Source organism: Ruegeria sp. CDSC042 (genome assembly GCF_059610745.1).
Genome location: NZ_JBXWOF010000002.1, coordinates 336,036 through 392,461 on the forward strand (window position 1 = coordinate 336,036; position 56,426 = coordinate 392,461).

Genomic DNA, 56,426 nt, shown 5'->3' on the forward strand with positions numbered 1-56,426 from the left:
ATGCCGGTAAGGTGCCTTGCGACAATGCTGTTTCAAAAATGGCTTTGCCGATCTGGTGGTAAATCTGCGGGCTTTGGTCGGTCATATGCTTTTGAATGGTCGGCACGAGAGCCAGAAACACGATGGCGACTACAATCGCGATTGCCGCGATCCGGGTGTTTTTTTCGATCGGGCGTGACAGGGTCCGGAACAAGACTGCCACGGGCAACAAGGCCAGCGATAAAAAGAACCAGGACGCGGCAAGAAACCGAAACCGACCAACGGCTTCTTGCCAAGAGCTACCGCTCAACACAAAGTTCACTGGAACGTCCAGTTCATTGGCGATCATTTGGTTCTGGATCAGTTTATGGATTGCGAAAACACATACCGGCAGCAGGGCGATGGCAAAATAGCGCGGTTTTACTCGGCTTTTTGACACGTGATACCTTTCTTGCCGGGGCGTTGCACAGCACACAGTTTAGCACAAAACTCGTACATCGATGCCTGGAGTTTCAGGCGGGCTTTCTGATGGTGACAATCGAACGGCCGGTACGCTTGCCCATTTGCCCCAGCCAGACCGCCAGAAGTACGATACAGACACCGGCGATCTGCACAAAGGTCAAGTTTTGCCCAAGCATGACCCAACCAATCAATACGGCGGATAACGGGCTGAGAAAGCCAAGTGCCGAGACCGCAGAGGGTTCGATCCGGGCGAGGCCTCGGAACCACAGGATATAGGTCAGGGCAGCCCCGATGACGCTCAGATATCCAATTCCGAGAAGGCTGTTTGTTTCAAGCGCTGGTAAGGCGGGCTCAAATATCAGTGCAAGCGGCACCAGCAACAGCCCGCCGGCGGTTAGTTGCCAAGCGGTAAATGTCAGCAGCGGCACTGGCGGTTGCCATTTGCGCGTCAGGACAGTTCCTGCCCCCATCGAAAGGGCGCCACCCAGTCCAGCGATCAGGCCAACCGTATCAAGATTGATAGCTGTTCCGAGGACAAGGCACCCGACGCCGATCACCCCCAGCAGCGCTGCGCCGACCGATCTCAGCCCAACCGGGGTGTTCAGCAGAAATGCCGACAGGAAGACTACAATAAGAGGTTGTACCGCGCCGACAGTGGCTGCGACCCCACCGGGGAGCCTGTAAGCCGCGACGAAAAGCAGGGTCCAGAACACGGTGAAATTGAGCGCGCCCAGAATGAATATGCGGCCCCACCAATGACCCCTTGGAAGTTGACGGGACAAAACTAGCAGCAGCAGTCCGGCAGGCAGCGCACGCAGCGCGGCCATCGTGATCGGATATCCGACGGGCAAAAATTCGGTCGTAACATAATAGGTGCTACCCCAGATCAAAGGGGCAACAGCAGTTAGGGCGATGTCGGTTTGGTGTCTCATGGCGAATCCCTTTATCTTGACGTCAAGATATATTGCAAAATCTTGACGTCAAGATAAAGTTGGGCTAGCCAGAACTCATGGATCATGTGGAGCGAATTATCGCGCAGTGGAACAGTGCCCGGCCCGACCTGGATGTGGGGCCGATGGAAACCGTTGGTCGACTGACGCGGTTGGCGGTTCAGTTGCGAAGGGCGATGGAGAATACTTGGGCTCTTCATGACATGAACGCTGCCAGCTTTGATGTCCTTGCCACGTTGCGAAGGTCTGGCAAGCCAGAGGGTCTTTCACCTGGCGAGCTTTTGGAGCTTACAATGGTGACGTCCGGCACAATGACGAATCGCGTCGATCAACTGGTTAAGGTGGGGATGGTCGAAAGAGTGCAAAACCCTGAGGATGGCCGGGGCTTCCTGATCCGTCTTACCCAAAATGGGTTCAAAGCGATCGAGGCCGCCGTTTCGGATCATGTAGAGACTCAGCAGCGCCTGGTTCAGGGTTTGTCCCTGCAACAGCGCGATCAGCTCAATCACCTGCTCAGATCGTTGTCTGAAACGCTGGACTGATCCAGGCAGGTAAGCATTCTGGACCGGGGTGCCAATTCCGATGTGGCATAAGCCGTTTTAGTGCGCACGGCTCAAATTCTATAATTCTTGGGCTATGCGGTTTCCTCGGTCAGGGGATTGGCATATTGTTCAAACGAATTTCAGGTAGCCGGATGAGGATACATGTCGCGCTTCGATGGATATTTCCTGCGGCAACTGCTGATTCTGTTCGGCTTTTTCACTCTGATTCTGGTGGGGGTTTTCTGGATCACCCGCTCGGTCAGCCTGTTTGACCGTGTCATCAGCGGTGGTCAATCGGCCATGGTGTTTCTTGAATTTACCGCTCTTACTTTGCCGACGCTGATCCGTACGGTGATGCCCATGGCCGTGTTCGCAGCGGCCGTCTATGCCACCAACCGCCTGAGCCGTGAAAGCGAGCTTACGGTGATGCTGGCCACAGGTTCCAGCCCGTGGCGGCTGGCTCGCGCTGTGGTTCTGTTCGGTCTTGTTGCTGGTCTGATGATGGCCTCGATCAGTGTTTTCCTGCGCCCGGCCTCGGTCGATCTACTGGAAAAACGGCAGGCCGAAGTGGCGGGTGACGTCACAGCGCAGTTATTGAATGAAGGCGAATTCCTGCATCCTGCAAGTGACGTGACCGTCTATATTGGGGGGATTGATCAGGACGGGACTTTGCGCGAAGTTTTTGTTTCGGACCGGCGGGATAAAACCAGCCCGGTCAGCTATTCCAGCCAAACAGCTTATCTGGTCAATAACGGCTCGGGCATTCATCTGGTGATGGTTGACGGGGTTGCCCTGCGTCAGGACCGGCAGGGACGTACCCTGTCGTCTACACTGTTTCAGGACGCGTCCTATGACATCTCAGAATTGACGAGTACCGACAACACGGCCGAGCGAAGCCTCGAGGCCATTCCCACCGCAGAGCTGTTGCGCGACCGGGCTGCGATTGCGGCAGCAGAAGGGTTCACTGAGGGCGCGTTGATCGACGAGCTGCATCAGCGATTTTCATGGATCACCATTTGTATCGCGGTCGCAATGGCGGGCTATGCAACCCTTATGTTGGGCAGCTTTTCCAGATTTGGCCTGTGGCCACAGATTTTTGGAGCATTCATAATTCTGGTCCTTTTGGAAGGTATGCGCGGCTTTGTGTCCCCGTTGGTGATCGAAGACCCGAAATTGTGGCTATTGCTCTATTTGCCTGCTGTCATGGGCATATTGATCTCGTGCCTGTTTCTTTTGATTGCAGGTCGTCCGCTTCTGCGCGTGCGCGCAAGAAAACACTCGCAGGCATTGTCCCAAGCCTGAAGTTACGGCGCATTTCGGCGCAATGTTCTTCGGCCAAGCTAATTCGTTTTTTCGCTCAGGTTTTCTGCGTTAGGCTGCGGTTGGATGATCAGTCAAAAGGACCGGACCATGCTGGACAAAACCCACAAACCCACCTGGACCAGCTTTGAAGAGGCGACCAAGGCCGATTGGGACGCCGTCATGGAATACGAAGAGGCCTATAACGCCGCGTTGCCGGACAGGATACTGGATGCGATCCGTTCGCTGGACGAGGATTGGACGCCCTATCCCGTGAACCGCTATCAGCACAGCCTGCAGGCCGCGACGCGCGCCTATGAGGATGGGGCGGAAGAAGAGCTGGTCGTCGCAGCGCTGATCCACGACACCGGCGATATCCTGTCTCCCTATAACCATGGAGAGCTGTCAGCGGCGATGATGAAGCCCTATGTCAGCCAGAAAACCCATTGGATCCTCAAACATCACTGCGTGTTCCAGGGCTATTACTACAATCACCACCTGGGCGGAGACCGCAACGCCCGAGACAAGTACCGCGACAGTCCTTATTGGGAGGAATGCCGCTATTTCTGCCATGAATACGACCAAAAGGCGTTCGATCCGGATTACCCGACCAAACCGTTGGAGTTCTTCGAGCCGATGCTGCGCCGTGTCCTAAGCCGCGGCGAGGGGCATATGGAGTTGAACGAAACCGCCGAAGGTTAGCAGGCGGCCATCAGACGGTAGACGATCTGTGCGGCGGTAAAGTCCCAGGCGGCATTGCCGTCCGGGGCCAGCTCGACCACGTCGAACCCCACGCATTTGCGCCCCCGAAGGGCATGCTCGACCAGTTGCAGCGCCTGATAATAGCCCAAGCCGCCGGGCACGGGTGTTCCTGTGGCCGGCATTTGCGAAGGGTCCAGCCCGTCGACATCAAAGCTGACATAGACCAGTTCGGGGAAATCCTTGGGCAGATCGACCGCGTTGATGTTGCCGGTGACCAGCTCCTCGGCATCAATGTGGAACACGCTGTTCTTCACCCGGCTCTGCGCCTCTTCGGTCGAAAAGGCCCGGACGCCGAATTGGGCCAGTCGGACGCCTTCTTCGGCCAGTAGATGCATGACCGAGGCATGGCTGTGCTTTTCACCCTGATACGTGTCGCGCAGGTCCGCATGCGCATCAATCTGGACGATCCCGATCGGTTGGTTCAACGCGCGGGCCACGCCCATCACCGCACCGTAGCTCAGAGAATGCTCACCGCCCAGAGTGACCGGCACTTTACCAGCGCGAATGGCGGCTTCGGTGCGCAGGGCAAGGCGTTCCATCACTGCAGGCATAGGGCCGTCACAGTTCAAAGGTTCCTCAGTGAAAATACCCGCTGTGCAAGGCTCGGCAAGGCCAGTGATGCGCTCCAGCTCGTTGCTGGCCTCGATGATCGCCGCCGGGCCACCGGCTGTACCCGAGCCGTAGGATACCGTGCGCTCCAGCGGTACTGGGATTACACGAAACCGGGCGTTTTCGGTCCGTTCCGATGTGGTCAATTCACTGTCGAGGAAAACGCTCATGAGAGCCTCTCTTTAAAGTCGTCATAGCCGAACTGTTTGATAATTTTCAACGCGTCGGTTTCGCTGTTCCACAGGGCGATTGTGGGCAGGGGGACACCGTTGAAGGTGTTGGTCTTGACCATCGAATAATGCGCCTGATCTAGGAAGGCAAAGCGTTGGCCGATCTCAAGCGGTTTGTCCCACGTATAGTCGCCGATCACATCCCCCGCCAGACAGGACGGGCCGCCCAGACGGTAGGTATGGCCTGCCTCGGCCTCGTCCATCAGGGCCGGGCGATAGGGGGCTTCGATCACGTCCGGCATGTGGCAGGTGGCCGAAATGTCGGTGATCGCAAGGGTCATGCCATTGGTCGGCAGGTCGAGAATTTCGCCCACCAGAATGCCCGCATCCAGTGCCACAGCCTCGCCGGGTTCAAGATAGACGTCGACGTCATGGGTTTCGCGGATCGCCTTGATGAACGCGATCAATCCATCACGATCATAGTCGTCACGGGTGATATGGTGGCCACCGCCGAAGTTCAGCCATTTGAGATGACCCAGGAACGGGGCGAGTTTTGGTGCAACGGCTTCCCAGGTGCGTCGCAAGGGCTCGAACCCTTGTTCGCAGAGGGTGTGCATATGCAAGCCATCGACCCCGGCCATGATTTCAGCGCTTAGATGGCTGACTGGCGTGCCCAGACGCGAACACGGCGCGCAGGGATCGTATTTAGGGATTTCACCTTCGGAGTGTTCGGGATTGATGCGCAGGCCGACCTGAACTTTGGCGGCCTGTGCTTTGGTCAGGAACCGGTCCTTTTGTGCGGGTGAGTTGAAGATGATGTGGTCGGACAGTGACAGGATTTCATCGATGTCAGCGTCTTTGTACCCGGCGCAGTAAGTGGCGACCTCACCGCCATATTCTTCGCGGCCTAGACGGGCTTCATAGATACCGCTGGCGCAGGTGCCGCCAAGGTGTTGGCGGACCAAGGGGGCCAGCGAGAACATCGAGAACGCTTTGAGCGCGCTGAGGACATGTGCACCGGACCTGCTGCCGACATCGGACAGGATCGCCAGATTTTTCTCAATTGCTTTTTCGTCGACCACAAAGCACGGGGTCGGCACGCGGGTGAGGTCGAAATTGCGGAAAGCACCGGCATCGCCTGCTTGTGTGGTCATCATGTCGGACATATCAGGCGTCTCCGAATTTGGAGAGGGCGGGGGGCGCTGCCCCCCGGACCCCCCGAGGTATTTAGGGCCAGATGAAGCTTTGCGGATCAGAACTCGACCGGGCCGTCTAGTTCGTGGACCTGCCATGGCAGACCATGTTCATTCAGCATGTCCATGAAATCATCCGGGTCGAGCTGTTCCATGTTCCACACTCCTGGCGCGGTCCAGTTGCCTTTGAGCACCTGCGCGGCACCGATCATAGCCGGAACGCCAGTAGTATAGCTAACCGCTTGGCTGCCGACCTCGGCGTAGCATTCCTCGTGGTCGCAGATGTTATAGATGTAATAGGTTTTCTCGCCCGAGCCATCCTTGGCCTGACCCGTGGCGATATCGCCGATACAGGCCTTGCCCTTGGTTTCGGCACCCAGATCGCCGGGATCGGGCAGTAGGGTTTTCAGGAACTGGATCGGGATGATCTCTTTACCGTCGTGCATCACCGGGTCGATGCGGGTCATGCCGACATTCTCCAACACCTTGGCGTGGGTGATGTAGGCGTCGCCGAAGGTCATCCAGAAGCGGGCACGCTCAATCTCGGGGAAGTGGGTGGAGAGGCTCTCCAACTCCTCGTGATACATCAGGTACATGTTTTTGGGGCCGATAGCGGGAAAGTCGAACTCGACCTTATGGGTCATGGCGGGGGAGTGTTTCCATTCGCCGCCTTCCCAGTGGCGCACCTCGGCGAGAACCTCACGCAGGTTGATCTCGGGGTTGAAGTTGGTGGCGAATTCCTGATCGTTGCTGCCGCCATTGGCGTCCAGCACGTCGATCTGGCGGATCGTATCCAGCTTGTGTTTTCTCAGCCACGTCGCAAAGACGGAGGTCACGCCGGGATCAAAGCCAGAGCCGAGGACTGCGGTCAGGCCCGCCTGTTTGAACCGGTCCTGATAGGCCCATTGCCAATGGTATTCGAACTTGGCCTCATCCTCGGGCTCGTAATTCGCGGTGTCGATATAGTGGATGCCGGCCTCTAGACAGGCGTCCATCAGCACGAGGTCCTGATAGGGCAGGGCCAGGTTCACAAGGATTTCGGCACCGGTGTCCTTGATCAGCTTGACCGTGTCGGCGACCTTGTAGGCGTCCAGCTCCGCAGTTGCGATGTCCACACCCACGCGTTCTTTTACCGCTGCGGCGATGGCGTCGCATTTCGACTTGGTGCGGCTGGCCAGGGTGATTTCGGTGAAGATATCCGAATTCATCGCCATCTTGTGCACCGCAGCGTGAGAGACGCCGCCCGCGCCGACAACCAGTGTTTTGCCACTCAAAGTTCCCATGGGGTCATCTCCTCTCGGGGGTTATTCGTAATAGGTGTAGCCGTTGATCGAGTCGCGATAGGCGCTCATCAGGGTTTTGCGGTCTTTGGCCAGCAGAGTACCGGTCGAGATCGCCTCGTCCACCATTTTGCGGAAGGCGGCGACACAGTCGGCCGGATCAAACTCGACATAGGACAGGACCTGACCAATGGTGTCGCCTTCTTGCTCGTGCAGCAGATCGAAACCGCCATCAGAGCGCAGGTCGATGGTAACCACATTGGTGTCGCCGAACAGGTTGTGCAGATCGCCCAGCGTTTCCTGATAAGCACCAACAAAGAAGACGCCCATGAAGTATTCGTCATTCTCGGGCAGGGAATGTACCGGCAGGCTGGGCGAGACACCGTCGGCCAGAATGAACCGGTCGATCTTGCCGTCGCTGTCACAAGTGATATCGGACAGCACAGCGCGGCGGTCGGGCGTATCGTTCAGACCCTGCAGCGGCACAATCGGGTGTAGCTGGTCAATGGCCCAGACGTCGGGCAGCGATTGGAACAGCGAGAAATTGCAGTGATAGATATCAGCCACTTTTTCCAACTGTTCGTCGACATCCGTGTCGAGCTCATCGCTGGCAGCCAACGCCTTGAGGCGGGCCATCAATGACAGATAAATGCGTTCGGCGCGCGCCATCTGGCGCAGGTCGATATATCCGCGGCGGAACAGGGCGCGCAGCTCGTTGCGATAGAAGGTGGCATCGTTCCAGCACTCTTGCAACCGGTCGCTGGAGAGGTATCCGTGCACAGCTGCAAGGTCTGACACCAGATGATGGTCATCCGCCTCGACTTCCGGCCCATCCGGCGCGTCATAAAGCGTGCTTTCCAGCACGTTGAACACCAGCATGGATGAGGTCGCAACGATAGCGCGCCCGCTTTCGGTGACCAATGTGGGGTGCTCGACCTCGGCTTCATCCATGGCATAGGCGACGGTTTCGACCACGTTGGCGCAGTATTCTTCGACCGTGTAGTTGATCGAGTTTTCGGCGGCTTTCTTTTCGCCCGTGTAGTCCACGCCCATGCCGCCACCCAAGTCCAGATGGGTCAGCGGTACGCCTTCGCGGGTCAGTTCGGTATAGTATCGGCAGGCCTCACCCACGGCGCGGCGCACGTCATTGACGTCCTGCACCTGCGATCCAAGATGCGAGTGCTGCAGCTTCAGGCAGTGCAGCAATCCGGCGGCCTTCAGCTTGTCCACCGTGGCGACCAGCTGATCGGTGTTCATGCCAAAGGCGGAACGGTCGCCCGAGCTTTCTTCCCATTTCCCGCTGATCTGGTTGGTCAGTTTAACCCGTACCCCGATCAGCGGTTCGATGCCCAGTTGGTTATAGACTTCGATCACCGTGTCGGCCTCTTTCGGGCTTTCCAGCACGATCACCGTATTGAACCCGATTTTGCGGCTGAGGATGGCCAGTTGGATAAACTCGGCATCCTTGACGCCGTTGCAGACGATCAGCGCCTCATTGGCCAGACGATGGGCAAGCGCGACCACAAGTTCCGGTTTCGAGCCAGCCTCAAGGCCATAATTGTACTTCTTCCCAAACTCGACGATCCGGTCGACCACCTGAGCCTGTTGGTTGACCTTGATCGGAAAGACACCGCGATAGCCGCTTTTGTACCCAACCCGGGCAATCGCCTCTGCAAAGCTTTCGTTAATATGGACAATCTCGTGCTCCAGATAGGAGCTGACGCGCAGGATCATCGGAGCTTTGATGCCGCGATCGTCCAGATCACGCAGAATACCGGGCAGGCTGATTGCAGCAGTCTCTGGTGCAAGGGGATTGCGCAGACCGATTTCGCCGTCTTCCGTCACCTCGATGAGGTCTTTGCCCCATTTCTCAACCCCGTAGATGGAATGCGGTGCGTCGGGCGTCTGTTTCAATCAAGTCTGTCCTTAACCTAGGGTGCCTGCTTCGCGCCCGCCAATACGGCAGCAATTCGATTCGTCCAAGTGTAATCTATGTGACGGGTATTTCCGAATTTATACAGGCAGACCAACGGGAACCAGATGGTTATCCCACTGACAATCCGGCCGGGCGGAAATGCGGGCCTTGGCAGTAAGCGCTCCGACCAGCCCGGTGCCGGTGGTGAAAACAAAACCGGAAGGCCCGGCACCCAGGCCGCAAACATCCTCAAGCGGGGTCGTGTCGTTAAGTTGACCGGTCAAGCTGTCGAACCGAAGCAAACTGTTGCCGCGAGGGCAAGTGATGGCGATGGTTTTGCCGTCCCCGGCAAAAGCAATGCTGCCAGCGTAACCCTGCAAGGCACTTTGCACCGATTCCGGGGCTGCAAGCAGGCGCGGAGCCTCGCCTCTTTTGTGCAGTCCCAGCAAAGGCGGGTGGTTTGACTTGTTGCCCTGCCATTGCATTGCAAACCCGACCAGACCGTCGGATCGAACGGCAAGGTGTCGGATCGAATTTTTATGCAGTGTCCGGGGCAACTCTATCTGTTCCAGGACCGAGCCTGACAGACTCAGATAACTTAGGCGCGGTTGCATGATGGGCAGATTCAGCTTGGTTCGGCCCATTTCAGGATGTGTTTCAATGCCGCCATTTGCGATGATCAGAGTTTCCCCATCCGGCATGAGCCGCATATCATGCGGCCCGACCCCGCCCGAAGAAAACTCGCCCAACCGCGTGTAGTCCTCCGAGTCCCAGACGCCAATCACACCCTCACCGGCCTCATAGTCGTTCTCGGTGGTGAACAGATGGGTTCCATCTCGGGAAAACACGCCATGGCCATAGAAATGGCGGCCTTTGGGAGCATCCATCCGTGCGGTTTGGGTTCCGCTCTTGCAATCGATCACCACGCCAAAGGTGCCAGGGCGGCGAGCGAAAGCCACGGCTTGCGCGCGTGACGGATGCGCCGCAGCGGCATGGCCGCGCGCCGGCAGGGGGAGAGAGAATAAGATACCGCCTTCAGAACTCAGGCCCGCCAGCCGATAGGTGCCGTCCGGAAACAGCGCCGCCGCCAGGAAATCTGGCGCGCCGACAGTCGACCAACCTTGTGTTGGGGCAAGGCTAGCTGCAGCCAGGCCCGCAAGGAATTGACGGCGGCTTGTCATGGCTTAGTCCCCGTCCAGCGAATTGAATCCGGCACTGATACCCAAGGTCGGGCCCAGCTCGGTTGCTGCAATCGTGCGGATGTCGTTGATCATCTGCTGCAAGGCTTCGACCCGTATCCGACCCGAAGGTGTCGAGACACCGGCCAGTGTAGGGTCGTCTAACTCACGCGTGCGGATGATAGCCTTGTCGAACGCATTATCCAAATCAGCGGCAATCTGCGGATGATCTGCGGACAGCCTGGTGGCCAGATCGCGCAGCGTGATCAATGACAGTTCGACCTGGCGTAGTGACCGTTCAGACCTGCGCGCTTCGGCCCGATTGGCGCGGGGGCGCTCTAGGGTGCCCATGGGGCGTCCAAGGCGTGTTTCGGCCGTGAATTCCAATCCGGTGATCAGAGCTTTGTAAAGTTCCTGCATGGCTTCATCAGCAGACCGGTAAGGACTGTCTCCGCCGGGCATGGTCAGGTTGGCAGAGAAAGGTTGCCAGTCGTGATCCATCGCCTTCGCATTGCGGTTTAAATCTGCAGCAATCGCCCGGATCAAAGCGCATCGATAGGCCCTGTCGCCCTGATCCGCGAGGGCTGGGTCGAATAGCATCATTTCAAGCGCAAGAAACCCGCGTCCCGCGATCGAAGCCTCGGCATAGGCCTCGGGGGTGTCAACCACCGCGTCTTGGGTGGCAATCAGGCCGGATAGGGTTTTGGGTGTAAACCCTTTTGTGTCTGGCCAGAATGCCATCGCAAATGCGCGGTCATCGACCTCGGAGGGGCCAAAGCGCAAGTGGCTTACCGTGACCCAGCGGTCGAATGCCAGGTGATAGGCTGCACGAAGGTTCGGTGAAGCGGCTGTGCAATCCGCCTGCGCTGCCGCATCCAGCGCAGCTGTTGCGTCAGATAGCTGTGCGTATCCGGGGAGAATGTGCCCTTCAACAACATCTGTCAGGATCTGGCTGGGATTTTGCGCCAAGGCTGACAGGGGCAGAATAAGGGCAATGGCCAGGCCGAGGGCACGCATCAGAGGCTCTCCAGAAAGCGGATCAAAGCGTCGCGGTCGGGTTTGGGCATCGAGACAACGGTGTCGCGCGCCGTCTGCGCCTCTCCGCCGTGCCACAGAACGGCCTCCAGCAGCGATTGCGCCCGCCCGTCATGCAGGAATTGGGTATGACCCGAGACCTGCTCGGTCAGGCCGACACCCCAAAGAGGTGGCGTGCGCCATTCCCGGCCTGTTGCCCGCGCTTCGGGGCGGTTGTCGGCCAGACCATCGCCCATGTCGTGCAACAGCAGATCGGTATAGGGCCAGATCAGCTGAAAACTGTGTTCGGGCCGGTCGTCCATCCGGTGGGTGACATAAGACGGCGTGTGGCACGAGGCACAGCCGGTATCAAAGAACACCTGCTTGCCGCGCAGGACCTGCGGGTCATCAATGTCGCGCCGCCCTGGGACGCCGAGATTGCGGCTGTAAAACGCCACAAGGTCCATGCCTTGCTGGTCAATCTCGAACACGCGGTCGTCGTTGTCGCCATGGGGAGCGGTGACGCAATCCGCCTGCAATTCGGTGCAATCGCCATGGGCTGTAGGGAAAAGCGGGCTCGAAATCCCGATATCCCCGGCAAAAGCCGCCGCTGATTGCTCCATGATCGTGGGCATCCCGGCCTTGTATCCGAACCGGCCCATCATCGGCGCGTCGTATTCGGCTGACCAAACGATGTTGGGACGGCCCGAGATGCCGTCGCCATCCGCGTCGTCCGGGTCGGCCTTTGCCAGCAGGTCCGCGACCGGAATCGCTTCAAGCAATCCCAGACCGATCATCTGTGGGGCCACGCGCGGGCTCAGCATCGCCTCGGGGTGCAGCGGGCCATATCCAAGATCCGCCGCGGTATAGGTCGGGCTGCGGAGAATGACCGTTTCGCCGTCTGATAGCGCGACAGGAAGGTTTTCATAGGTGATGTCCAGCCGGTACTCGGCGGGGTGGCCCGCGAGGGCCAGATCCTGCATCTGCCCGCCGTAATTGGGTTCGGGCTGAGTGGCGATGTAGTCCGCGATTTCATCGATTGTGCCGCCACCGGGGATTGAGACCCGAAGGAACATCGAAACAGCCCCGTCATAGGGCCCATTTGGTGTGTGGCCGCGCCCGTCCTTGATGTGACATCGTTGGCAAGAGCGCGCGTTGTACAATGGCCCCAAACCGTCCGAGGCCAGGGTCGAGGAAGGCGAAGACACCCAGATTTTCTTGAACAGCCCGTTGCCGACCTTGAAATCCAGTTCCTGTTCGAATTTCAGATTGCCCGAAGGTTGCGAAAATGCATCTGCGTCCTGACGTGCCCTTACGGTTGCGGCACCGGCGGGCAGGTCCTCGAACCGTTGCGCGGCGTCGAAATCCGTGGGCGCGGCGATCACATCCGCGATCCGGGCCTTTTCATCTTCGGTTCTGGGTTGGAAGTTGAGATGCAGATCCTGCAGTTCAGCGGACAGGATCGGGGTGGCTGCAATCGCAGCCACCGCCACAAGCGAGAGCTTACTCGCCTTCGTCCATTTTCGATGCGTTAAGTTGCGCATAATTGGCTTCGCCAATCCTTTCGTACAAATCAAGCTGTGTTTCGAGGAAGTCGATGTGGCCTTCTTCGTCACTGATCAGGTTCTCGAACAGAGACATAGTGACGTAGTCGCCCGCCTCTCGACAATATTCACGGGCCTCAACGTACAGGGCACGCGCATCATTCTCGGCAGCCAAATCACATTCCAGAGTTTCCTTCGGGGTCTGTCCAATCCGAAGCGGGTCCAGTTTCTGCAGGTTGGGGTGACCTTCCAGAAAGATTATGCGCTCGATCAGCTTGTCGGCATGGCCCATCTCTTCGATGCTTTCCTCACGGCTTTTCTTTGCCATGTGGGTCAGGCCCCAATCCTCTTGCAGACGGTAATGCAGCCAATACTGGCTGACTGCCGTCAGTTCATGCCGCAGAGATTTGTTGAGGTATTCTATGACTTTGGGATCGCCCTTCATCTACACTCTCCTGTGATGCCTTGGTGCGTAATGCACAAAGCTGCATGGGGACTTCCAGATTATCGCTGGAGCGCATGGTGTCTAGGAAAAGCGGCATGCATCCGCCACAATCCGCTGATTTTCCAAGGGCATGATAGATCTTGCCAGGGGTTATGACTGCCCTAGGGTCGGAAACGCGCATCCAGTCGATGGCGGCATGAATCTCGGTGTCTGTGATCTTGGTGCAATGGCAGACAATCATGGAGGTGGCGCTCTGGTTTGTATTCTTACTATATTAGTCAGTTATTAAGTGCATGTCCTGCGGCATACTGTCAATTAGCCGAAAATAAGTTGGGGGCGGGATAATCCTCCGCCCCCGAACCGCTAGGTTTACTGGAAAACAGCCGTCGGGTTGTCCAGGCTTTCAGAACCTTCGAACTCAATCTGATCGACGTCCAGAATGGTGACGATCCGCTCGATTGTCTTGGTCTGGTCCACCAGCCCGTTCACACCGCCCATGATCAAAACTTCGCCACCTTCGTTGCCGCGTTCCAGCATCTGGTCATAGGCGAACCCGGCCTCGGCTGTGGATTTGATCCGACCCAGCGCCTGCATTGTGTTGGCCAGCTTCAGCTTCATCTCGGCGTCTAGAGATGGGTCGGAGGCAATCACCAAATCCGAAAGCGATGCGCCGCTGACAGGAGTTCCGTCGATGCGGGTATAGCTGCCTAAATAGACGTTCTGAATGCCAAGACCATCATAGTAGTGGCTGTTATGCGTGTTGTCCGAGAAGCAGTCATGCTCTTCCTCGGGATCGTTCAACATCAAGCCAAGACGCATCCGCTCACCGGCCTGCTCACCATAGGACAGCGAGCCCATTCCGGTGAGGATCGCGCTTATTCCTGCGCTCTCATTTTCGGTCAGGGCAGTTCGGGCCGCACCTCCGTCCTGCCATTGGGTCGCCATCCATTCCAAATCGGTGACCAGCAGTTCAGTCACGGCCTCAAGGTACTGGGCGCGGCGGTCACAGTTACCGCCGGTGCAGGCATCACCTTGGGCATAGTCCGTCCATGGACGGCTACCCGCGCCTTCACCGTGGCCGTTCAGGTCCTGGCCCCACAACAGGAACTCAATCGCGTGGTAACCAGTGGCGACGTTGGCCTCGATCCCGTCTGCCTCGTGCAAAGTGCCCGACAGCAGTTCCGGGGTGATGTCGTTGGCATCGATTGGTTCGCCTGAAAGTTCAAAGCTTGGGTTGGCGATGACGTTCAATGCGGCGAACTCATTCTCGTCGCTCGGGCCGCCGTAGGTGGTGTCTACATAGTCGATCAAGCCCTCATCCAGGGGCCATGCGTTCACTTTACCTTCCCAATCATCAACGATCGCATTTCCGAACCGATAAACCTCGGTCTGCTGATAAGGGACGCGGGCCGCAATCCAAGCGGAACGGGCGGCATTCAGTGTTGCGTCGTTTGGTTCGGAAATCAGCGCGGTCACGGCGCGTTGCAGCGATTTGGCTGCAATCAGGCTGTCATCGTACTTCGCCTCGGCGATATTGGCGTAGGTATTCAGAACATCGGCTTTCGAGGGGGTCTCGGTTGCAAAAGCAGAGGTGGCGGCCATCAGAGCCACGGCGCTTGTCAGGTTCAGGGGGGTATTCATTGGGGGGTAGTCTTTCTTGTCAGATAACAATGGGTTCGCGCGATGCGACGCTCGACCAATTAACTGATAGAAATAGTCAACTAAGTCAACCTGAGTTTTATAGTCAGGTAAATTGTGAGTGAAAATAGCTCATTCCTACCCAAATCTAGTGGGCTTTGGTGTATTGTGACGCGATTGCGCGAATGTTTTTTCAGTTTAGAGTCGCTTAGTTGATTCTTTTCAGATGGTTCCATGGTCATGAAGTTCTTAGTGTTTGTTTTAACGCTTTTCCCGGTAAACGCGTTGCCTCAGTCCCAGGTTGCAAATCAGCACGAGCATGGGCAGGGCCGATTGGCGGTTTCCTTTTCGGAAGCCGGGATTTCAATTTCCCTTGTGGTTCCCGGTCTTGACGTCCTGGGGTTCGAAGGTCCAGCGGAAACCGAAGGCGATCAGGCCTCGGTCGCCGGAGCCATTTCCGAATTGTCTAACCCGCTTGATCTGTTCAGTTTGCCTGAAGAGGCGGGGTGTTTCACTGTCTCGGCCAATGTCACCCTGTCTGGTGAAGGGTTGGGACCGGTCGTAGACAACGGATCAAATGTGCATACCGAATTCAGGGCAGACTATCAGATGCAGTGCCAGGACATGACGCATCTGGACCACGTCACCTTTCCTTATTTTGACCGCTTTCAACGTGCTGAATCTCTGATTGTTCAGATCGACATATCCGGGAAGGTTGATCGTCACACCGTGACGCGCGACGCGCCTGATTTAGACCTCAACACAGGCCTGTAGTTTGGCAAAGAATGCAAAGGCTTTGCTGCCGGAATAGGTAGAGCTTTCCTGCGTTCTTCAGCACCAGTTTCCAGTGCAAAGGCCATCGCATGTCTGAAGCCAGAGGACCCCACATCCAACGTTAGTCTTCTTGCACCCACCGGCAAGACATTCCTGCATTGCCCCACAATCATTGTGCCACCACATACAGGATCTCGAAGACGAACATGTGCAGGTAGGCGGCGCGCCTTTAGCAATTTCGATAATCGGGCTATCGCAAGCATTGCCGCCGAGTTGCTGCGTATATTTATGAAACACCGAGTGATCTGGAAAAACCTTCTCGATCACAGGCGACAACTCCTCAAGACGAGAAGTGGCCGTATGGTTCGCTTTGTCTTCGGAGTAGCAGTCAGGATTGAGTAAATCCTCTAGCTCGGAAAGTAACCGGCACTGAGACTTGTCAGACAGTGCCGCAATGCCTTCACTAAGCCGGTCTTGCCACACTGCCGCCTGAACAGCGGCGGGAAGGCAGTCAAAAATTGACTTCTGTTCGGCGATGTTCAATGCAGACAAGCCGATCCGAAATTTTGAGATAGATGATACGGGATTGTACATAGTAGCCCCCTTTTCTAAGGGGCCATCATAACACATTTTTCGTTTGCGCGTTTGTCACGACCTTCTGAGGGCGCAGAGAACAGGCTGAATCAAGGGCTCGATAAGCTTGGTATGTCCTTAGAAGCGAGATCGAGGACGAAGTCGGAAAGAGAGCGTTTTGGCTTGCTTTTGTGATGGCAGAGTCGCCAGCACCATCACAAATTAACCGGGTTTCTTTAGGTCTTGGTGCAGCGCATCAGCTGCACCGGTGCAAACCCGGATTCCCGCTGATTTGAACTGTGAACTCAACGCTCAGTTATGAAGGACAGTCCAGACACGAGCTGTCTCAATCCAAGTGCTGCGCCTGCAAAGATTGCAGCGAATGTTACGGGCGCGCTGTAGGCCAGAAGTGAGAATGCAGATATGCCTTGCCCGACGCTGCAACCAACCGCGATGATCGCACCTGGACCCATAATCGCAGCGCCCAGCATTTGTCGCTTGAGTTCACGTGGATCTTCGCATGCTTCCCATCGGAAATGGCCTTTAGACCACGACCCCAGAAACGCGCCAATGAGAACGCCGGAGACTGATCCGACCGCAAAGGACAAAGTGTTTCCGGACGCAGTCATAAGGTAGAAAATAGTGTCACCCAGGGGTGCCGCGAAGGTATGGGTTTGCACCGGCTCACCATCGAAACCATGTGTCGCAACCCAATTCGTGCCAAGCCAGCCCGAAACGATTGCCAGTCCAACTACAGACCCCCAAAACACCTGTGCCGGAGTGCGGCGGAAGCGATGGCTTGCCAAAGCAAAAAACACCAAAGCCACACCGATAACAGAGCCAACGCGCCAAGCTGGAATAGAGGTCAACCGTTCGGCAAGAAAGCTAATGCTCTGGGGGCCATTGAGATCCATTTCCTCTGGAAAGATCCATACCCGCAGATAGGCGAGGGGTCCGGACATTACGACGTAAGCGGAAAGACCCATGATCAAAACAATTACGAATGATCGAAGGTCACCACCTCCCAGCCTTGCCAGCGCGCCATAGCCGCAGTTACCGCAGATGGCCATTCCGTACCCGAACATGAGGCCCCCCACGATCGAACCGAGGGGGTTCCAGGTCTGTGCAAGATACCTTGTTCCGACAGGGTCAAGTCCCCCCAATGCCATAGCTGTGTGGCTGCCGACAATCGCAACACCGATTGCCATTGCCCACATGCGCAGCCGCCGGTCATCATCTGCGTAAAGGTAGTCTTCGATTGCACCCAACGTGCAAAAACGGCCGATGCGTGCGGCCAATCCCAATACGATGCCACCAATCAAACCGATCAGAGCAACGGTATTTGTGTCTCCCAATGCTTCGAGCATTGCCAGTCTCCTCCCAAAGCTGGCGGCTTTCTGACCGGCTTCTACTTCTCCCTGCAGAAAAGGTCGTAAACGACTTCCAGGATTTGGGTCGAACGATCATCAGCCAATCTGTAGTAGATCGTTTTCCCCTCGCGTCGTGTCTTCACCAAGCCCTCGAAGCGTAAGCGGGAGAGTTGTTGAGACACCGCGGCTTGACGCGCTGAGAGCATTTCCTCCATCTGCGTGACCGATTTTTCCCCTGACGACAGATAACACAAAATCATCAGGCGCCCCTCATGGCTGATTGCCTTGAGGAAATTTGACGCGGTCTGAGCATTCTCCATCATTCTGTCCATGTCTTCGGCGCACATGTCCTTGGAGAACACAGGCAGGTTCGAAGATTTGTCCAACAAGATCGCCTCGCTTTCATGGCTTCACGCATTCAAAACAGTTTATGTAATATACCGCAGTTTATCCAGAGGTCTCAATTAGTATCCCAGCGTCACGCAGTAAAACGCCCAACACACCCCAGAAAAAATCTTCACCGGGATAGCCTTCGATTCGTCCGACCTCTCGGCCATTGTCCAACAGAACAAAGGTTGGTGTGTAGTAGAGAGGCCGTTCCAATGTGATGTCGTCAGGCATGGCTGCGTGGATATCGACACGCCGAAGCGGTGCGGCATTTCCTTCAGGTGTCTTAGTGTAGATTTCTGAAATTTCGGAGTCCCAGCGGGCGCACCACATGCACCCATCTTCTTCTGCCATCAGAAGTGTCATTTCGGCCCGTAAAGCCACGGGAAAAACAAGCAACGTGATCGCAAGCAAACGTGGGATTAGGTGGCGCATCCAAAGCTCCGATTGACCGCAGTGACATATCTTTATAATTTTGAATGTGTGAATGATAGCGCGCCAGGACAGGTTTGACCATGCTCGACATTACAATTGCAGGAGCTTTGGTCGCCGGACTTTTGTCCTTTCTGTCGCCCTGCATCCTGCCAATTGTGCCGTTTTACCTCAGTTATCTGGCGGGTGTCGGGATGGAGCAGATTACTGCGACATCCGCCATTTCCAGCGAGGTTCGCCGCCGGGCAACGCTTGCTGCAATCGCATTTGCGGCTGGAATCATAACCATCTTTATGGCTCTCGGGGCCACGGCTTCGATATTTGGTCAGCTGGTACGAGAATACTTCGATATTCTGCGTTGGATTGCTGCAGCCATCATCATAGCGATGGGCCTGCATTTCCTGGGGTTAATTCGCATCGGGTTCCTGTATCGGCAGTTACGTGCAGATATTGGCGAGACATCAAACGTGAGCCTCACTGGGGCATATGTACTTGGATTGGCATTTGCTTTTGGCTGGACGCCCTGTGTTGGGCCGGTGCTCGCTGCAATCCTGTTTACAGCGGCCGGAACTGAAACGGCTTGGCGGGGCGCGGGGCTTCTGTTCGTTTACGGGGTTGGAATGACTGCACCGTTTGTTCTGGCGGCCTTTTTGGTTCGCCCCTTCATGCAATGGATGGTGCGGTTCAGGAAGCACTTGCCGCAGATCGAAATGGCAATGGGGGGGCTGTTGATCCTGTTCGGGGTCCTGATCGCAACCAACTCGATCAATCACATAGCACAATGGATGCTGGACTATATGCCCTGGCTTGCGGCCATTGGTTAATCCGGGAGGAAGACATGAAACGCACTTTGTCAGTTTTGATCGCATGCATGATAGGGGCTGCAGTCTCTGCTGCTGATCTGGGCGACGATGGATTGCATAAAACACCGTGGATGCGTGATACGTTCAAAGATCTTCGCGAGGATCTTGAAGAGGCGTCAGGTGAAGGTAAGCGGTTGGTTTTGTTCATTGAACAACGGGGCTGCATCTACTGTAAAAAGATGCACGAAGAGGTTTTCCCACAGCCCGACCTGGCGGCGTTTATCGAAGAGAACTTTTTTGTCGTCCAGCTGGATTTGCATGGAAGCACCACTGCCACTGATTTTGACGGAGAAGAGAGTGAGCAAAGAGCGCTGATGCGCAAATGGGGGATTCTGTTTACCCCAACGCTTGTTTTTCTGCCGGAAGAGGTGCCCGAGGCTGCCTCAGCCATCGATGCTGCCGTTGCTGTAATGCCGGGAGCATTCTCCAAGGGAACAACCTTAGACCTTTTCACCTGGGTCGATCAGAAGCGATATGAACTTGATAATGGCGAAGATTTCCAAAGGTATCACGCGCGGCGCATTCAGGAGCGAAACAATATTTCGCAGGAGTGAGATTGGACGTTACAGATAAAAAAATTCATTATGATGAATTTGATGTTGCGATGAACCATGTTCGTCGACTACGGTGCACAAAGTCTTTGGGTCGCAAAGCGCCACAGGCGCGGTAGCAAATGGGAGGGATCATGAAGCTGAGACTCTTAACACTGGCATCCGCTATGATGGGCGTTGCCGCATTTGCCGAAGAGACAAGTCCGAAAGACGTACCCTATGACGACTATGGTGCAATCGAGGTCTCTCTGACCGATGTTAATGGTGACGCGGCAAACGGTGCACTCATCGTTGGCGACAAGTCCAAAGGCAATTGCGTGGCATGCCACGCGGTCTCAGCTTTGGCGGACATTCCGTTCCATGGTGAGGTTGGCCCGATGCTGGATGGCGCCGGTGATCGTTGGACCGAAGCAGAGCTTCGCGGTTTAGTAGCAAACGCAAAAATGACGTTCGAAGGCACGGTAATGCCGGCGTTCTACAAGGATGACGGTTATATCCGGCCAGGCGATGCCTATACGGGCAAAGCGCCAACGGCGCCTCTAACGACGATCCTGACTGCACAGGAAATTGAGGACGTGGTCGCGTTTCTAGCGACACTGAAAGAGGAATAATCTCGCCTTCTGGCGTGGCTTTTCGAAGATTCAAAGGAGATTGAAAATGGAACTCTCTCGCCGCGAGACTCTGGCCCTTGGGCTGGGCGCCGCGTTCCTGACAATTATGCCGCTACGAGCGAATGCAGCTGCTGAAGATGCGATCTCCGCATTTTCAGGCGGGGCAGATGTGGCTGATGGCGGTGTTACACTGACGGCACCGGAAATCGCGGAAAACGGAAACACCGTACCAATCGAAGTCAGTGCTCCGGGCGCAGCTGCAATTCTGATCGTGGCCGCAGGCAACCCCGAACCGGGCGTGGCAACGTTCAATTTCGGCCCGCTGGCTGCTGAACAAGCCGCTTCAACCCGCATCCGTCTTGCCGGAACGCAGGATGTCATTGCTGTGGCGAAGATGGCAGATGGCAGTTTTGCCAAAGCGTCCGCGACCGTAAAAGTGACAATCGGCGGTTGCGGCGGTTAATCGCCACGCGCCCTGAAGAACAGGAGATTAACCAATGGCATCCGGTGTAAAGCCCCGCGTCAAGGTTCCAAAGACAGCCGCTGCTGGCGAAGCTGTTACGATCAAGACTCTGATCAGCCACAAGATGGAAAGCGGCCAGCGCAAGGATAAAGAAGGCAACGTCATCCCGCGCTCGATCATCAACCGTTTCACCTGCGAGTTTAACGGTGAAATGGTGATTGATGTGACTATGGAGCCTGCGATTTCGACAAATCCGTACTTCCAGTTCGAAGCAACCGTGCCCGAGGCTGGTGAGTTTGTCTTCACCTGGTACGATGATGATGGCTCAGTTTACGACGAGAAGAAAACGATCGAGATCGCCTGACGGCTCGACCACTAAGGAAGGTTAGCGCTGGTTGTGATTTCTGGCGCTGGCCCACCAAGGGAGGAACGTAATGAATACCAAGGCACTTACGGCGATCGCGGCTGTTCTGGCTTTCCCAATGGCAGCAATGGCTGGACCGGACGAAGATAATCTTGTGATCAATGACGAGCTGAATATGACCTCGGTCACCGAGGCCGCGGCGCATCTGGAGAATTTGGACACGATCTATTCGGGTTGGCATTTCCGCACAGATGAAACTCAGGCACTGCAGATTGATGATTTTGACAATCCGGCAATGATCTTCGTCGATCAGGCAGCCGACCTCTATGAGACAGTTGATGGTGCTGCAGGTGAAAGTTGTGCCTCGTGCCATGATGGAGTGGAAAGCTTCAAAGGACTGCAGGCGTCCATGCCCAAGGTCGATGCTGAAAGCGGCGAGCTGGTGGTTATGGAAGATCTGATAAACAAATGCCGTACCGATCGCATGGAGGCCGATGCCTGGAAATGGTCTGGTGGTGACATGCAGGGTATGGTCGCATTGATCGGTCTGCAGTCACGCGGGATGCCCATGAACGTTGCTATTGATGGTGATGCCGCGCCATTCTGGGAAGAGGGCAAGGAAATCTATTATACCCGCTACGGTCAGTTGGAACTGAGCTGCGCCAACTGTCATGAAGAAAACTGGGGCAATATGATCCGAGCGGATCACCTGAGCCAGGGTATGATAAATGGATTCCCTACCTATCGTTTGAAGCAGGCCAAACTGATCTCGCGCCACAATCGGTTCCGCGGTTGTATTCGCGATACACGTGCTGAAACCTTTGCCGAAGGGTCGGACGAGTTCCGGGCACTGGAGCTCTATGTCGCTTCGCGTGGCAACGGGCTTTCAGTCGAAACCCCAGCTGTACGTCAATAACGAATGACCCGCCTGGGCAATGCCCGGAGCGGGTTTTTCACCTATATAACATTCACACATATATATGTGTAAAAGGAAAGCTGATAGATGATTTCTCGACGTGACTTCTTGCAGGTTTCAATGGCGGCCTCGGCTCTGTTCGGAGCGTCCGGGTTTGGCAACTGGGCCAGGCTTGCTGCGCAGCAAAGTCTAACGCAGGATCAACTGCTAGAGTTCGAGACCTTTGGCAATATCAGCCTGATTCATGTCACCGACATTCACGCGCAACTCAAACCAATTTATTTCCGTGAACCCGAAGTCAATCTTGGTATTGGCGATGCAAGAGGACAGATGCCACATGTTACTGGCGCCGCGTTCCGCAAGGCATACGGGATAGAAGATGGAAGCCCGTCGGCCTATGCGCTGACCTACACTGATTTTGAGTCACTGGCCAAGACCTACGGTCGGGTGGGTGGCTTGGATCGGGTCTCAACTGTCATCAACGCCATTCGAGCGGACCGTCCTGATGCGTTGCTTCTTGACGGGGGTGATACTTGGCACGGTTCTTACACCTGCTATCAGACGGCCGGTCAGGACATGGTTAACGTCATGAATGCGCTGAAACCCGATGCGATGACTTTCCATTGGGAGTTCACGTTGGGCAGTGATCGTGTCAATGAGATTGTTGAAGGTTTGCCTTTTGCCGCCTTGGGGCAGAACATTTTTGATGCGGAATGGGATGAACCCGCAGAGATGTTCAAACCCTACAAGTTCTTTGATCGGGGCGGTTCCAAGATTGCGGTGATCGGACAGGCCTTCCCGTACATGCCGATTGCAAATCCGGGATGGATGTTCCCCGAATACTCGTTTGGGATCCGGGATGAGAACATGCAGGCAATGGTGGACGAAGTTCGCGATGCCGGCGCCGATGTCGTTGTTGTCCTAAGCCATAACGGCTTTGATGTGGATAAGAAGATGGCGGGTCGTGTTCAGGGGATAGACGTTATCCTCAGTGGCCACACCCATGACGCGCTGCCCGAGCCGGTTCTGGTGGGTAAAACGCATATCATCGCCTCTGGATCGAACGGCAAATTCGTCAGCCGTGTGGATCTCGACGTGCGCGATGGGCAGATGATGGGGCTAAAGCACAAACTTATCCCGATTTTCTCTGATGTTATTGCACCAGATCCTGCGATCACTGCTCTGATAAATGATCAGCGCGCGCCTTATGAGGCGGCGCTGAGCGAGGTGATCGGCAAAACAGACTCGTTGCTGTACCGCCGCGGCAACTTCAACGGCACTTGGGATGACCTGATCTGCGATGCTCTGATCAATGAGCGTGAGGCAGATATCGCAATGTCGCCCGGCGTCCGTTGGGGGCCGTCAATCCTTCCGGGACAGGAAATAACGCGCGAGGATATTTGGAACGTCACTTCAATGTCCTATCCGAACGCCTATCGCACAGAAATGACCGGGGAGTTCATCCATGTCATCCTGGAAGATGTCGGCGACAATCTGTTCAATCCCGACCCCTATTACCAGCAGGGTGGCGACATGGTCCGCGTTGGCGGGCTGGGCTATCGGATCGACGTAACCAAGCCGCAGGGGCAGAGGATCAGCGACATGACGCTGTTGAAAACCGGTGAGGCGATCGACCCGGCCAAGTCCTATGTCGTGGCCGGTTGGGCCAGCGTCAACGAAGGCACCGAGGGCCCGCCGATTTGGGATGTCGTCGAAAACCATGTTCGCAACCTTGGCACCGTAACGGTGCAAGAGAACACCAGTGTCGAAGTAATCGGCGCTTAAGAAACCGATGGAGACCTAAGAGATATGGATGACGCGTTCAAACCGTCCCGCCGGGCCTTCCTGAAAGGCAGTGCCGCGGTCGCCGCAGGATCCGTTGCAGGTGCGGCAGCGGCAGAAACACCCGACCCACTGATAACAGAGCTTCAGGATTGGGCATCTTATACGGGGGCAGGTGTTGATGAGACTCCTTATGGCATGCCGATCAGCTTTGAATCCCATGTCGTGCGCCGCAATGTGGAATGGCTGACCGCCTCTCCGATTTCGTCGATCAACTTCACGCCGATCCACGCGCTCGATGGCACGATCACTCCGCAGGGATGCGCCTTTGAGCGTCACCATTCAGGCGCGATCGAGCTGCGCAAGGAGGACTACCGCCTGATGATCAACGGGCTGGTTGATCGCCCGCTTGTCTTTACATACGAAGACATTGAGCGGTTCCCGCGCGAAAACCACGTGTATTTCTGCGAATGTGCGGCGAACACAGGTATGGAGTGGGCTGGTGCGCAACTCAACGGCGTCCAATTTACTCATGGCATGATTCACAACATGGAATACACCGGTGTTCCGCTGCGCGCGCTGTTGCAGGAAGCAGGTGCCGACATCTCACCTGACAAATGGGTCTATGTTGAGGGCGCAGATGCGTCGTCCAATGGCCGCTCTATCCCGATGGAAAAAGCGCTGGATGACGTGTTGGTTGCATTCAAGGCGAATGGCGAAGCGCTGCGGATGGAGCATGGGTACCCTGTGCGTCTCGTGGTGCCGGGTTGGGAAGGCAACATGTGGGTCAAGTGGCTGCGCCGGATCGAGGTTGTTGATATGGCGGTCGAAAGCCGCGAAGAAACATCAAAATACACCGATGTTTACGTCGATGGCACGGCCCAGAAATGGACTTGGGTGATGGATGCTAAATCTGTCATCACCTCACCCAGCCCGCAAATGCCGATCAAACACGGACCGGGTCCGCTGGTCATTTCCGGGCTTGCCTGGTCAGGCCACGGACAAATTACACGGGTCGATGTGTCAATGGACGGTGGAATCACATGGGAGACAGCGCGTCTTGGTAAGCAGGGCGACACCAAGGCTCTTACACGTTTCTATCTCGATACGAACTGGGACGGGGCGCCAATGCTCTTGCAGGCCCGGGCGATAGACGAGACCGGTTATGTGCAACCAACCAAAGACCAGTTGCGTGAAAAACGCGGAGAAAACTCGGTCTACCACAACAACTGTATCCAGACTTGGTACGTGAGCGCAGAAGGGATCGCCGAGAATGTTGAAGTCTCTTAGTCATGTTTTCCTGCCCGTATTTGGCGGTACGGCGTTGGTGCTTGCGGTAGCTGTGTCTTTCGCGAACCGGAACTACGGCCACTCGAAGATAGAGACATTGGAAACCCGGATAGGGCAGGTTGAGGCGCATGCAGCAGTTGCCCAGGGGAATGCGGAAGCAGAATCCAAACGAGCAGCCGAACTGGAGATCAAAGTCGAAGAAATCCAGGCAGCGGCGGCAGAACGGGTCGCCAATGGTGCGAACTTGACCGCATCCGCGCCCATCCGCGAGAGTAGCCTTGGGCTTGGGCGGTCGGCACTGAAGGAAGAGATCGCGGCCTGGGACGTTGACGTCTTGCCTGATGGGCGTGGCCTACCCGTAGGTTCAGGCGACGTCTGGACCGGAGAAGAGGTGTTTGTGGCCCGCTGTGCGTCGTGCCACGGTGAATTTGCCGAAGGTGCCGATAACTGGCCTGTTCTGGCCGGTGGGTTTGACACGCTTGCAGACGAAGATCCTGTAAAAACCGTTGGGTCATATTGGCCACATTTGTCGACTGCCTGGGATTACATTTCCCGCTCAATGCCTTTTGGTGAAGCGGGCACGCTGACAGCGGATGAGACCTACGCAATTGTCGCATACATCCTCTACTCCAATGATTTGGTGGATGACGATTTCGAGCTAAACAACGAAAACTTCGCCGAGTTCAAAATGTACAATATGGACGGTTTCGTTGTCGATGTACGACCCGAGACCGAATACACTGAATGGCGCGAAGAGCCTTGCATGGAGAACTGCAAGGCAGAGACCGCCGTCACGATGCGTTCTGTTTTTCTGGTTGAAACACCCGCGGAGGGTGGTTCGAACTCGGTCATGAATAATGCCAGCCCGGATGAGTTGCCGACGTTTTCGGCAGAAGGCCCCTCGTTCATTCCAACTGCAGCACCAAAGCCTGATGAAGAGGTCGCAGCCATACCGGCCGCTCAAGAAACCGAAGTGACAGACGAGGTTACAGAACTGGCTGCTGCCGGAGAGAAAGTCTTTAAGAAGTGTAAATCCTGCCATCAAATTGGTGAAGGTGCAAAGCACAGCACTGGGCCTGCTCTGAACGGGGTAATCGGAGCTAATGCTGGATCGGTCGAGGGCTTCAAATACTCCAAAGCGATGCAGGCGTCTGCGGAGGCGGGACTAGTCTGGACCGATGAAGAAATGACTGCCTTTCTTACGAAGCCCAAGGAATACATGAAAGGCACAAGGATGTCTTTTGCAGGTCTCAGAAAACAGGACGATATCGAAGCTTTGATCATCTATCTTAAGACGTTTGGAAGTTGACGATGCGTTTGTCGAACGCGCTTGTCTGTGCCGCGTTCTTTGGGGCTACTGCTTCATCGACCTACGCTGCAGAAGACCTTGGCGATGCTGAGGCAGGGAAAGCTGTGTTTGCCAAATGCAAAGGCTGTCATCAGGTTGGAAAGGGGGCCGAAAACAAAATCGGTCCGCATCTGAATGGGATTTTTGGGCGCAGGGCAGCTGGTCTGGATGGCTTTAGCTATTCCAAAAGCCTTGCGCGCGCGGGTAGCTCGGGTCTGGAGTGGCACGCTGACACACTGTCTGCGTACATCGAAAACCCACGTGCATTCGCGTCAGGCACCAGGATGAGTTTTGGTGGCCTGAAAGACCCGGAAGACCGCGCCAACGTGATCGCCTATTTGCGGGATTTTTCCGACAATCCTCAGGACATCCCAGAAGCGGACCCGACGGCGAAGGGCACGGATCATTCTATCGACCCCGCGATCTTGGCGATTCAAGGAGATCCGGAGTACGGCGCATATCTCAGCAGCGAATGTACAACGTGCCATCAGATCGACGGAGGCGATGAGGGCATTCCCTCGATCGTGTACTGGCCTGACGAAGACTTCGTGGTCGCCATGCACGCATATAAAGACAAACAGCGGCCACACCCGGTCATGCGAATGATTGCCGGACGGCTGAGCAATGACGAGATCGCGGCATTGGCTGCCTACTTCAATAATCCATAGTGACTGTGTCCAAGAGGAGGAAACGCGATGACGCTAAATAGACGAGTATTTCTTGGAGCCGCCGGGGTGGTAGCAGCCGGGTTATCGGCACCGATGGTGTTGGCGCAAGGCAAACCACGCGTGGTAATTGTCGGCGGCGGTGCGGGCGGTGCAACTGCTGCGCGCTACATCGCAAAAGACAGCAGGGGTGAGATCGACGTAACGTTGATCGAGCCGTCGCGGACCTATTACACCTGTTTCTTCTCAAACCTGTATCTGGGAGGGTTTCAGGAGCTTTCGGACATTGCCCACAGCTATGGCACGCTTGCCGCGAACTACGGCATCAACGTGGTGCATGATTGGGCCACAGGGGTGGATCGCGATGCCAAGACGGTGTCCTTGGCAGGTGGCGGGTCTGTTCCATATGACAAGCTGATCCTGAGCCCGGGTATCGACTTTGTTGATGGTGCGGTCGAGGGCTGGGACGTCTCGGCGCAAAATAAAATGCCGCATGCGTACAAGGCTGGATCTCAGACCGAGCTTCTCAAGGCGCAGATCATGGCAATGCCTGAAGGCGGTACATTTGCAATGGTCGCGCCACCGAATCCGTACCGTTGCCCACCCGGACCGTATGAGCGGGTTTCAATGGTTGCGCATGTTCTGAAGGCGAACAACCCGACAGCAAAGATCATCGTTGCTGACCCGAAACCGAAGTTTTCCAAGATGTCATTGTTCCAAGAGGGTTGGGCCAACCACTACGAAGGAATGGTTGACTGGATCGGCGAAGATTTCGGCGGCGGCAATGTCGCCGTAAACCCGGATGCAATGACCGTTACTATCGACGGCGAAGAAACCAAGGTCGATGTCTGCAACGTGATCCCAGCGATGAAAGCCGGACGCATTGCGGAAATGGCAGGGGTGACCGATGGCAACTGGGCACCCGTGAACGCCGCGGATATGTCCTCCAAAGCCGACCTAGATATCTACGTTCTTGGTGACGCCAGCCAACAGGGTGACATGCCCAAATCCGGCTTCTCGGCCAACAGTCAGGCGAAAGTCTGTGCGAATGCCGTGCGAGGTGCGTTGACCGGGTCCAAAGTTTTTCCGGCCAAGTTCTCCAACACGTGCTGGTCGCTCATCGACACCGATGATGGTGTCAAGGTTGGCGCAACTTACGAAGCGACTCCCGAAAAGATTGCCAAAGTGGACGGCTTTATCAGCCAGACCGGCGAAGATGCGGACTTGAGAAAAGCAACTTATGAAGAGTCGCTGGGTTGGTACGCTGGTATCACTTCAGACATGTTCGGTTAAGGTATTCAGGGGCTTTGACTGGTGTCAAAGACCCTGATGAGCAATCTGAGAAGATGCGGCTCAAGAGGAGGATTAAAATCATGAAACACTTTATCGCTGTAGCCGCGTTTTCCACTGTTCTGGTGAGCCATGCGTTTGCGGAAGAGATCATCACCGCCCCATTTGACGGCAGTTTTGATGATGCAACCTTCGCCGTCGAGTCCGCGATTGTCGGACAGGGACTGGTCATCGACCATGTAAGCCACGTAGGCGACATGTTGAATCGCACGGGCGCTGATGTCGGCAGTGACAAGCAGATATTTGCGGCCGCAGACATCTTCATTTTCTGCTCGGCAAAAATCTCGCGCGAGGTGATGGAAGCCGACCCTATGAATATCGGCTTCTGCCCCTACGGGATTTTTGTAGCCGAGGACGACAGTGGCGTGATGGTGGGATATCGAGGCTACCCTGACGGGCCAATGCAAAAGGTTCAGACCCTGTTATCCGAGATCGTCGAAGAGGCCGTAGGGAATTGAAATGAACTATCAGCAGTTTTTTCGTGATCAACTGGACCAGCTTCAAGAGGAAGGGAACTATAGGGTCTTTGCGGATCTCGGAAGGCAGTGCGGTGCATTCCCGACCGCGCGCAATTACGAAGAAGGCGGTCCCGAAAAAGTCACTGTCTGGTGCTCAAATGATTATCTTGGCATGGGTCAACACCCCTGCATTCTTGCAGCAATGCACCATGCGATTGATGAGTGTGGTGCCGGGGCGGGTGGTACGCGGAATATCTCTGGAACCACTCATGAGCACGTTTTGCTGGAACAGGAACTTGCCGACTTGCACTGCAAAGAGGCGGCATTGCTATTTACGTCCGGCTACGTCTCAAACTGGGCGGCTTTGGGAACTTTGGCCTCCCGCATTCCTGGCATCACTGTACTGTCAGACGAGTTGAACCATGCCTCGATGATAGAGGGAATTCGCCACAGCCGTTGTCAAAAGCGGATCTGGAAGCACAATGATATTGCAGACCTTGAAAGGCAACTTGCTGACATACCAGCCAACGCACCAAAGCTCATCGCGTTCGAAAGCGTCTATTCCATGGATGGTGATATAGCGCCAGTTGCCGAGATCTGTGATCTGGCGGATCGCTATGGCGCGATGACCTATTTGGATGAGGTTCACGCCGTAGGGCTTTATGGACCGCGCGGCGGTGGCATCGCCGAACGTGAAGGCCTGATGGATCGCCTAACCGTTATCGAGGGGACATTAGGCAAAGCCTTCGGTGTCGTCGGTGGATACATCGCGGCGTCGAAAGAGCTTGTGGACTTCGTCCGGTCCTTTGCCAGCGGGTTTATCTTTACCACTGCATTGCCTCCGGCCGTAGCCGCAGGTGCGGCAGCCTCGGTTCGGCACCTGAAGCAAAGCAATGCGGAACGATATCTGCACCAGCAGCGAGTGCGCGAAGTTCGAGACAGGCTGGACGAACTGAGTATTCCCCATACTCCGAACCCAAGTCACATCATTCCGGTCATGGTCGGCGATCCGGTTAAGTGTCGCTTCATCTCTGATGTACTGATGCGTGACTATGGAATTTACATCCAGCCGATCAACTATCCAACCGTTCCCAAGGGAACGGAGCGTCTACGGATTACACCGTCGCCGGTGCATTCTACTGAAGACGTGGATCGACTGGTATCTGCATTGGGTGAGTTGTGGACGCAATGCCAGTTGGCGCGCAGGCCAATGGTCGCGCAATGACAACTTGACCGAAGACAAGGATGCACACGTTACGAAGTGAGAGTTTCTGTTGATGGAGAGACTCATCGATCTGTTGGGAGACTCTGGTGCCTTGGCATCTGCCGGAGTGCTCGTCGGTATCTTGTTCGGCGTGACGGCTCAGAAGTCTCACTTTTGTTTAAGAGCGTCGGCAGTCGAAGTCGCCGAAGGCGAGCTAGGTCCCCGCTTGGCGGTTTGGCTGATCGCCTTCACCACTGCGCTCGCCTTGGTACAGGCGCTTATCGCGTTTGAGTGGCTAGACCTGTCCGAGACACGTGCAATCGCGTCGACAGGTAGCCTGAGCGGCGCGGTAATCGGTGGAGCGATGTTCGGCGCAGGCATGGTTCTGGCGCGTGGATGTGCATCTCGCCTTTTGGTATTAGCCTCCTGCGGTAATTTGCGCGCCCTGGTTACGGGATTGGTTTTGACCTTAGTGGCTCAAGCCGCCTACACAGGTGTTCTTAGTCCCGCCCGCGAGTTGCTGTCTGGTATCTGGGCTGTCCCAGGAGGCGCGCCGCGTGATCTTTCAGAAATACTTGGGCTCTCGCCAACGGTTTATACAGCCGTTGCAGCGTTGGGATTGGTGTCGGCCATTGTCTTTGCGTCCCACCGGAAAGTCGCGCCTATAAGGATCATAGCGGCCGCAGGAGTTGGCCTGGCTGTGGCGCTCGGCTGGTTGATAACATTTGCCATCGCGCAAGCATCTTTTGAAGTCGTGCCTGTGTCTTCAGTCACGTTTACCGGACCGGCCACGGACACACTAATGGCGTTGGTTGCAAGTCGAAACGTTGTGTTGTCCTTCGGTATCGGCCTTGTCCCAGGCGTAGTAATTGGCGCGGCAGGCTCAGCCTTGACTGCAGGGGAGTGGAAGATCGAACGATTTGGCTCGGATACTCCGATGGAACGCTACCTCGTAGGGGCTGTTCTCATGGGGTTTGGGGCCATGCTGGCGGGAGGTTGCGCGGTGGGTGCCGGGCTTTCAGGAGGGTCCGCCCTGTCATTGACCGCATGGGTTGCCGTATTTTTCATGTGGGTCGGGGCGATCAGCACGCATAGACTATTGATGCTAATCCCTGTTCCGCAACATTCCTGAGCTACTCGAATTCCATCTGTTCGAAAACGCGCCCTGCATTTTTCGTGGCCAGTTCTTCAAACGTGTCCAGGTTGGCATAAGGTGACTGATCGACGTAGTAAGCCTCAGCCAGATCACCTCCTGCATCCATATGCTCTTGAATCTTGCCGCGCAGATATATCAGGTAGTCGCGTGTATAGCGGCGCACCTGATCCATGTTCGTAGGATGGCCGTGTCCCGGTATCACATAAGTGGCATCTAAAGCCTCGAATTCGGTGTCCCAAGTTTCAAGCCAATCCGCTGTATAGGTGTCTTGAAAGATTGGCAGCATGCGTTCGTGAAACGCCATGTCTCCCGCAATGACAAGGCTTTGGTTCGGCAACCAGATCGAGATATCGCCGGGACTATGGGCAGGGCCGAGGTACTTTGCCTCAATCCGGAATTCACCCATCTCAACCACGTACTCATCATCGAATGTCTCGGTTGGGCCAGCCAGGAATGTTCCGTCTGCCTTGTCCTGATTGTATCGCTGCATTCCCTGCAGAATTTGCGGGCCATATTCCTCGAATTCGGCCGCTGCTTCTGAATGTGCGATGATCGGAATGCCGAGTTCTGACCAGTAAGCGTTGCCAAGCATCGCGTGCCCCTGGCCATTCTCGTTGAAGACAAGTCTGACCGGCTGATCCGTGATGGCCTGAATTTCCTTGTGAAGCGCTTCGGCAAGGACATAGGCTGCACCGCCGTTTATGACGACTACACCTTCACCGGTTACAATGAAGCTGAGATTGTTGTTGTGACCAGAGTTCTCGTAGGTCGGTGGGGCGGTTGCGCCAATGGCGGAATAGACGCCAGGGAAATACTCGACCGGTTTGGAATACAGCACGCTTTGCGGATATTGGTCTGCAATTTCCTCGCTTGCCCAAGCTGGTGCGGCCAAGGCCAAGGCAATCGCAAGCGTTCGTATCATGTTGGTTCTCCAATGAACTTATACGCAGAGCCAGTTTTTTCGACCCGGCCGATTCCACCATTCGGCAGGTGGAAGCCAATTATCTTCATTTGCTCGCGAGAAATCTGATCTAGCAGCAAACTACGAGTTGCTGCAGCTGCCTGTGGATCCTGATCCGTGCCACTGTGCCAATCAGGCCGTTCAAAAGCCACGTGTGGATTTCCCAACGCGTCGCCGACAATCATCACGGATTCACTGCCGTTGCGGATTTCAAACGCCATGTGGCCAGGTGTGTGCCCAAAGCTTGCACGGGCGGCAATGCCTGGAAGGATCTCTTGTCCGTCGTCAAAGAACGCCACCTGATCCTCAATTTCTTCCATCCGGCGCTTCGCGCCTACAGCGAACGCAGCGCGATCTTCTCCTATTGAATCCACCGTTGAAGGGTTCCACCAATAATCCCACTCTTTACGACCAAAGTGATGCGTCGCGTTGGGGAAAAGCAGGTCGTCGAAGTCATCCAAAATGCCCCAGATGTGATCCGGATGCGCATGGGTGAAAATCACGTGCGAAACGTCTTCGGGCGACAGGCCGATTGTTTCAACAGTTTCCATAAGTTTGCCAGACGTAGGCATGAAATCCGGCCCAGCTCCGACATCGAATAATACCGTGTTTTTACCATCACGATAGAGCGCCACGTTGCACTCTGGCTCGTACTTGGTCGCGTCCACTCGATTGCGATTCAGAAGCTGCTCGAGTTCTTCTTTCGGCATGGAATCAAAGATCATTTCCGGTGGCAATGACAGGTACCCGTCTGATACGGTTGAAATCCGAGCTGAAGGGCCGAGTTGCAACTCGGCCCTCACGATCCTGGATTGAGTACCAAGCATCCCAAGGCAAGCGGCGCTGTACAAGAAAGTGCGGCGAGAAAATGTATTTCCATCCATACACAATCAATAAAATGAATGTTATTATTTGTAAATGGAGAAAGAAAGGCTGTGTGTGCAAAGCTGCTTTCGTCTTGATCACTAAGAAGTCTACTCAACTTCTTCGGTACCGGCGGGTAAGTTAGCGATTACACCGGTGCCCCTGAGAGCCTGCATCTCAACTCTTGGAGCGAAATGGGACTGGTTGCGGCGTGTGGCGTTTCCCGCTTTTTCGTGACGATTCCCAGTTCTTTTTGAACACAAAATTCGTCTGCTGTTACCCAAAATGCCACCCAAACCATGTTTGCGGTACGTGAGAGCAACGCTGAGTTCACGTTTCTAACTGATATGTTATGGGAATTTGGTAGCGGAGGAGGGACTTGAACCCCCGACACGCGGATTATGATTCCGCTGCTCTAACCAACTGAGCTACTCCGCCATGAGTGAATGGCGATTTAAGGGAGGGGTTGGGGAGGGTCAAGAGGGAAATGGCGCCTTTGTTGGGAATATTTTAGCTGGGACTAATCCGAATTCGGCACAACCGTCGCCCTGGGTTCTGTATTTTGTACCACGCCGCGAATGAAGTTGTTGCAGATGTCCGGGACTGTCAGGGGGATCATATGGCCCAGCCCTTCGATCTGTTCAAAACTCAGACCAAACGCCTGCATTGATTCACCGTGTTGCGTGGCTGACAAGAGCGCATCCTGTGCACCAAACAATATGGAGCCAGGCACTTTTAGGTCGCCATAACGGGCGACCTGCGCCGGCATGCTCTGTTCAATCCCGATCACATCCTGTGAGGCGCTGATAAACGCGGATGGACGCATCCCCAAAGCGCCGCCGGCGCGGTCCAGAAAGTCTTGGGGCGCGGGTTCTGGCGCAAAAGCCGCGCTAAGGGTGTGCGGTGCGGTTTTTGCGGCCAGCGGGACGGCAATCGTGTTGCCGATCAGACTGCGCAGCCATGCTGTCCGGATTTCAAGCGGTTTGAACACGGCGGGCGGCCCGGGCATCGCCTGAGTAAGCGGAGCTAGCAGGGCCAGCGCTTTGATCTTGTCCGGGTAATCCAGCGCCATCGCCAGAGAAACCGCGCCACCCAGCGAATGGCCGACCAGAATTGGGTTGCTGACCCCCTTTGCCTCTAGAAATTCATGTATCATGCGGCCCTGTTCGGGCAACCGCCCAAGCTCTGCCGTCTCACGAGTTGAGTATCCGCAACCGGGGCGATCCACGGCAATGACGTGAAAATCCTCGGCCAGTTTATTCATCAAGGCGTAGGTGAAATGTTGCAACTGCCCGGCCAGCCCATGAATGAGCACAACCGTCTGATTGGAAGGGTCGCCCTTTTCCACATAGTGGATATTGCCGCCGCGCACGGGAATGATAACCCCCGGTTGTGGGACACGCATCCGGCCGTCACGGGTCAGCTTGCGTGTCCAAAGATTCATCGCAACAAGAAACAGCGCAATGAACAGCGCAATAGTCAGGAAGATTGTCATCAGCCTATCCTCTGGATGGAGCAGATCAGATTACTGACCGGATAGCGCCACAACCCGAAGGCAATGTCCACAGCTCGCTTAAAGGATCTAATGCGGACTGGGTTAGCCGCGCAAGATCGTCCCAGTTGGATCAAAGGGCGGTTCTTTCAGGATCGTTGCCCTATGCGGGCGCCCTAATACCATGACCTCGACCCTATCGCCGGCCTCGGCACCCGAAACATAGCCCAAGGCCAGCGACATACCCACGGAATAGCCATAAGCGCCCGATGTCACCCGACCGATTCCGCGCCCGTCCATGAAAATGGGTTCGCCTCCGGTCGCGTCAGCGTTCGAAGCTGCGGTGTCGGCTTCGTCCAGATGCAGCAGGACAAGCTGCTCTCTGGCCGGAGAGGTCATGGCAGAATTGGCGGCATCTTTGTTTAGGAACGATTTGTCGAATTTGCACAACCGGTCCAAACCGACCTCGTGTGGCCAGTATTCGGGGCTGTATTCGCGCCCCCAAGACCCATAGCCCTTTTCGATCCTCAGCGACATCAGTGCGCGGCTGCCAACTGGGCCTGCGCCGAACTCTTTTCCGGTCTCGATCAGCGCCTCATACAGGCGGAGCTGATCTTTCGCGGCGCAATGCACCTCCCAGCCCAGATCGCCGGTGAAGGAGACACGCAGCGCCAGGACCGCAATTCCGGCGATTTCGATCTGTTGCGAGCGCATGAAGGGGAAATCCTCGGGGCTGAGCGAGGTATTCGTAAGCCGTTGCAGGATTTCCCGCGATTTCGGGCCAGCCACGTTAAAGCCGCAAGTCTCTTCGGTGCGGCTTTCGAAACGGGTGCCATCGGGCAGAGGAACCTGTTTGAAGAACCGTTTGTGATAGCGCTCGGCCATGCCCGAGCCGATGATCCAGAATTCGTCGTCGGCCACGCGGGTCACGGTGAAATCGCCGGCAATACCTCCCCGTTTTGAGATCAGCGGGGTCAGGCAGGATCGACCAACCGATCTCGGCATGGAATTTGCGAATACGGCATTAAGCCAACCCTCGGCTCCCGGACCTTTGCAAACATATTTGGCAAAGTTTGAGATGTCGATGATCCCGGCCCGATCGCGCAGCATCCGGCATTCCGCGCCCACCGGTTCCCACCAGTTCTGGCGTATGAATCCGTTGGTGTCCGTGGCGCCGGGCGCCTCTGCGAACCACAGCGGGTGTTCCCATCCGACATTCAGGCCAAAGACCGCACCCATGTCCTTTTGCCTGTCATAAATCGGGCGGGTCCGGGCAGGGCGTCCTGCGCTGCGTTCTTCATTTGGGAAGTGGATGGCAAAGCGGTGTGCGTACTGGTCCTGCACGCGGGCTTTGATGAAATCTTTGGTGGCCCATGTGTCGAACCGCGCCACGTCCCAGGCGAACATGTCGTATTGGGTTTCGCCTTCGATGATCCACTGCGCCGCCATCAGGCCCATGCCACCCGATTGCGAGAATCCCGGGATGATGCCGTTGCAGCAGAAATAGCCGTCGACCTCGGGCACTGGTCCCATCAGAACGTTGGCATCCGGTGACCAGATCATCGGTCCGTTGATGACCCGTTTGATCCCGGCGTCGCCCACGGCAGGTACGCGTTCGATGGCGTTCATCATATTCTCTTCGATCCGCTCCAGATCGTCGGGAAACAGATCATGGGCAAAATCCAGGGGTGTGCCGTCCTCGGCCCAGAATTTCATATCCTTTTCATAAGCCCCCACCAAAAGGCCCTGACCTTCCTGCCGCAAATAGTACTCGCCATCGCGGTCACTGACCGAGGGCAGGCGGGTATCATGCGCCGCGACGTCAGCCATGGTTTCGGTGACGAAATACTGATGCTCGGTCGGTTGCAGGGGTAGCTCGATCCCGGCCAACATGGCAACTTCGCGGCCCCAAAGACCGGCGGCATTCACAACCCACGGCGTTTGGATGTCCCCCTTAGGGGTGCGTACGATCCAGGTGCCGTCTTCTTGCTGATCTGTCGCAGTGACTGGCGTAAAGCGGTGGATTTCGGCCCCACGCTGGCGCGCGCCGACAGCGTAGGCGTTGGTGACCCCCGAGGGATCAACATTACCGCCATCAGGTTCGTACATGACACATCGGATGCCATCGTAATTGACCAGCGGGTTCAGACGCTGCGCCTCTTCGATGCTGATCTCATAGAAATTCATCCCGTACAGCTTGGCCTTGGCGGCCTGCAGCCTCAGCTGGTGCTCGCGCTCTTCGGTTTGGGCCAGATATAACGAGCCGGGCTGGAACACGCCGCAGCTTTGGCCGGTTTCAGCCTCAAGCTCTTTGTACAGCGTCATCGTATAGTGTTGGATGCGGCTGATATTGGTGCTGTCATGCAGTCCGTGGATGTTCGCCGCCGCGTGCCAGGTCGAGCCGGATGTCAGTTCATCCCGTTCCAACAGCACCACGTCTGACCACCCCGATTTGGTCAGGTGATACAGGATCGAGCACCCAATCACACCCCCGCCGATTACCACTGCCTGTGCATTTGTCTTCATGAGTCTGTCATCCAAAATTTTGGTCTTGTCGTCATGTGTTACCAGTACTGAACCCAAGACAACGGGTTTAAATTTCACGTGGGATTGAACAGATATAAACCAAGGTTAGTCTCCGATGCCCACCACTATGCACGTCCATACTCGACCAGTCTGCGGTTCAATTCATCTGTTTCAGAGGCCCCGGCTTCCAGGGCGAATACAAAGGCGTGGGTCAGGTAAAAACAGGCCGCGTCGATATCTTGCACCGCTTCGCATTCATCTGCTGCAATAGTGTAATAGCGGACCAACGCGGCGGGATCATCATGATCATGCGCCTCAAGTAGCAAGCGATCCAGTTCTGTTCTGTCCATCGGGTCTCCGTCGCGTCTGGCCAGTCGTGCGTGGCCAGACAGCTGGTTCAGTCGGCGCGACCGCTTTCAATCTGCGTCGCAACCCAGTGATGGAAATTATGGGTCGGACCATCCATCACCGGAGAGAACCGACCGCCGTCGAACAACATTCCGTGCCGACCCTTTTGCATCCCTTCAACAACGAACACATCCTCTTCAAACACAGTTTTCCATTGCTGGGCGTTTGCCGCCCTCAGGCCATCATGTTCAGGTGTGTCTTCGATGCTTTTGGCATAATAAAGCTCGATATGCTCAACGGTATTTTCGTGATCAACGGGTTCCAGGACAATGGCAAAGGCATGGTCACGCTGCACACCCAAAAGAACATTTGGATACACGGCCACATACTCTGCGCCCTCATTCCATTGATCGCTTAGCCCGTCGAAATCGGCGAATGTGGTGCCGTCATGGTCAGTGAGTTGTCGATAGACCAGCGTGCCTTGACCGGAATAATGCCCGCGCATTTCGATGTTATAGTGATCTTCAAGTCGCGAATAACTGTTCAGGCCGGGATGCACCCAGGGCAGGTGATAGCTTTCGCAATAGTTCTCAACCGCCAGCTTCCAGTTGGTCTTGACCTCCAACTTGAACGAAGAGGCCTCACCGCCGTGATGTACTGGTTGATCAAACTCTTTCCAGCGTTCCAATAAGGTGGCGTGCGCCTCTTCGAATTCGGGTGCATTGCCGTCCACATTAACAAAGACCACGTCCCGCCAGACATAAGAGCGAATACGGATAAGGCCCAGAGATTTGCGATCCACGTCCTCATGGGTGTTGTGACCGGCGCCGCCAACATGTGGCGTCGCACGCAGCTCTCCCTTCAGGCTGTAGCACCAGCTGTGATAGGGGCAACGGATCGCGCCACTTATCTTGCGAGGGGTATCGACAAGGATCATCCCGCGGTGACGGCAGGTATTTTGAAATACGCCAACCTCACCATCCCGATCCCGCACGATTAGTAAAGGCATGCCTAGGAAATCGACCGGCATGGCATCGCCTTCCTCGGGCACGTCTTTGCCAAAGCCGATCCCGGACCAGTTGGCGTACAAAACCGATCTACGCTCTTCGGCGAAAAGTGCCGGGTCGATATAGTGTTCGTTTGGCAGGCCGTTTGCGACATTCACATCGACCAGAACGGAAGACAGCGCAGTATGCTTGTTCATCGGGCTCTCCTGCAGGTGTTGTTTGGTCTCTATTGGCGGATACGCTGGCATCCACTCAATATCAGAAAACCTCATCACAGAGTGATTTCACCTAAACCGAACCGTCCTGAACCTCTTGAATGATCCAATCTTTCAGCGCCCGGGCACTTTCGGACAAGTCTTCATCCGAGCGGCCAACCAGATAAAACTGGTTTGGAGCGATCTGGAGGTGGGGCCCGATTGCCACCAGCTTTCCCGATTGCAGCATGGGTTGGATCAATCGTTGCCATCCAAGAACCAACCCGGCCCCCTTACGCGCCCGCTGGAGGGCTACCGAATAGCTGTTCACACGAGAATCGATCGGAATGGTTCCCGTGTACCCGAGTTGTTGAAACCATTCGGGCCAAGTGGTCCAGCTGCGGTCTTCAGAGTCCAGATGTATCAGTCGTTCAGCGGCGAGATCTTCGAGGCTTGCACCGGCCAACCGATCCGCCACCTCTGGGCAGGCGACGGGGACCAGGCAATCCCGAAACAGAGGGGTGTGCGACAGGTCACCGTTGCCGTCCCGGCCGTAGCGAATAAAGAAATCGATATCCGGCCGATCCCGAAATGGTCGATCCTGTGAAAGCTGGTCAACATTTACTTCAGGCATTTCGCGCCAGAACCGGATTACCGATGGCGACAACCAAAGAGCAGCCACTGCAGTGGTTGATCCTACGGTTACCTTTTCGACGGTGGCACGGTCGCGGATTGTTGCCAGTGTTTTTGAGATGCGGGTAAACGAAGAAGCCAGCGCGTCATACAGCGCTTTGCCGTCTTCCGTCAGTTCGACCCCCCGGTGTTTGCGCTGGAACAAGGCGGTGCCAAGATCACCTTCCAACGCTTTGATCTGATGACTGACCGCGCCCGGCGTCACTGACAGTTCTTCAGCCGCATTCTTGAAGCTTAGATGGCGCGCAGCGGCTTCGAAGGCCGACAGCGTGGTGAGTGGCGGCAGATTATAGTGACGTCTGGACATGACAGGTGTAGCCGTTGGCGGTCTTCAGGTTAATTATTCTCACTCAAATATTGGACTTTTTAAGATTGTGCGCCAGAAGAAATTTTCAAAAACGATGATGTCGAGTGCCGTGTTTCCGATGCGTGCCGTCAAAATCAGGTAATGTTTCTGTGACGACCGGGTTTGGTGTCAGCCAGTTCATTGACGGTTCTTATGCAATCACCGGCATGGAGTGGATCATAGATATGGGCGGAGATGATCCCGAGCCAAGCAAGGTTGAACTGATAGCAGGTCTAGTCGTCATCATGGGTCTGTAGATCATTTCGGCGGTTTCGGGTGTGGGTCGCTTCCTGCAAACATGTATCGCAATTAGTGAGGCTTGCTTTGACCAAATACCGCAATCTTTTGGGGAGGATTGGAGGATCGCCCTGTGAATATTCGTACCATGACCCGAACCGGTGGCCGCGCGGCCCGGCGCGCGCTGCGCTCTGCTCCAAATTTCGAGATGTTGCCCGGCCTGACCCGAGGCATCCCCCTATGCGAGGTGATGGATGGCAGCCAGATCGACCGGATCGACAGCGCCTCAATGGATATTCTTGAGAATGTCGGTGTTCAGTTTCGCGATGCAATCGCACTGGAGGATTGGAAAAAAGCTGGCGCAAAGGTCGAGGGCGAACTGGTCTATCTGGACCGGGGCCTGGTCCGAGAGCTGATCGCCACCATTCCCAGCACCTTCACTTATCATGCACGCGATCCGAACAAGAACGTGCGACTGGGTGGACGGCACTCGATCTTTGTGCCGATGACCGGCGCGCCCTTTCTGCGCGATCTCGATGACGTGAGGCGCAATCCGACGCTCGATGATCTGGCAATGTTCCACAAACTAAGCCACATGCTGCCGGCGATGCATTCCTCGGCGCATCACATTGTCGAACCTTACGACCACCCGATCAGTCAGCGACATCTGCGGATTACCTATTCGTCGATGAAACATTCGGACAAGACGTTCATGGGTATGACCACCTCGCCCAGAAACGCCGAAGACGTCATTGAGATGTGTGCGATCCTGTTCGGGGAAGATTTCATTGAAGATCATCCGGTCACCACGGGCAACTGCAACGGAAACTCTCCGCTGGTCTGGGACGAAACGATGCTGGGCGCGATGCGGGCCTTTTCTCGCCGCAATCAGCCTGTCTTGTGCTCGCCCTTTGTGCTGGGCGGGGCCAATACGCCCGCATCGGTTCCCGCCACAGTGGCGCAGTTGAACGCCGAAGCACTGAGCGCGCTGGCCTATACCCAAGTCATTCGCAAAGGTGCTCCGGCGATTTACGGGCACTACCTGTCGACGGTGTCGATGAAATCAGGTGCCCCGATGGCCGGCACGCCCGAGATCAGCCTGATGAACTTTATGATCGGGCAGATGGCCCGGTTCTACGACGTTCCATGGCGCACCTCGAACACGCTGGGTGGAGCCAAGACATTTGATGCGCAGGCCGGGTACGAATCCGCCACGACGCTGCAGGCGGTTCTTCATTCCGGTGCGAACTATATTTGGCATTCGGCTGGCTGGAATGAGGCTGGGATGCATTGTTCCACCGCCAAGTTCATTGTCGATGCTGAACAATGTGCGATGGCTTATCGCATGGCAGAAGGCCCGCAATGGGATGATTTCGACCAAGCTCTTGCCGCCATTCCAGAGGTCGGTCCAGGCGGGCACTATCTGGGTCATCCGCACACGCAGGACAATTTTCAAACGGCGTTTTTCATGCCCGAGATGTTCGACAATAACTCGATTGAGCAATGGGTGGCAGAAGGCGGGGTTGAGATCACTGAGCGCGCGTTGAAGCACGCGCGCAAGCTGCTGGCCGAATACCAGGAACCGACACTGGACGTGGCCAAAAACGAGGCCCTGCTGGACTATATTGCCCGGCGAGAACGGGAAATTCCCGCCGCTGACGAGCTGAACCAAACCTATTAAAGATTTCGCCTTGGACCTATCCCGACTGCATTGTCGGGTGGGTTTCCATTTAGCACTCGGAGGGAAAATGGAGCTGACGGGCAAAACAGCGCTCATCACAGGGGCTGCGGGCGGCATCGGATCTGCTATTGCACAGCGGATGCGGCAGGCAGGAGCACGAGTTGCGGTTGCGGACGTTTCGGTTGAGGGTATCGAGGCCGACGCCCATTTGCCCGGCGATTTGCGCGAGAGTGCTTATGCAGATGCATTGCCGCAACATGCGGCGGATGCGCTGGGCGGGCTGGATATCGTCGTCAACAATGCGGGGGTCATCACCCGCGGAGCGGTGACCGAGACTTCGGATACCGACTGGGCATTGTCGCTGGGCGTAAATGTCGAGGCGCCCTTTCGCATCTGTCGCGCCGCAATCCCGATCATGGCGGCGCGTGGTGGTGGCGCGATCGTGAACACCGCGTCATGCTGGGGGCTGCGCCCTGGGCCGAACCACGCGGTCTATTGCATGACCAAGGCAGCTATTGCGTCGTTGACACAATGCATGGGTATGGACCACGCGCATCAGGGCATCCGCATTAACGCCGTCTGCCCGAATGAAGTAAACACGCCGATGCTGCGGTCGGGGTTTGAAAAACGCGGCTTCGATCCGGATACTGCCGTGGCCGAGCTGGGCCGGACGGTGCCCTTGGGGCGTATCGCCGAGCCCGAGGATATTGCTGATGTGGTGATGTTTCTTGCCTCGGACGCCGCGCGCTATGTGTGTGGGGCATTGCTGGAAGTGAACGGAGGAAAACCGGTTTCATGACGCGATTTACCGGCAAAACCGCACTGGTCACGGGCGGGCGCAGCGGTATCGGACGCGCCATCGCGGAACGTTTGCAACACGAAGGTGCACGGGTCTTTACCGCGCAACGTGGGAGCGATCCGGAATTCGAAGGGTTCGAGGCCGATTTCAGAGATCCCCACAGCCCGCAAACGGTGGTCAATCAGGTCGTTGATCTGTCCGGGCGATTGGACATTCTGGTCAATAATGCAGGCATGATGCAGGAAGCCGGCGTCGAGCAGATGAGCCTTGCAGACTGGCAGCGCACGCTGACAGTCAACCTCACGGCCCCGTTCCTGCTGATCAAGGCGGCGCTGCCCCATCTACGGCGGGCGGGCGGGGCGATTGTCAATATCGGCTCGATTGAGGGGCTGGGCAGCAATCCCGGCCATGCTGCCTATTGCGCATCCAAAGCCGGGTTGCATGGCCTGACACGAGCGGTGGCCGTGGATCATGGGGCAGAGGGTATTCGTTGCAACGCCGTGGCCCCTGGCTGGATCGACACCGAGTTGAACGTGGATTTCATCGCCTCAATGCCGGACCCGGAGACATTTCACGAGGATATCAAGCGCATACACCCCGTTGCCCGAACCGGAAGCCCGCAAGAGGTTGCGGCGCTGGTCGCCTTCCTGGCGTCGGATGATGCCAGCTTTATCACCGGGCAGGTCTACACAGTCGACGGAGGCCGCATGGCCAAGCTGAGCCTGCCCTGATCACTCGTCCCGCGCGCGCCATTCTTTCCAGCGCAGCACTGCATTGGCACCGATCTCTCGGAATGGCTTTGGGGGCAGGCGTTTGGGTTGATCCTGGGCGTCGAAATACCGGGTGATATTCGAGCTGTGGCCGCAGGTGCGTTCTGCTGCCGCGATACCGGTCAGGGTGCCGCGCGCCGTGCCCAGCCCGTTCTGGACACAGCCGGAAATCACGCCCTGTTCGACCTCTCGCGCGACGGAAACGCCGTTCAGGCTGAGGCAGAGATGACCGGCCCAGTGATATTGCATGTCCAGCCCCGCCAACTGCGGAAATCGCTGGTCGAATTTGCGCTGCATCACCCGCGAGGCGCGCGCCAGATCACCAGCAGTTGAGGTCATGCCCGGGCGCAGGGCCGCGCAGGTACGGGTTATGATCCGATTGCCGCCCTGCGCCGTATCAATGCGCCGCATCGTTGTACCCAACGGATCAGATGGTGTGACACTCCAGCGGGGTTGCCCCCCAAGCCGCGACAGCACTTCGGCGTCCAGCTCAGGGGTCATTGCCGCAAAAAGGAACAGTTGCATCAGCCGGTCGCGCTCGATCCCAAAGCTTTCCAGATGCCCGTTCACCGTCAGGATGACTGTACCAGTGCTGACGGTACCGCGCGCGGTTTTTACCAGCCACGCACCGCCTTGCTTCTCAAACCCGGTCACGCCAGAGCTCTCGTACAATGCAATGCCATCCTTGATCAGTCCCGCAGCCAGACCGCGAATATAGCCTGCTGGTTGCAACATAACCGTGCCGGGTGTGTATAGCCCCGACCGATAGTGGCGCGACCCTGTCAGGGCGTGCATCTGCTGTTGGTCGAGCATTTCACTGGTCTCACCCAAAGTGCTGAGATGATGCGCATAGCTGATATTATGTGCATGTCCCGCCGCGCTCACCGCTCCGTTAACCTTGCCAGCCGGATCAAAGAAATTCGGGTCGATCTGATATTGCTCGACCGCCGATCGGGCAAAATCAATTGCAAGTCGGTTTAATGTGATCATGGTGCGATCATCCCCCGGCCCGGAATAATTGTCCGAGGCCAGGTCATGTGGCAGATCGATCATAAAACCCGTATTGCGCCCCGCAGCCCCTTCGGCCACGCGGCCAGCCTCAAGCACGATGATCTTTGCGTCGCTTTGCAGCTGCCTCAAACGCTGTGCCGCTGACAGGCCTGCGAAACCGGCACCAACAATCACGACATCCGCCGTCAGATCACCATCCAGTTCTTGGGCTGGGGGTGGATCGCCTAATATGACGCTCCAGGCCGCAGGTCCGCGATGGACAGGCAGGGTTCGGGCGGCATAGCTGCTCAATCCACGGCCTCATCCGCATCGTCGGACAGGTCGACCCAGATGGTTTTTAGCTGGGTATACTGGTCATGCGCATGGATCGAGTTGTCGCGCCCACCAAAGCCAGACTGTTTATAACCGCCAAAGGGCGTGGTGATATCGCCCTCTCCAAAACTGTTTACAGTCACCGTTCCCGCCCGGATCATCCGCGCCCCGCGGATGGCGCGTTTCGCATTGGCTGTGAAGATCGACGCACACAAACCATACTCGGTATCGTTGGCGATCTTGATGGCCTCATCGAAGCTGGAAACCGTGATCACCGAAAGAATAGGACCAAAGATCTCGTCACGTGCCAGGATGGCGTCATTGCCAGGGAGTTCGACTACGGTGGCCTCGACAAAGCCATTGTCCGCTTTGCCTCCGATCACTACGTTTTCGGCCTGATCCAGATATCCGCAGACCTTATCGAAATGAGCTTCGCTGACCATTGCGCCCAATCGTGTTTCCGGGTTCAGAGGCTCGCCGATATTCCATTGCTTTACATGATGGGCGATGCGGTCGAGCAACTCGGCCTTTACGGCCTTGTGGACAATCAGGCGGGACGTGGCCGAGCAGTTCTCACCCATGTTCCAGAACGCACCATTGACGATATGTGCCGCCACGCGGTCCAGATTTTCTGCATCTTCCATCACAATGGCCGGATTCTTGCCGCCCATTTCAAGCACCACCTCTTTGGCGTTGCTTTCCGCCGAATAGCTCAGAAACCGTTTGCCAGTCACGGTTGAACCGGTGAAGGACACCATATCGATATCCATGTGCCGTCCGATAGGTTCGCCCACCTCGGCACCTGCGCCGGGGACGATGTTTAGGACGCCGCGTGGCAGACCGGCCTCCATCGCCAGTTCGGCCAGCCGCAATGCCGTCAGTGAAGTTTCCTCGGCCGGTTTCACAACCACCGAGCAGCCCGCAGCCAGAGCGGGCCCGATTTTCCATGCCAGCATCAGCAATGGGAAATTCCAGGGCAGGATTAGCCCGACAACGCCAATCGGCTCGCGCACGACCAAAGCGATGTGGTCGTCACTGGCGGGCGAGACCTGATCATAGATCTTGTCGATCGCCTCAGCATGCCATTTCAGGCAATGAATGGTCTCGGGCAGGTCGACGGTCTCGCAGTCAAAGATGGTCTTGCCACTGTCGATACTTTCCATCACCGCCAGTTCACGTGCATTGCGTGTGATCAGTTTGGTCAACCGGATCAGCACATTTTTGCGCTCGGATGGGTGCAGCCTCGACCAGCGGCCATCTTCGAACGCTTCGCGCGCCTTCTCGACGGCGAAATCCACGTCCGCTACACCGCAGGCGGCAATGTTGGCCAATTTCTTATTGGTCGCCGGGTTAACCGTTGTGAAGGACTGCCCGGAAATCGCCGGGCGATACGCGCCATCAATAAAGGCGCCGGTTGGCAAGGTCAGACCCGCGGCGATGGAGTCGTATTCGTCCTGCGTCAGCAATGTCATACCTTACTCCTCTGCCATGATGTCAGCGATTTTCTGTTTCAGCACGCGCGTCACTTGCTCTAGCGCGCGTTTGTCATCTTTGTTCAAAGATTTCAGCGGCGGCCGAACGATGCCCGCGTCAATCCCATTCATTGTGACACCATGCTTGATGGTCTGGATGAATTTGCCACCCTGTTCTAATACCCGCATCAAGGGCATCAGCGCCGACATGATCCGACGGCCCTTGGCAAAATCGCCCTCGATTACACAGGCCTGGTATAGCGCCACATGCTCGGCAGGCAGAAAGTTCGAGCCGCCACAGACCCAGAACGGCGCGCCCCAGGCAAAGAATTCCAGCGCCTGATCGTCCATACCGCATCCCAGTTGGATATGCGGATAGTCCCGCGCCAGAAGATGAACCCGGTTGATATCGCCCGAACTTTCCTTGATGCCGCAGAAATTCCTGCTGCGTCCGACGCGGTCCAGGAATTCCTCGCCCATCATCGTGCCTGTGCGGTGAGGATAATTGTACAGCATTACCGGCAGGTCGGCGGCCTTGTCGATGGCCAGCGCATTCAGCGCATTTTCGCGGTCGGTGGGCACCGAATAGGGCGGGCTGGCCAACAGGATCGCATCCGCCCCGATTTCCTTGGCACCCGACGCCAGCGCAACCGAGTCCGACGTCAACATCGCGCCCGTGCCAACAACCAGAGGCAAACGGCCTTTCAGACGCACATGGGTGAACCGCGCCAATTCGAGCCGTTCCTCCACGGTCTGCGCATAATTCTCACCGGTCGACCCGCCCGAGATCAGACCATGCACGCCATTCTTGATCAGAAGCTCAATCACCTGCGCCAGCGCGTCCCAGTTCACGCTGTCATCGGCCTGATAGGGCGTGACCACCGGGGTATAGACCCCCTCAAATCGGAAAATTGGGTTCATTCCGTCCTCATGCAGGTTTCGAAAGCGGTGGGAGGCCCATTGGGACATCCAGCGCATCGGGCATCACGAACAGTTCGATCTGATCGCGTGACAGGTTCCAGTGATCTTCGGCCAGCTGCGCAGCAGCCGTTTCATCGCGTGCTTCGATGGCGTCGATGATGGCGTCGTGTTGCTGGCTTGCCTCGGACAGGTTTTCGACCATCCTGCCCGACTGTGGCCGGTAGAAGGTCATGCCGATACGGGCATGGTCTATCAGCAAACGGTTGAAAGAGGGCAATAGATAGACATTGCCCGACATTTCGCCGGTCACTTCGTGAAAGCGGTTATTGGCCAGGGCGCGCTCTTCGGCTGCCCCATCCCGCAGCGCGGCCTTGAATGCCTGCTGTGCGGTTTTCAGGGCTTCAATCTGCACAGGCTTTGCATTCGCCGCTGCCAGTCGCAGGATTGCACCATAGATCATCGGAGCGGCCAGAAAGAAATCGCGCAAGGTGGTATACGACATTTCGGACACGCGCGCGCTGCGGTTTGTTCGCAGGTCCAGATATCCTTCTCCGGCGAGTTGTCGGAACACTTCGCGTAAAGGCGTTCTCGACAGGCCAAACGCATCGGACAGATGCACCTCGTCCAGATCGGTGCCAGGTTGCAGGCGCAAAGTCAGGATCGAGACCTTCAAGTGCTCGGCCAGCTGCGTTTTGCGGGTTTTTGCGACGTCCTTCATCCGGATCCTCCAGCCCAGCCAGCAAGAATCGATTGGGTTCGATTGCCTCCTTTTTGTATCCGAATAAAATACATATTGTATACATAGAAATTTCGTGCAGCATAATCCAACGACAAAGACTCAGCCAATCCGGCCGAACAAAGTGGAAAACCCTATGCCTCAGATGCGGCACATCACCATTGTTCTGATCGAGGAGTTCTCGCATCTCGCCTTTTCATGTGCCGTCGAACCACTGCGGATCGCCAATCTGGTCAGTGAGAAAACGCTATATGATTGGACGCTGATATCGGAGGACGCAGAGCGTGCAGTGTGTTCCAATAAGGTGGTGACACTTGTGCATGGCGGGTTGGGCGATATTCCAAAGACTGATCAGCTGTTTGTCTTGTCGGGCATCCACATGCGCAACCATGTCTCACGCGACCTTCTGGCGACGTTGCGACGCGAACGTGCGCGGGGCACGCCGATCGGGGCATTGTGTTCTGGTGCTTGGCTTCTAGCAGAGGCTGGATTTCTGGATGGCTCTCAGGCTGCGATCCACTGGGAATATCACGATGCGTTTATGGAAGCGTTCCCAGAGGTGAACCTTGTGCGCAGTGTCTTCGTGGCAGACGCGAAACACATCACGGCATCGGGTGGGACGGCAACTGCCGATCTTTTGCTGCATCTGATCGGACGCGATCACGGCGAGGAGCTGGCGATCGCGGTTGCAGACCAGATGGTGTATAATGCTGCCCGCAACGCAACGGCCAAACAAAGGGTATCATTGCAATCGCGCAACGGGATGCGTAACGCACATCTGGCTCGGGCTATCCATACCATGCGCGAATGCCTTGAAGCACCGGTTTCTCCGTCAAAGATCGCGGATGATCTTGGCATATCCACGCGCCAGTTAGAGCGGTTATTTGGTAAGTATCTCAACACTTCGCCCAAAAAATACTTTATGGAATTACGCCTGGAACGCGCGCAAAAGCTTTTGCTTCAGACCGAAGCATCCGTCACTGAGGTCGCCTTGGCTTGTGGCTTTGAAAATCCCGGTCATTTCTCGCGGGTTTATCGATCCAGTTTTGGTGTCACACCGCATTCGCAAAAAAGCAAAATCGACTGACGGAAGGCGGCGGGGGGAGCTGCTCTGCCCTAGGGCGAGCCCGGCCCGGCAGGCGCTCACCCCCTAGTCCCGCTTGTACCCCCTCGTTAAATTCAAACTCGTAAACTGATCAGCAGGATTGACTGTTTGTATTTGGTAAAAAGGGCACAAATTCTGCAAGATCGTGTCAGATGTAAGGGGGTTTAGGGCGATATAAAGGCCCAGATTTCAGCAAAAAAATGCGGCCCAAATCCCACACAATTAATAACTCAATTAGCCAAGTTTGTCCTTGAGTTTGCGTTACATATGAAAAATGGCTTTTAAGTTTAGCCAAAATACCGGGTATACTTACAAACTATGGCAGAGATTCACATCGGGATGCATTTTCGAACCCCCATGTTCCCTTCAGCAACCAAAGCCGGAGGCCATGCATGAATTTCGAAACTTACCAGCCGGTCGTGACACCTGTCCCGCCAGTCATACCCGTAGACGTGCGCGAGGATCAGATTATTCAGGCCTCACAGGCGGCCAGTGCAGCATTTGAAAAGATCTCCGCCACGGCATTATTTGAGGTGGATACAGTCACTGATACTCAGAAGCGCATACTTGCGATCTTTCGCTGGTATTTTCTGGCGGCCTTTTGCACGCGCATGTTGTCTGGGGCAACGCATCGGCTGGATCATTTGACGATGCAAGTTGGCATGGATGTATACAGTGCGGTTGGTATGATTTTGTCCCGCGATGAGATCGAGTATTCGAGAAACCTGGTTGAAAAAATGCCGGATTCTGCGGCTGATGCACGGATGAAGGCGATCGGCGCGCGGGGTCACAAGGCAGGTTGGATCGCGGCCAATCAATATAAACAGGGCAGAGGCATGCCCTCAGAGATCAAGGTCGCTCTGTCGGGTGCTTTGGCGGCTGTGGATCGTTTGAATTGAACAGCGGTCCCAATTTGACATGAATTTACAAGTGTAGGTGAATTTGCCTCGCATCAGGCAGGTGCGCGCCTTTCGTTGAAGCTCAGGTCGAAGGGTAGGAATGCTGCCCATTCACAGTAGGGGATTGAAAACCGTACCAAATCACTACATTCACCCCTGATAGATCCAACAGGTTAATGCTACATGCCCCTTTCAAGAAGATTGCTAGCCTATGGCTCGGTTCCCGTGGTTGCGATTGTATGCTTTGCCGTTTGGTATACCAGTATCGGTTCCAAACCAGGTCCTGAGTTTGTCCGGCTGGATGGTGGAGAATTCCTGATGGGCTCACAAAACTTTCAAGCGGAAGAGACTCCGGTCCATCCAGTGAATGTCAGGTCCTTTGACATTACGCGGACAGAAATTACCAACGACCAATTTGCGAATTTTGTCGAAGAAACCGGGTATCAGACAACGGCAGAGCGTGGCTTGTCGGCGGAGGATTTCCCGGGTCTGCCTGCAGATTTGCTTGAGCCTGGGTCGATGGTCTTCGCCCAGCCTAAGGAAGCGGTGTCGCTCAATAATCCCAACGCATGGTGGCGCTATGTCAAAGGTGCAAGCTGGCAACACCCGGCAGGACCGGGCAGTTCGATTGCGGAACTGGGCGACCATCCGGTGGTGCATGTGTCACCCGAGGATGCCGCAGAATTTGCAGGGTGGATCGGAGGTCGTCTGCCGACCGAGGCCGAATGGGAATTTGCAGCTCGCGGTGGGATCGAAGGCGCCGACTACACCTGGGGTGACAGCTATGATCCCAGCAATGGGTGGAAAGCAAACACCTGGCAAGGACAGTTCCCAAGCGAAAACCTGGCTGACGATGGCCATGTCGGAACCGCACCCGTAGCTTCATATGTGGCCAATGGCTACGGCCTTTATGACATGGCGGGCAATGTCTGGGAGCACGTGGCCGACTGGTGGGTGCCGGGGCACATTCCTGGCGACCAAATAGATCCTACCGGCCCGGAAAAGGCCTTTGCCGCCCAGTTCGGTAGCGCATCGATGGGTGCAATGCGGTTGGTCAAAGGGGGCTCATGGCTTTGCGCGCCGAATTTCTGTCTGCGTTACCGACCTGCAGCGCGGCAGCCGGTTGAGATGTCGTTGGGCAGCAATCATGTCGGATTTCGCGTTGTCCGCGATGTAGACTAACCGCCGGGTATTCCGGTCATGCGGCGGGCTTATTCCGCTCCGTACCGGTGGCACAATCGATTCCAGAACATATCAAGCGCGGCAAATTTGACGCCCTTGCGACGGGCAGCGCATATGTTCCAGGTCAGAGGTTGCGTGGTTCGTATCTCTTTCAACATCCCCAATTTCAGGTGCTGATCAAAATCTTCCTTCATTCCTCCGGCAATCAGGTCTGCTCTGCAGGCCATATCGGCAACTAAAGAGAAATCGTCACTTTCGATCTGGGGCAATTGGTCAACAATATGCCAGGCTTTCTCGTCATTCCCCAGAGTGGCGGCAATGGCAGAGCGCCAGTGGCGATGCATATGCGCGGTTATAAACGGATGCCGAAACACCTCAGCGATTGAGACCGGAGTTGCCTGATGAATGGGATGGTCGGGGCGAGCGCAGAAGAAAACGGGTTCCTTTCGAACGACCTGAATGTCCAGATCGCTTAGGTTGGGCGTGTGCGTCAGATCGCAAACCGCCACGTCCAGGCGCCCTATCCGCAATGCTTCGAGGGGTTCCATGGTGGCCCGCACATCAACGCGGACACGAAGATCTGGCCAGTTATCAAGCAGCTCTGCCAGAAGCGGCGTGATGATCGTCCGGGTCGTCAGGGGTCCGCAGCCGATATTCAGCACCTCCGGGCCGACCGAACGCAGCCGTTCGACTCCTGCTTCAAACTGGCTGGTCGCATCGTGCAGCGCGTCCAGAAGTTGCAGAAAGCGTTTCCCCGCCGGTCTGATGGTTGCGCCGCGGCCTGTCCGTTCAAATAGCGCCTGACCGGCATAAGTTTCTGCCTGGCCGATATAGCGTGAGAAACTTGCGGGAGAGGTTCCGATTGCATCCGCTGCCACGCGAAAGTTGCCGTGTCTGGCCAATGAGCGCACCGCATCTATGGCTTTGGAATCAATCATTTGCACCCTCGTTCCAATATTCAGAACGCTCATACCAATTGATGGAATGGTCGTCTCTTTCTGTAGTCGGAATTGTCGTTTCCTGCGACATTATTGTCGACCGTGGCACGACGCCCCGGACTTCCCACATAACGGAGGATTCAATGGTTCCTTTAAGGAATATATTAGCTGTGCTTGGCGCTTCGGCGTTATCAACGACTGCAGCACTTGCCGATTCTGAGGATACACGCCCAAACGTTCTTATTCTAATCGCAGATGACATGGGGTTTTCCGATGTTGGCGCATTTGGCAGTGAAATCGAAACGCCCTCGATCGACCAACTGGCAGATGACGGTATGCTGTTCACCAATTTCCACGTCGGTGCGTCTTGCTCGCCCACTCGGACTATGCTGATCAGCGGTGTCGACAACCATCTCGCAGGCCTCGGCAATATGTTAGAGATTCAGGCCGATAACCAATTCGGCAAGCCTGGCTATGAAGGTCATTTGAACGACAAGGTTGTTGCGTTGCCGCGTTTGTTGCGCGACGCAGGATACCACACCTATATGGCCGGCAAATGGCACCTGGGTCATGAGCCTGGCACGATCGCTTATGACCGCGGATTTGAGAAATCCTTTATGCTGGGCGAAAGCGGTGCGGATAACTGGGTCGAGCAGCCCTATGCCCCGTTCTATACGCGGGTGCACTATTACGAGGACGACAAGCTTGTCAGCCTGCCAACGGACGACTACTTCTCGTCCGATTTTTATACCCAAACGATGATCGATTACATCGACAGCAACCTGGATGACGGCAAACCATTTTTGGCCTGGGTCGGGTATCAAGCCGTCCATTACCCTCATCAGGCGCCAAAAGAATTCATCGACAAATATGACGGCGTCTATGACGAAGGGTTCGAGGCCCTGCGGGTTTCGCGTCTAGAAAAGCAGAAGGAACTTGGGCTGATCTCTCCGGATGTGGAATTGGACCCGGAGTTTGCGAAAACCTCTTATGAACCGTGGCAGATGCCGGATTGGGAAAAGCTTAACGACGAAGAAAAAGCATTCAACGCGCGACGGATGCAGACCTATGCCGGAATGCTGGACAATATGGATGTCAATATCGGCAGGATCCTGAGCTATCTGGATGAAAAAGGTATTGCGGACAACACGATCGTCATTTTCCTTGCGGATAACGGCCCGGATCCGAACCAGTTGCCGCTGTCTGAAGCCTATCGTGATTGGTACAAAGCCCACTACGACAAGGTCTATATCGAGGATTTTGACGGCGATTATTCGGATATGGGGCAGCAGGGTGTCTATGCTGATTACGGCCCTGGCTGGGCGGCAGCCGCAGCGGTTCCGGGCAGCTACTTTAAGACATTCTCGACCGAGGGTGGTTTGCGTGTCCCTTTGATCGTGAAATTCCCGGGCGTTGTCGAGCCCGGATCGCAAGTCGATAAATTTGCCTTTGTTCGCGATATCGTTCCAACACTTCTTGACGTTGCCGGCGTAGACGTTCCCGGACCGGTCTATGACGGTCGCGAAATTTATACGCCAGACGGTATCAGTATGATGCCGGTCCTGAAGGGTGAGACGGAAACCGTGCGCGACGATAACAACCCGGTTGGATATGAGCTTGCAGGGTCCTCGGCAGTATTCCAGGGCAAATATAAACTGATGCAGAATCTGGCCCCTAAAGGCACAGGCGAATGGGAGCTGTTTGATATCGAAGCTGATCCGTCGGAATTACACAATCTGGCGGACCAGATGCCCGAGCGTGTCGCAGCGATGCAGGCCTATTTTGAGGACTATGCAAAAAGGGTAAATCTTGTGCCTGTTCCAGAAGGCTATAACCCTCTGGAGCAGACGGTCGTCAACGCCAAGCGCAGTGGCGCGCATTAACTGAAATGTCATCGCGCCGTTTCGGGACGGAAACGGCGCGATGCGTATATTTGAAAAAGGCACAGTGCTGGTTGGTCCGCCGATAGATATGTGGCGCTACTGCGGGTGCAGCCACTGTTTGCCGCAAGCACACGCCCATGGAACAGGCCGGTGCATTGTTAGGAGGAGATGCGGGTTATTGCCCTGTGATTTCCGTGCAAGTTCCTTTGCCCCAACCGGTTCTACTACCAGAGGCAGAGAAATCGAACGTGCCTTTCTGGGGGTGGACGTTATAACTCAGCGTGTGATCCTCGCCGATATACAGGTAGGTCAAGGTATCGAGCCCCGGGAAAACATCGACCTCTTTGTCGATGTCACCGATCTTGATACGACCTTTGTTTTGATCTTCATATTTGATCAGTTTCGCAGCCATTTCGGGATGCTGTTCGTCTGGCGACTGACATTCAAACACCCGCTCTTCTGCAAGCGCCGTGAAGGGCATAAATATAAGAAGAATGGCCAACTTTTTCATTTGATCTCACCTAGAGCAGATTCGTTTCGAACGCCGCAGCTAGGTGTGATTTCTGTCATAAATTTGCTGAAATTCTGGCCAGACTGTGCCTTGGGCACAACCAAAGAAAATATAGGTGTTGGACCGTCTGCAAAATCAAGATTCTAGCGTCTCGGCAAGAAGCCTGTGGCAAAGATCGCATCCCAGAACAGAATGCAGGTCGGCTCCACTGAGCATTGCATTCACTACCAATCAAATCTCTCATAAGTATCTGTTTCAATACAAGTAATATTTGCATCTCCGAGGGTTGAGATCGGCTCGTCCAGAACATCCACCTCTGGGGCATTGTCGGTCGAATGGATAGCATCCCAAGGCAGGGTTCCAGGAGTACTCGAGTACAGCGCTTCGTAAGCCAGTTCTTCGTCCAAAGAATTCCCTGCGCTGACAGGGTCGTCACCGACGGTCAGGGCAAATGGGTTTTCCGAAGTGATGAGAGTGCCGGCGCTGTCTATGTCTGACACAACGATCTGACCATGAATTACGCCCTCGAAACCTACTGGCGGGGAAAGCTCCAGGTGGTTCAGGTTACAACCCGACAAATCCACCGGATCACCATTGGTGATCACCGAATGCTCACCACTGATTATCAGGGTATTTGCCGGTAACCCCTCCAGTGTAACATTCGCCTGATCAGACGCATGCGACACCTGGATGCCAACTTGGATCGCGTCGTCCTTAGGAACCGACAAACCGGGATCGGCCTGCATCACCTCACGGCCATCGGTATCCGGACCGTCCCATTCCAGCTTCAGCCCCGCATGGCCTTGGTTCTCGACATATCGGACTTCGATGCCATAAGTCCCAGGCTCAAGGTTGACCTCTTCTGAATACGTGCGAAACCCATGTGGCTTATCGTACTCGATGATCTTTGTTCCATCGATGAAAACAGCAATCCCATCATCTGCTCCGGCAAAGAAAGTATAGCTGCCCCCTTCCTCGACAGTGAAGGACCCTTCCAGCCTGGCACCGAATGTGTCGGAGGATCCGCCTTCCCAGAATGAGTCTTTTCCAAGTTCGTAGTCGATTTCGGAAACAACTTCCTGATGAGTCGGGGCTGAGTTCCAGTCGACTTGATCCATTCGGGTCAGTCTCTGGTCTACATCGTAGTAACTTGCATGAAAACCAGTTTGCATTTCGGCGCTTGGGGCAGGGGGCTGTGCTCCGCTCTCATATGGTGCCGAAGGTTGGTTTGGATCAGCAGGCGATTCAGGCTGAACCGGACCGAGACCATCTGGCTGAAACTCTGCCTTTTCCGAAATGGGGTCTTGGGCATCACTCCCATCAGAGAGTTTTGCATCTGGTTCAGGCTCGTCAGGCTCGCTCTCGGTGACTTGGGGCTGGTCCCCATCTGTGCCGGCGGAAATACGGGGATCGACCATGTCCGCGACATTGACGGTAAAGCTTTCGGTCAGAGTAAGACCGCCCTCGTCAATGACAGTTACATCCACCGTTACAGATGAGGCCTCTTCGTGATCAAGCGCCACATCAGGTTTTAGCCGCAACTGGTTGTCGACAACCTCGAACCGGTCATCAGAGACTTCAAACCGATGCGAGCCGCCAAGGTCAGGGTCGTCAAAAGAGATTTTTCCAACAACGGCACCTTCAACATTCTCGGCCACCGTTAGCTCGGCCGCAGTCAGAGTAATGTTGTCGACAAGCGCGCCATAGCTGTCATTTTGGTTTTCAGCTTCCCTCAACTCCAGGTTGTCCTGACCGGTTCCAACCACCTGAAGGTCGAATGTTTGCCATTCGGCGGATTGAGGATCAAGCTCCGCGACCAAATTGCCATTCCAGCAGACCTCAACCGTGTCCGTCCCACCTGCAAGGCGTTCGCGCAGGTCGATGCCAAGATCATAAAGCTGGCCTGCCTCGGTTTCGACGACCTGAGAGATGCTGTCTACGCCGCGCGCATGGTCCATTTCCATTAGTTGATCACCCTCAGAAGCCTGGGTTCCGCCGAGA

Annotated in this window: 55 protein-coding genes, 1 tRNA gene and 1 pseudogene (2 of these 57 cut by a window edge); 26 read left to right on the forward strand and 31 right to left on the reverse strand. The window is 55.8% G+C overall.

Annotated features, from left to right (window positions below; all coding sequences use genetic code 11):
- Together AC2FHX_RS07345 and AC2FHX_RS07350 are read right to left on the reverse strand one after the other, a co-directional pair.
- Positions 1-418 carry the start of a hypothetical protein gene (locus AC2FHX_RS07345; RefSeq protein WP_496700734.1) on the reverse strand. It extends 602 nt beyond the left edge of the window, so 418 of the gene's 1,020 nt are visible here — the first part of the coding sequence; it begins with the start codon at positions 416-418; its stop codon lies beyond the left edge, outside the window.
- 73 nt (positions 419-491) lie between these two features.
- On the reverse strand, positions 492-1,373 hold the full coding sequence (locus AC2FHX_RS07350; protein WP_271948205.1) for an EamA family transporter: 882 nt from the start codon (positions 1,371-1,373) through the stop codon (positions 492-494).
- A gap of 77 nt (positions 1,374-1,450) precedes the next feature.
- On the opposite strand from AC2FHX_RS07350, the gene AC2FHX_RS07355 reads away from it, so the two are divergent.
- From AC2FHX_RS07355 to AC2FHX_RS07365, 3 genes are all read left to right on the forward strand, one after another.
- Positions 1,451-1,933, forward strand: a complete 483-nt coding sequence (locus AC2FHX_RS07355) for a MarR family winged helix-turn-helix transcriptional regulator (protein WP_271948203.1) — start codon at positions 1,451-1,453, stop codon at positions 1,931-1,933.
- A 162-nt stretch (positions 1,934-2,095) separates the two neighbouring features.
- A complete protein-coding gene (gene lptF, locus AC2FHX_RS07360) occupies positions 2,096-3,235 on the forward strand; it encodes an LPS export ABC transporter permease LptF (protein ID WP_496700732.1) in 1,140 nt (379 codons plus the stop codon).
- A gap of 108 nt (positions 3,236-3,343) precedes the next feature.
- The gene (locus tag AC2FHX_RS07365) at positions 3,344-3,934 is read left to right on the forward strand and encodes an HD domain-containing protein (RefSeq protein ID WP_142635974.1); all 591 of its coding nucleotides are present in this window, start codon (positions 3,344-3,346) and stop codon (positions 3,932-3,934) included.
- On the opposite strand, the gene speB is transcribed toward AC2FHX_RS07365, so the two are convergent.
- From speB to AC2FHX_RS07415, 10 genes are all read right to left on the reverse strand, one after another.
- On the reverse strand, positions 3,931-4,773 hold the full coding sequence (gene speB, locus AC2FHX_RS07370; protein ID WP_496700730.1) for an agmatinase: 843 nt from the start codon (positions 4,771-4,773) through the stop codon (positions 3,931-3,933). The two genes, AC2FHX_RS07365 and speB, sit on opposite strands and share 4 nt — an antisense overlap.
- Complete coding sequence (gene nspC / locus AC2FHX_RS07375; RefSeq protein ID WP_496700729.1) at positions 4,770-5,939, reverse strand: carboxynorspermidine decarboxylase; 1,170 nt, start codon at positions 5,937-5,939, stop codon at positions 4,770-4,772. Before nspC ends, speB begins: the two co-directional genes overlap by 4 nt.
- An 86-nt stretch (positions 5,940-6,025) precedes the next feature.
- The gene (locus AC2FHX_RS07380) at positions 6,026-7,249 is read right to left on the reverse strand and encodes a saccharopine dehydrogenase family protein (RefSeq protein WP_496700727.1); all 1,224 of its coding nucleotides are present in this window, start codon (positions 7,247-7,249) and stop codon (positions 6,026-6,028) included.
- Between the two features lie 21 nt (positions 7,250-7,270).
- Positions 7,271-9,160, reverse strand: coding sequence for a biosynthetic arginine decarboxylase (speA, locus tag AC2FHX_RS07385; protein WP_496700726.1), 1,890 nt, complete (start codon positions 9,158-9,160; stop codon positions 7,271-7,273).
- A 99-nt stretch (positions 9,161-9,259) separates the two neighbouring features.
- A complete protein-coding gene (locus tag AC2FHX_RS07390) occupies positions 9,260-10,342 on the reverse strand; it encodes a DUF1513 domain-containing protein (RefSeq protein WP_496700724.1) in 1,083 nt (360 codons plus the stop codon).
- 3 nt (positions 10,343-10,345) lie between these two features.
- Positions 10,346-11,356, reverse strand: a complete 1,011-nt coding sequence (locus AC2FHX_RS07395; RefSeq protein ID WP_496700722.1) for an imelysin family protein — start codon at positions 11,354-11,356, stop codon at positions 10,346-10,348.
- Positions 11,356-12,897, reverse strand: a complete 1,542-nt coding sequence (locus AC2FHX_RS07400) for a di-heme oxidoreductase family protein (RefSeq protein WP_496700720.1) — start codon at positions 12,895-12,897, stop codon at positions 11,356-11,358. Before AC2FHX_RS07400 ends, AC2FHX_RS07395 begins: the two co-directional genes overlap by 1 nt.
- Positions 12,857-13,342, reverse strand: coding sequence for a bacterioferritin (gene bfr, locus AC2FHX_RS07405; RefSeq protein WP_142635826.1), 486 nt, complete (start codon positions 13,340-13,342; stop codon positions 12,857-12,859). The genes AC2FHX_RS07400 and bfr overlap by 41 nt, the downstream gene beginning before the upstream one ends.
- Positions 13,290-13,583: a (2Fe-2S)-binding protein gene (locus tag AC2FHX_RS07410; protein WP_496700718.1), complete on the reverse strand. Its 294-nt coding sequence runs from the start codon at positions 13,581-13,583 to the stop codon at positions 13,290-13,292. Before AC2FHX_RS07410 ends, bfr begins: the two co-directional genes overlap by 53 nt.
- Before the next feature lie 128 nt (positions 13,584-13,711).
- Positions 13,712-14,983 carry an imelysin family protein gene (locus tag AC2FHX_RS07415; RefSeq protein ID WP_496700717.1) on the reverse strand — a complete coding sequence of 424 codons (1,272 nt, stop codon included), beginning with the start codon at positions 14,981-14,983 and terminating at the stop codon, positions 13,712-13,714.
- A 249-nt stretch (positions 14,984-15,232) separates the two neighbouring features.
- Between AC2FHX_RS07415 and AC2FHX_RS07420 the strand changes: the two genes are divergently transcribed.
- Positions 15,233-15,754: a ZrgA family zinc uptake protein gene (locus AC2FHX_RS07420; RefSeq protein ID WP_496700715.1), complete on the forward strand. Its 522-nt coding sequence runs from the start codon at positions 15,233-15,235 to the stop codon at positions 15,752-15,754.
- A 57-nt stretch (positions 15,755-15,811) separates the two neighbouring features.
- Here AC2FHX_RS07420 and AC2FHX_RS07425 read toward each other — a convergent pair whose 3' ends face one another.
- The 4 genes from AC2FHX_RS07425 to AC2FHX_RS07440 form a co-directional block, all read right to left on the reverse strand.
- The gene (locus AC2FHX_RS07425; protein ID WP_496700713.1) at positions 15,812-16,348 is read right to left on the reverse strand and encodes a bacteriocin fulvocin C-related protein; all 537 of its coding nucleotides are present in this window, start codon (positions 16,346-16,348) and stop codon (positions 15,812-15,814) included.
- A gap of 284 nt (positions 16,349-16,632) precedes the next feature.
- A complete protein-coding gene (locus tag AC2FHX_RS07430) occupies positions 16,633-17,694 on the reverse strand; it encodes a YeeE/YedE family protein (protein WP_496676328.1) in 1,062 nt (353 codons plus the stop codon).
- Between the two features lie 41 nt (positions 17,695-17,735).
- Complete coding sequence (locus tag AC2FHX_RS07435; protein ID WP_142635976.1) at positions 17,736-18,044, reverse strand: ArsR/SmtB family transcription factor; 309 nt, start codon at positions 18,042-18,044, stop codon at positions 17,736-17,738.
- Between the two features lie 100 nt (positions 18,045-18,144).
- Complete coding sequence (locus AC2FHX_RS07440; protein WP_496676325.1) at positions 18,145-18,519, reverse strand: hypothetical protein; 375 nt, start codon at positions 18,517-18,519, stop codon at positions 18,145-18,147.
- An 80-nt stretch (positions 18,520-18,599) separates the two neighbouring features.
- On the opposite strand from AC2FHX_RS07440, the gene AC2FHX_RS07445 reads away from it, so the two are divergent.
- The 14 genes from AC2FHX_RS07445 (at position 18,600) to AC2FHX_RS07510 (ending at position 31,513) form a co-directional block, all read left to right on the forward strand.
- Positions 18,600-19,340: a cytochrome c biogenesis CcdA family protein gene (locus AC2FHX_RS07445; protein ID WP_496700711.1), complete on the forward strand. Its 741-nt coding sequence runs from the start codon at positions 18,600-18,602 to the stop codon at positions 19,338-19,340.
- A gap of 14 nt (positions 19,341-19,354) precedes the next feature.
- Complete coding sequence (locus AC2FHX_RS07450) at positions 19,355-19,933, forward strand: thioredoxin family protein (protein ID WP_496688793.1); 579 nt, start codon at positions 19,355-19,357, stop codon at positions 19,931-19,933.
- Between the two features lie 131 nt (positions 19,934-20,064).
- Positions 20,065-20,541 carry a sulfur oxidation c-type cytochrome SoxX gene (gene soxX / locus AC2FHX_RS07455; protein ID WP_142635844.1) on the forward strand — a complete coding sequence of 159 codons (477 nt, stop codon included), beginning with the start codon at positions 20,065-20,067 and terminating at the stop codon, positions 20,539-20,541.
- Positions 20,542-20,587: 46 nt separating this feature from the next.
- A complete protein-coding gene (gene soxY / locus AC2FHX_RS07460) occupies positions 20,588-21,004 on the forward strand; it encodes a thiosulfate oxidation carrier protein SoxY (protein WP_142635846.1) in 417 nt (138 codons plus the stop codon).
- Positions 21,005-21,038: 34 nt separating this feature from the next.
- Entirely contained in the window at positions 21,039-21,368 is a 330-nt protein-coding gene (soxZ, locus tag AC2FHX_RS07465) for a thiosulfate oxidation carrier complex protein SoxZ (RefSeq protein WP_142635848.1), read from the forward strand.
- 70 nt (positions 21,369-21,438) lie between these two features.
- Positions 21,439-22,284, forward strand: a complete 846-nt coding sequence (gene soxA / locus AC2FHX_RS07470; protein WP_496700709.1) for a sulfur oxidation c-type cytochrome SoxA — start codon at positions 21,439-21,441, stop codon at positions 22,282-22,284.
- A gap of 87 nt (positions 22,285-22,371) precedes the next feature.
- Entirely contained in the window at positions 22,372-24,069 is a 1,698-nt protein-coding gene (gene soxB / locus AC2FHX_RS07475; protein WP_496700707.1) for a thiosulfohydrolase SoxB, read from the forward strand.
- Positions 24,070-24,093: 24 nt separating this feature from the next.
- The gene (gene soxC, locus AC2FHX_RS07480) at positions 24,094-25,356 is read left to right on the forward strand and encodes a sulfite dehydrogenase (RefSeq protein ID WP_496700705.1); all 1,263 of its coding nucleotides are present in this window, start codon (positions 24,094-24,096) and stop codon (positions 25,354-25,356) included.
- Positions 25,340-26,665 carry a c-type cytochrome gene (locus AC2FHX_RS07485; RefSeq protein ID WP_496700703.1) on the forward strand — a complete coding sequence of 442 codons (1,326 nt, stop codon included), beginning with the start codon at positions 25,340-25,342 and terminating at the stop codon, positions 26,663-26,665. Before soxC ends, AC2FHX_RS07485 begins: the two co-directional genes overlap by 17 nt.
- 2 nt (positions 26,666-26,667) lie before the next feature.
- The gene (locus tag AC2FHX_RS07490) at positions 26,668-27,372 is read left to right on the forward strand and encodes a c-type cytochrome (RefSeq protein ID WP_496700701.1); all 705 of its coding nucleotides are present in this window, start codon (positions 26,668-26,670) and stop codon (positions 27,370-27,372) included.
- A gap of 27 nt (positions 27,373-27,399) precedes the next feature.
- Complete coding sequence (locus AC2FHX_RS07495; RefSeq protein ID WP_281972435.1) at positions 27,400-28,662, forward strand: NAD(P)/FAD-dependent oxidoreductase; 1,263 nt, start codon at positions 27,400-27,402, stop codon at positions 28,660-28,662.
- A gap of 80 nt (positions 28,663-28,742) precedes the next feature.
- Entirely contained in the window at positions 28,743-29,177 is a 435-nt protein-coding gene (locus AC2FHX_RS07500; RefSeq protein ID WP_142635862.1) for a DUF302 domain-containing protein, read from the forward strand.
- Between the two features lies 1 nt (position 29,178).
- Positions 29,179-30,402 (forward strand): 5-aminolevulinate synthase, encoded by a 1,224-nt coding sequence (gene hemA / locus AC2FHX_RS07505; RefSeq protein WP_271948160.1) that lies wholly within the window; start codon positions 29,179-29,181, stop codon positions 30,400-30,402.
- Positions 30,403-30,454: 52 nt separating this feature from the next.
- A complete protein-coding gene (locus AC2FHX_RS07510; protein ID WP_496700698.1) occupies positions 30,455-31,513 on the forward strand; it encodes a YeeE/YedE family protein in 1,059 nt (352 codons plus the stop codon).
- A gap of 1 nt (position 31,514) precedes the next feature.
- Here AC2FHX_RS07510 and AC2FHX_RS07515 read toward each other — a convergent pair whose 3' ends face one another.
- The 8 genes from AC2FHX_RS07515 to AC2FHX_RS07550 all read right to left on the reverse strand — a co-directional run bounded on the left by AC2FHX_RS07515 (position 31,515) and on the right by AC2FHX_RS07550 (position 39,929).
- The gene (locus tag AC2FHX_RS07515) at positions 31,515-32,459 is read right to left on the reverse strand and encodes an MBL fold metallo-hydrolase (protein WP_496700696.1); all 945 of its coding nucleotides are present in this window, start codon (positions 32,457-32,459) and stop codon (positions 31,515-31,517) included.
- Complete coding sequence (locus AC2FHX_RS07520) at positions 32,456-33,223, reverse strand: MBL fold metallo-hydrolase (RefSeq protein WP_496700694.1); 768 nt, start codon at positions 33,221-33,223, stop codon at positions 32,456-32,458. Before AC2FHX_RS07520 ends, AC2FHX_RS07515 begins: the two co-directional genes overlap by 4 nt.
- A gap of 500 nt (positions 33,224-33,723) precedes the next feature.
- Positions 33,724-33,800: transfer RNA gene (locus AC2FHX_RS07525), tRNA-Met, on the reverse strand.
- Positions 33,801-33,882: 82 nt separating this feature from the next.
- Positions 33,883-34,857, reverse strand: a complete 975-nt coding sequence (locus tag AC2FHX_RS07530) for an alpha/beta fold hydrolase (RefSeq protein WP_496700692.1) — start codon at positions 34,855-34,857, stop codon at positions 33,883-33,885.
- Between the two features lie 102 nt (positions 34,858-34,959).
- Positions 34,960-37,380, reverse strand: a complete 2,421-nt coding sequence (locus AC2FHX_RS07535) for a GcvT family protein (protein WP_271948150.1) — start codon at positions 37,378-37,380, stop codon at positions 34,960-34,962.
- Positions 37,381-37,505: 125 nt separating this feature from the next.
- Entirely contained in the window at positions 37,506-37,730 is a 225-nt protein-coding gene (locus tag AC2FHX_RS07540) for a hypothetical protein (protein ID WP_496700690.1), read from the reverse strand.
- 47 nt (positions 37,731-37,777) lie between these two features.
- Positions 37,778-38,932 (reverse strand): aromatic ring-hydroxylating oxygenase subunit alpha, encoded by a 1,155-nt coding sequence (locus AC2FHX_RS07545; RefSeq protein WP_496700689.1) that lies wholly within the window; start codon positions 38,930-38,932, stop codon positions 37,778-37,780.
- 91 nt (positions 38,933-39,023) lie between these two features.
- Positions 39,024-39,929 carry a LysR substrate-binding domain-containing protein gene (locus AC2FHX_RS07550; protein WP_282021563.1) on the reverse strand — a complete coding sequence of 302 codons (906 nt, stop codon included), beginning with the start codon at positions 39,927-39,929 and terminating at the stop codon, positions 39,024-39,026.
- A 143-nt stretch (positions 39,930-40,072) separates the two neighbouring features.
- Here AC2FHX_RS07550 and AC2FHX_RS07555 point away from each other — a divergent pair.
- The 4 genes and pseudogenes from AC2FHX_RS07555 to AC2FHX_RS07570 form a co-directional block, all read left to right on the forward strand.
- Positions 40,073-40,222 (forward strand): annotated as a pseudogene (locus AC2FHX_RS07555) (BCCT family transporter); the annotation flags it as partial.
- A 131-nt stretch (positions 40,223-40,353) separates the two neighbouring features.
- The gene (locus AC2FHX_RS07560) at positions 40,354-41,886 is read left to right on the forward strand and encodes a trimethylamine methyltransferase family protein (protein WP_185956652.1); all 1,533 of its coding nucleotides are present in this window, start codon (positions 40,354-40,356) and stop codon (positions 41,884-41,886) included.
- Between the two features lie 67 nt (positions 41,887-41,953).
- Complete coding sequence (locus tag AC2FHX_RS07565; protein ID WP_271948145.1) at positions 41,954-42,685, forward strand: SDR family NAD(P)-dependent oxidoreductase; 732 nt, start codon at positions 41,954-41,956, stop codon at positions 42,683-42,685.
- The gene (locus AC2FHX_RS07570; protein ID WP_496700687.1) at positions 42,682-43,416 is read left to right on the forward strand and encodes an SDR family NAD(P)-dependent oxidoreductase; all 735 of its coding nucleotides are present in this window, start codon (positions 42,682-42,684) and stop codon (positions 43,414-43,416) included. Before AC2FHX_RS07565 ends, AC2FHX_RS07570 begins: the two co-directional genes overlap by 4 nt.
- On the opposite strand, the gene AC2FHX_RS07575 is transcribed toward AC2FHX_RS07570, so the two are convergent.
- The 4 genes from AC2FHX_RS07575 to AC2FHX_RS07590 are packed head-to-tail and all read right to left on the reverse strand — an operon-like array spanning position 43,417 to position 47,889.
- Entirely contained in the window at positions 43,417-44,757 is a 1,341-nt protein-coding gene (locus AC2FHX_RS07575) for an NAD(P)/FAD-dependent oxidoreductase (RefSeq protein WP_282021560.1), read from the reverse strand.
- A complete protein-coding gene (locus tag AC2FHX_RS07580) occupies positions 44,754-46,250 on the reverse strand; it encodes an aldehyde dehydrogenase (RefSeq protein WP_496700685.1) in 1,497 nt (498 codons plus the stop codon). The genes AC2FHX_RS07575 and AC2FHX_RS07580 overlap by 4 nt, the downstream gene beginning before the upstream one ends.
- Before the next feature lie 3 nt (positions 46,251-46,253).
- On the reverse strand, positions 46,254-47,171 hold the full coding sequence (locus AC2FHX_RS07585) for a dihydrodipicolinate synthase family protein (RefSeq protein WP_496676274.1): 918 nt from the start codon (positions 47,169-47,171) through the stop codon (positions 46,254-46,256).
- Between the two features lie 7 nt (positions 47,172-47,178).
- Positions 47,179-47,889 carry a GntR family transcriptional regulator gene (locus AC2FHX_RS07590; protein WP_271948135.1) on the reverse strand — a complete coding sequence of 237 codons (711 nt, stop codon included), beginning with the start codon at positions 47,887-47,889 and terminating at the stop codon, positions 47,179-47,181.
- Positions 47,890-48,043: 154 nt separating this feature from the next.
- Between AC2FHX_RS07590 and AC2FHX_RS07595 the strand changes: the two genes are divergently transcribed.
- The 3 genes from AC2FHX_RS07595 (at position 48,044) to AC2FHX_RS07605 (ending at position 51,093) form a co-directional block, all read left to right on the forward strand.
- The gene (locus AC2FHX_RS07595; protein WP_496700683.1) at positions 48,044-48,994 is read left to right on the forward strand and encodes a GlxA family transcriptional regulator; all 951 of its coding nucleotides are present in this window, start codon (positions 48,044-48,046) and stop codon (positions 48,992-48,994) included.
- A 410-nt stretch (positions 48,995-49,404) separates the two neighbouring features.
- A complete protein-coding gene (locus tag AC2FHX_RS07600; protein ID WP_496700681.1) occupies positions 49,405-49,911 on the forward strand; it encodes a hypothetical protein in 507 nt (168 codons plus the stop codon).
- A gap of 183 nt (positions 49,912-50,094) precedes the next feature.
- Complete coding sequence (locus AC2FHX_RS07605; protein ID WP_496700680.1) at positions 50,095-51,093, forward strand: formylglycine-generating enzyme family protein; 999 nt, start codon at positions 50,095-50,097, stop codon at positions 51,091-51,093.
- A gap of 29 nt (positions 51,094-51,122) precedes the next feature.
- On the opposite strand, the gene AC2FHX_RS07610 is transcribed toward AC2FHX_RS07605, so the two are convergent.
- Entirely contained in the window at positions 51,123-52,031 is a 909-nt protein-coding gene (locus tag AC2FHX_RS07610; protein ID WP_496700678.1) for a LysR family transcriptional regulator, read from the reverse strand.
- 143 nt (positions 52,032-52,174) lie between these two features.
- Between AC2FHX_RS07610 and AC2FHX_RS07615 the strand changes: the two genes are divergently transcribed.
- The gene (locus AC2FHX_RS07615) at positions 52,175-53,914 is read left to right on the forward strand and encodes an arylsulfatase (RefSeq protein ID WP_496700676.1); all 1,740 of its coding nucleotides are present in this window, start codon (positions 52,175-52,177) and stop codon (positions 53,912-53,914) included.
- 175 nt (positions 53,915-54,089) lie between these two features.
- Here the strand turns inward: AC2FHX_RS07615 and AC2FHX_RS07620 are convergent, their stop codons facing one another.
- Both AC2FHX_RS07620 and AC2FHX_RS07625 read right to left on the reverse strand, forming a co-directional pair.
- A complete protein-coding gene (locus AC2FHX_RS07620) occupies positions 54,090-54,425 on the reverse strand; it encodes a hypothetical protein (RefSeq protein ID WP_142635900.1) in 336 nt (111 codons plus the stop codon).
- Positions 54,426-54,649: 224 nt separating this feature from the next.
- On the reverse strand, positions 54,650-56,426 hold the 3' portion of the coding sequence (locus AC2FHX_RS07625) for a PA14 domain-containing protein (RefSeq protein WP_496700674.1). It continues 1,508 nt past the right edge of the window; the window shows 1,777 of its 3,285 coding nt (coding positions 1,509-3,285); the start codon falls outside the window, past its right edge; its stop codon occupies positions 54,650-54,652.

Excerpts from the sequence above, each read along its gene's own strand:
- AC2FHX_RS07440 (WP_496676325.1), bottom strand. The coding sequence starts at position 18,519 with ATGCGCCACCTAATCCCACGTTTGCTTGCGATCACGTTGCTTGTTTTT.
- AC2FHX_RS07400 (WP_496700720.1), bottom strand. The coding sequence starts at position 12,897 with ATGCGCAACTTAACGCATCGAAAATGGACGAAGGCGAGTAAGCTCTCG.
- AC2FHX_RS07435 (WP_142635976.1), bottom strand. The coding sequence starts at position 18,044 with ATGTGCGCCGAAGACATGGACAGAATGATGGAGAATGCTCAGACCGCG.
- AC2FHX_RS07615 (WP_496700676.1), top strand. The coding sequence starts at position 52,175 with ATGGTTCCTTTAAGGAATATATTAGCTGTGCTTGGCGCTTCGGCGTTA.
- AC2FHX_RS07590 (WP_271948135.1), bottom strand. The coding sequence starts at position 47,889 with ATGAAGGACGTCGCAAAAACCCGCAAAACGCAGCTGGCCGAGCACTTG.
- lptF (WP_496700732.1), top strand. The coding sequence starts at position 2,096 with ATGTCGCGCTTCGATGGATATTTCCTGCGGCAACTGCTGATTCTGTTC.
- AC2FHX_RS07485 (WP_496700703.1), top strand. The coding sequence starts at position 25,340 with ATGTTGAAGTCTCTTAGTCATGTTTTCCTGCCCGTATTTGGCGGTACG.
- AC2FHX_RS07490 (WP_496700701.1), top strand. The coding sequence starts at position 26,668 with ATGCGTTTGTCGAACGCGCTTGTCTGTGCCGCGTTCTTTGGGGCTACT.
- AC2FHX_RS07395 (WP_496700722.1), bottom strand. The coding sequence starts at position 11,356 with ATGCGTGCCCTCGGCCTGGCCATTGCCCTTATTCTGCCCCTGTCAGCC.
- soxC (WP_496700705.1), top strand. The coding sequence starts at position 24,094 with ATGGATGACGCGTTCAAACCGTCCCGCCGGGCCTTCCTGAAAGGCAGT.
- AC2FHX_RS07445 (WP_496700711.1), top strand. The coding sequence starts at position 18,600 with ATGCTCGACATTACAATTGCAGGAGCTTTGGTCGCCGGACTTTTGTCC.
- AC2FHX_RS07610 (WP_496700678.1), bottom strand. The coding sequence starts at position 52,031 with ATGATTGATTCCAAAGCCATAGATGCGGTGCGCTCATTGGCCAGACAC.
- AC2FHX_RS07520 (WP_496700694.1), bottom strand. The coding sequence starts at position 33,223 with ATGATCTTTGATTCCATGCCGAAAGAAGAACTCGAGCAGCTTCTGAAT.
- AC2FHX_RS07515 (WP_496700696.1), bottom strand. The coding sequence starts at position 32,459 with ATGATACGAACGCTTGCGATTGCCTTGGCCTTGGCCGCACCAGCTTGG.
- soxZ (WP_142635848.1), top strand. The coding sequence starts at position 21,039 with ATGGCATCCGGTGTAAAGCCCCGCGTCAAGGTTCCAAAGACAGCCGCT.
- AC2FHX_RS07585 (WP_496676274.1), bottom strand. The coding sequence starts at position 47,171 with ATGAACCCAATTTTCCGATTTGAGGGGGTCTATACCCCGGTGGTCACG.
- AC2FHX_RS07580 (WP_496700685.1), bottom strand. The coding sequence starts at position 46,250 with ATGACATTGCTGACGCAGGACGAATACGACTCCATCGCCGCGGGTCTG.
- soxY (WP_142635846.1), top strand. The coding sequence starts at position 20,588 with ATGGAACTCTCTCGCCGCGAGACTCTGGCCCTTGGGCTGGGCGCCGCG.
- AC2FHX_RS07545 (WP_496700689.1), bottom strand. The coding sequence starts at position 38,932 with ATGAACAAGCATACTGCGCTGTCTTCCGTTCTGGTCGATGTGAATGTC.
- AC2FHX_RS07570 (WP_496700687.1), top strand. The coding sequence starts at position 42,682 with ATGACGCGATTTACCGGCAAAACCGCACTGGTCACGGGCGGGCGCAGC.
- AC2FHX_RS07350 (WP_271948205.1), bottom strand. The coding sequence starts at position 1,373 with ATGAGACACCAAACCGACATCGCCCTAACTGCTGTTGCCCCTTTGATC.
- AC2FHX_RS07390 (WP_496700724.1), bottom strand. The coding sequence starts at position 10,342 with ATGACAAGCCGCCGTCAATTCCTTGCGGGCCTGGCTGCAGCTAGCCTT.
- AC2FHX_RS07540 (WP_496700690.1), bottom strand. The coding sequence starts at position 37,730 with ATGGACAGAACAGAACTGGATCGCTTGCTACTTGAGGCGCATGATCAT.
- AC2FHX_RS07495 (WP_281972435.1), top strand. The coding sequence starts at position 27,400 with ATGACGCTAAATAGACGAGTATTTCTTGGAGCCGCCGGGGTGGTAGCA.
- AC2FHX_RS07365 (WP_142635974.1), top strand. The coding sequence starts at position 3,344 with ATGCTGGACAAAACCCACAAACCCACCTGGACCAGCTTTGAAGAGGCG.
- soxX (WP_142635844.1), top strand. The coding sequence starts at position 20,065 with ATGAAGCTGAGACTCTTAACACTGGCATCCGCTATGATGGGCGTTGCC.
- AC2FHX_RS07510 (WP_496700698.1), top strand. The coding sequence starts at position 30,455 with ATGGAGAGACTCATCGATCTGTTGGGAGACTCTGGTGCCTTGGCATCT.
- AC2FHX_RS07550 (WP_282021563.1), bottom strand. The coding sequence starts at position 39,929 with ATGTCCAGACGTCACTATAATCTGCCGCCACTCACCACGCTGTCGGCC.
- AC2FHX_RS07425 (WP_496700713.1), bottom strand. The coding sequence starts at position 16,348 with ATGTACAATCCCGTATCATCTATCTCAAAATTTCGGATCGGCTTGTCT.
- AC2FHX_RS07560 (WP_185956652.1), top strand. The coding sequence starts at position 40,354 with ATGACCCGAACCGGTGGCCGCGCGGCCCGGCGCGCGCTGCGCTCTGCT.
- AC2FHX_RS07410 (WP_496700718.1), bottom strand. The coding sequence starts at position 13,583 with ATGATTGTCTGCCATTGCACCAAGATCACAGACACCGAGATTCATGCC.
- AC2FHX_RS07450 (WP_496688793.1), top strand. The coding sequence starts at position 19,355 with ATGAAACGCACTTTGTCAGTTTTGATCGCATGCATGATAGGGGCTGCA.
- AC2FHX_RS07620 (WP_142635900.1), bottom strand. The coding sequence starts at position 54,425 with ATGAAAAAGTTGGCCATTCTTCTTATATTTATGCCCTTCACGGCGCTT.
- AC2FHX_RS07415 (WP_496700717.1), bottom strand. The coding sequence starts at position 14,983 with ATGAATACCCCCCTGAACCTGACAAGCGCCGTGGCTCTGATGGCCGCC.
- hemA (WP_271948160.1), top strand. The coding sequence starts at position 29,179 with ATGAACTATCAGCAGTTTTTTCGTGATCAACTGGACCAGCTTCAAGAG.
- AC2FHX_RS07595 (WP_496700683.1), top strand. The coding sequence starts at position 48,044 with ATGCCTCAGATGCGGCACATCACCATTGTTCTGATCGAGGAGTTCTCG.
- AC2FHX_RS07530 (WP_496700692.1), bottom strand. The coding sequence starts at position 34,857 with ATGACAATCTTCCTGACTATTGCGCTGTTCATTGCGCTGTTTCTTGTT.
- AC2FHX_RS07380 (WP_496700727.1), bottom strand. The coding sequence starts at position 7,249 with ATGGGAACTTTGAGTGGCAAAACACTGGTTGTCGGCGCGGGCGGCGTC.
- nspC (WP_496700729.1), bottom strand. The coding sequence starts at position 5,939 with ATGTCCGACATGATGACCACACAAGCAGGCGATGCCGGTGCTTTCCGC.
- AC2FHX_RS07535 (WP_271948150.1), bottom strand. The coding sequence starts at position 37,380 with ATGAAGACAAATGCACAGGCAGTGGTAATCGGCGGGGGTGTGATTGGG.
- speB (WP_496700730.1), bottom strand. The coding sequence starts at position 4,773 with ATGAGCGTTTTCCTCGACAGTGAATTGACCACATCGGAACGGACCGAA.
- AC2FHX_RS07355 (WP_271948203.1), top strand. The coding sequence starts at position 1,451 with ATGGATCATGTGGAGCGAATTATCGCGCAGTGGAACAGTGCCCGGCCC.
- AC2FHX_RS07565 (WP_271948145.1), top strand. The coding sequence starts at position 41,954 with ATGGAGCTGACGGGCAAAACAGCGCTCATCACAGGGGCTGCGGGCGGC.
- AC2FHX_RS07500 (WP_142635862.1), top strand. The coding sequence starts at position 28,743 with ATGAAACACTTTATCGCTGTAGCCGCGTTTTCCACTGTTCTGGTGAGC.
- AC2FHX_RS07600 (WP_496700681.1), top strand. The coding sequence starts at position 49,405 with ATGAATTTCGAAACTTACCAGCCGGTCGTGACACCTGTCCCGCCAGTC.
- soxB (WP_496700707.1), top strand. The coding sequence starts at position 22,372 with ATGATTTCTCGACGTGACTTCTTGCAGGTTTCAATGGCGGCCTCGGCT.
- AC2FHX_RS07605 (WP_496700680.1), top strand. The coding sequence starts at position 50,095 with ATGCCCCTTTCAAGAAGATTGCTAGCCTATGGCTCGGTTCCCGTGGTT.
- bfr (WP_142635826.1), bottom strand. The coding sequence starts at position 13,342 with ATGAAGGGCGATCCCAAAGTCATAGAATACCTCAACAAATCTCTGCGG.
- soxA (WP_496700709.1), top strand. The coding sequence starts at position 21,439 with ATGAATACCAAGGCACTTACGGCGATCGCGGCTGTTCTGGCTTTCCCA.
- AC2FHX_RS07430 (WP_496676328.1), bottom strand. The coding sequence starts at position 17,694 with ATGCTCGAAGCATTGGGAGACACAAATACCGTTGCTCTGATCGGTTTG.